Genomic DNA, 56,683 nt, shown 5'->3' on the forward strand with positions numbered 1-56,683 from the left:
GCGGCCCTCGCGACCGAGCTGGTGTACGGGACGCTGCGCCGGCAGGGGACGTACGACGCGATCATCGCGGACTGCGTGGACCGGCCGCTGCGCGAGGTCGATCCGCCGGTCCTCGACGTCCTCAGCCTGGGCGTGCACCAGCTGCTGGGGACGCGCATCCCGAGCCACGCCGCCGTCTCCGCCTCCGTGGAGCTGGCGCGGGTGGTGCTGGGGGACGGGCGGGCCAAGTTCGTCAACGCGGTGCTGCGCAAGGTGGCCCGGGACGACCTCGACGGCTGGCTCGAGCGCGTCGCCCCGCCCTACGACGAGGACCCCGAGGACCACCTGGCCGTCGTGCACTCGCACCCGCGCTGGGTGGTCTCCGCGCTGTGGGACTCGCTGGGCGGCGGCCGCACCGGCATCGAGGAACTGCTGGCCGCCGACAACGAACGCCCCGAGGTCACCCTCGTCGCGCGGCCGGGCCGGGCCACCCGCGAGGAGTTGCTCGGCGAGGAGGCCGCCGTACCGGGGCGCTGGTCGCCGTACGCCGTGCGGCTGAGCGAGGGCGGCGAACCCGGGGCCGTCGAGGCCGTGCGGGAGGGCCGCGCCGGGGTGCAGGACGAGGGCAGCCAGCTGGTCGCCCTGGCCCTCGCCAACGCGCCGCTGGACGGGCCCGACCGGCGCTGGCTGGACGGGTGCGCGGGACCCGGCGGCAAGGCGGCGCTCCTCGGCGCCCTGGCCGCCGAGCGGGGAGCCTTCCTGCTGGCCTCGGAGAAGCAGCCGCACCGCGCCGGGCTCGTGGCCAGGGCGCTGGACGGCAATCCGGGCCCCTACCAGGTGATCGCCGCCGATGGGACGCGCCCGGCGTGGCGGCCCGGCAGCTTCGACCGCGTCCTGGTCGACGTGCCGTGCACCGGGCTCGGTGCCCTGCGCCGCCGGCCCGAGGCACGCTGGCGGCGCCGCCCCGAGGACCTGGACGGCTTCGCCCCGCTCCAGCGCGGGCTGCTGCGCAGTGCCCTGGAGGCCGTACGGGTCGGGGGCGTCGTCGCCTACGCGACCTGCTCACCCCACCTCGCCGAGACCCGGGCCGTCGTCGCGGACGTCCTCAAGCAACGCCCCGACACCGACCTCGTCGACGCCCGCCCGCTGCTGCCCGACGTCCCCGCCCTGGGCGAGGGCCCCGACCTCCAGCTCTGGCCCCACCTCCACGGCACGGACGCCATGTACCTGGCCCTGATCCGCCGCACCGCGTAACACACCCCAAAGGGATACGGGGCTGTGCCACGCTGCACCTCCGCCGCGCAGGCGCGAGCAGCCACCCGCAGCCCGAACCCGACGACGACCCGCAACCACCCCAGGGGCGCGGGGAACTGCGCGACCAGCCCCCACCGGCCCGCAGCCGACGAACAACCCCCCACCGGCCCGCGGCCGACGACGAACCGCACCGGCCCCGCGGCCGACCAACACCCCGCACCGGCCCCGCGGCCGACCAACACCCCCGGCCCGGCGGCCGACGAACACCCGACCCCGGGGGGACCCATGCCGCCCACCCCCGGAGGGCATGGCACGCTTAGGAGCATGCCCGCGCAGATCAACCCCAGCATCCTGTCCGCCGACTTCGCCCGCCTCGCGGACGAGGCCGAGGCGGTCCGGGGAGCCGACTGGCTCCACGTCGACGTCATGGACAACCACTTCGTCCCGAACCTCACGCTCGGCGTACCGGTGGTCGAGTCCCTGGCCCGCGCCACCGACACCCCGCTGGACTGCCACCTCATGATCGAGGCCCCCGACCGCTGGGCCCCGCAGTACGTGGAGGCGGGCGCCGGGTCCGTCACCTTCCACGCCGAGGCGGCCGCCGCGCCGGTCCGGCTGGCCCGGGAGATCCGGGCCAAGGGCGCCCGCGCGTCCATGGCGCTGAAGCCCGCGACGCCGATCGAGCCGTACGAGGACCTGCTCCCCGAGCTCGACATGCTGCTGATCATGACGGTTGAACCCGGCTTCGGCGGGCAGGCGTTCCTCGACATCATGCTTCCCAAGATCCGCCGCACCCGTGAGCTGATCAAGAAGCACGGTCTGGAGCTGTGGCTCCAGGTCGACGGCGGTGTCTCGGCGTCCACGATCGAGCGGTGCGCCGACGCCGGCGCCGACGTCTTCGTCGCGGGCTCCGCCGTGTACGGGGCGTCCGACCCGGCCGAGGCGGTACGTGCACTGCGCACGCAGGCGGACGCGGCCACCGCCAAGGCATCCTGGTCCTGCGACCACTGAGGAACAGAAAGTGAACGGCTCCCATCAGGGCTGATCAACAGCGCCGAATCTGCAAGGATGAACGGCGTATCCAGAGTGTGAACAGCAGTGAGGAGATCGCCGTGTCGGGTATGTCGGCGGGCCGTTCAGCCATGCGGATGGGACCCGCTGAGCTGGTCCAGGCGGCGGCCATGGCCCGCCGCTTCTACCTCGAGGGAAAGTCCAAGATCCAGATCGCGGAGGAGTTCGGCGTCAGCCGCTTCAAGGTGGCCAGGGTTCTCGAGACCGCCCTCGAGCGGGACCTTGTACGAATCGAGATCCGGGTGCCGGCCGAGCTGGACGCCGAGCGCTCGGACGCCCTGCGCGCCCGCTACGGGCTCCGGCACGCCGTCGTGGTGGAGTCCCCGGCCGACGCCGAGGAGACACCCGACCCGGAGAACCTGGGGGAGGTGGCCGCCGACCTGCTCGGCGAGCTGGTCAACGAGGGCGACGTGCTCGGGCTGGCCTGGGGCCGGTCCACCATCCACATGGCGGCCGCGCTGGACCGGCTGCCGCCGTGCACCGTGGTCCAGCTGACGGGTGTGTACGACGCCGGGACCGCCGAGCGCGGCTCGGTGGAGGCCGTGCGCCGCGCCGCCCAGGTGTCGGGCGGCGACGCCCACCCCATCTACGCGCCGATGCTGCTGCCGGACGCGGCCACCGCGCAGGCGCTGCGGCACCAGACCGGGATCGCCCGGGCCTTCGAGTACTTCGACAAGGTCACGGTCGCCTGCGTCTCCATCGGCTCCTGGGAGCCCGGCATCTCGACGGTGCACGACATGCTCAGCGACGAGGAGCGCGCGCACTACGCCTCCCTCGGGGTCGCCGCCGAGATGTCCGCACACCTCTTCGACGCCGAGGGCCGCCGGGTCGGACGGGACCTGGGGGAGCGGTGCATCACCGTCAAGGCCGACCAGCTCCGCCGTATCCCCGAGGTGGTGGCGATCGCGGGCGGGCAGCGCAAAGCCGCGGCCATCGACGCGGTGCTGCGCTCCGGTCTCATCACCAGCCTGGTGACGGACACGTCGGCCGCGGACTATCTGATGACGGCCGGCTCGGCACCGAAGTCGACGCTCAACCGGACGGACCCCGACGGAATCTGACGGCGATTCAGCGGGGAAGCGGGAAATCAGGGAAACACGGGAGGAAGGGCGCGAGATGACCGAGGACTCCGCGGGACGGCTCGTGGTCACGCTGGACCTCGGCGGGGTCACGGACAAGGCGGGGCTGATGGACCGCTGCGCCCGTGACCTGGCGCTGCCCGACTGGTTCGGCCGCAACTGGGACGCGCTCGCCGACTCCCTCGCCGACCCCTCCGTCTGGCCGGAGGGCGCGGCGGACCAGGGCCTGGTGCTGGTCGTGGAGGGCTGGCGGGCGTACGCCGAGGCGCGGCCCGAGGAGTGGGCCGTCGCCGAGGAGGTCTTCGCCGAGGCCACCGACCGCGGCCCGGGGCTCTTCGTCACCCTCGGTCCTGGAGGTTCCTCCAAGGACCCCGCTGACCAGCCTGGATGATCTGCCCGGGGGTTATCGGCCACCCGTCATGGGAGAATGAAGTACGTGCTCTTTCCCCCTGGCTGACCTGTCCGGGGGCCACCTCTGATCGACTGGGATGTGCAGCACGTGCGTTTCCTGAATGACATCCAGCCCTCGTACGACCTGACGTACGACGACGTGTTCATGGTGCCGAGCCGCTCCGCCGTCGGCTCCCGGCAGGGCGTGGACCTCGGCTCCCCGGACGGCACGGGCACCACGATCCCGCTGGTCGTCGCCAACATGACCGCCATCGCGGGCCGCCGGATGGCCGAGACGGTGGCCCGGCGCGGCGGCCTCGTGGTCATCCCGCAGGACATCCCCATCGAGGTCGTCACCGACGTCGTCTCCTGGGTGAAGAGCCGCCACCTCGTCCTGGACACCCCCATCGTGCTGGCCCCGCACCAGACGGTCGCGGACGCGCTGTCCCTGCTGCCCAAGCGGGCGCACAACGCCGGGGTCGTCGTGGACGAGGACCACAAGCCGGTCGGTGTGGTCACCGACGCCGACCTGTCCGGCGTGGACCGCTTCACCCAGCTCGAGGAGGTCATGTCCAAGGACCTGATCCTCATCGACGCCGACCTGGACCCGCGCGAGGCGTTCAACACCCTCGACGCCGCCAACCGGCGCTACGCCCCCGCAGTGGACAAGGACGGCCGCCTCGCCGGCATCCTCACCCGCAAGGGCGCCCTGCGCGCCACCCTGTACACCCCGGCCGTCGACGGCGAGGGCAGGCTGCGCATCGCCGCCGCCGTCGGGATCAACGGCGACGTGGCGGGCAAGGCCAAGCAGCTGCTCGACGCGGGTGTGGACACCCTCGTCATCGACACCGCGCACGGTCACCAGGAGTCGATGATCAGCGCGGTCAAGGTGGTGCGCGAGCTGGACCCGCGGGTCCCGATCGTCGCGGGCAACATCGTCTCCGCCGAGGGTGTGCGCGACCTGATCGAGGCGGGCGCCGACATCGTCAAGGTCGGCGTCGGCCCCGGCGCCATGTGCACCACCCGGATGATGACCGGCGTGGGCCGGCCGCAGTTCTCCGCCGTCCTGGAGTGCGCCGCCGAGGCGAAGAAGTACGGCAAGCACGTGTGGGCCGACGGCGGCGTCCGCCACCCGCGCGACGTGGCGATGGCCCTCGCGGCCGGTGCGTCCAACGTGATGGTCGGCTCCTGGTTCGCGGGTACGTACGAGTCCCCGGGCGACCTCCAGCACGACGCCAACGGGCGCGCCTACAAGGAGTCCTTCGGCATGGCCTCCGCCCGCGCGGTGCGCAACCGCACCTCGGAGGAGTCGGCGTACGACCGGGCCCGCAAGGCGCTGTTCGAGGAGGGCATCTCCACCTCGCGGATGTTCCTGGACCCGGCCCGTCCCGGCGTCGAGGACCTGATCGATGCGATCATCGCGGGTGTCCGCTCCTCCTGCACCTACGCCGGTGCGGGCTCCCTGGAGGAGTTCGCCGAGAAGGCCATCGTCGGCATCCAGAGCGCCGCAGGCTACGCCGAGGGCAAGCCGCTGCACGCCAGCTGGAGCTGATCGGCGCCCGTCACCGTCCACCGTCCCGTCAGGTCTGCTTGACGTCAGGCAGGCTTGACGCGACGCTGGGCGCATGACGACACCGCAGAGCATCGAGCCGGAGCACACCCTGCTGACCGCCGTGGCCCGCCTCGACGAGCTGCGCGCCCGCGAGTCCCTCGCCGGGTTCGGCAGCGACGACGAGGCCCTGGACCGCCCCCAGCTCCTGGAACTGCTCGCCCTGAGCGAGGTGGTCGCCCGCAAGGCCGCCTACGGGCGCCAGCTCACCGTGCGCGCCGCCCGCGAGGCCGGTGCCTCCTGGGCGCAGATCGGGGCCGCTCTCGGCACCAGCAAGCAGGCCGCCTGGGAGGCGCACACCCGCTGGATCGATGCCCAGGAGGCCGCCCGCGGCCAGCCCGGACAGATCGGCTTCGACGCCGCGGACGCGGCCGAGGCGCGGGCCGTCGCGGGTGAAGCGGACGGCCACTGACCGGCCTCCGCCGGGTCGCCGGGCGCGGTCCCGGACCGGTCGCCGACCAGGCCCGATCCGCCGTCCGCCGACGCCGGGCGGAACGCCGCACACCCCGCGCGCAACGAACACCCGCGCTGCCGCGTCGAACGCAACGATCGTGCTCGAACGCGCAAGGTTGCTGCATTACCGGGGCACCGCCGCGCTCGTAGTGTTCTGCGCTGTACGTGGCGTGGCGGGGACCCCGCTCGGTGGGTTCCCGTTCTGCACGAGCGCGCCCGCCGGTCCCCGCCGCTCCCCAGGCCCGCCCGGAGCCCGTCCGCCCAGCCCGGCGGAGCCACCGGCAGCGACAAAGGAGTCAACGCGTGCTCGACCAAGGCGCACCCCCGCACCACGACGCATCGGCCGCCCCCTCGTCCCCGGGCCTGGCCGCGCGCCTCATGCGCCGCAAGCCGGTGGAACGCCTGGTCGCGGAGGGCGGCCAGGGCGAGGGCGGCAGCCTCCGCCGCTCCCTCGGCCTCTGGCAGCTCACGATGATCAGCATCGGCGCCACCCTAGGCACCGGCATCTTCGTCGTCCTCGGCGAGGCCGTCCCCAAGGCCGGACCGGCCGTCACGCTGTCCTTCGTCGTCGCGGGCCTCACCGCGCTCTTCTCGGCCCTGTCCTACGCCGAGCTGGCCGGCACCATCCCGGTCGCCGGATCCTCGTACTCGTACGCCTACGCCACCATGGGCGAACTGGTCGCCTGGATCTGCGGCTGGTGCCTGGTCCTGGAGTACGGCGTGTCCGTGGCCGCCGTCGCCGTCGGCTGGGGCGAGTACCTGAACGAGCTGCTCGACGGCACCATCGGCGTCACCCTCCCTGCGGCCCTGTCGGCACCGCCCGGCGACGGCGGCATCTTCAACCTGCCCGCGCTGATCGTCGTACTCCTGGCCATGACGTTCCTGCTCGGCGGCGCCCGCGAGTCCGCCCGCGCCAACACGATCATGGTCGTCGTCAAGATCGCGGCACTGGTGCTGTTCTGCGCGATCGGCGTGCAGGGCTTCCGCTCCGGCAACTACGAGCACTTCATGCCGCTCGGCATGGCCGGGGTCAGCGCGGCCGGTGCGACGCTCTTCTTCTCCTACATCGGCTTCGACGCCGCCTCCACCGCCGGCGAGGAGGCCAAGAACGCCCAGCGCGACCTGCCCCGCGCGATCATGCTTTCCCTGGTCATCGTCACGGTGCTGTACGTCCTGGTCGCGGCCGTCGCCGTCGGCGCCAAGCCCTGGCGGACCTTCACCGACTCCGAGGCGTCCCTCGCGCAGATTATGACCGACGTCACCGGGCAGAGCTTCTGGGGCACCCTGCTGGCCTTCTGCGCCGTCGTCGCCATCGCCAGCGTCGTGCTGACCGTCCTCTACGGCCAGACCCGCGTCCTGTTCGCCATGTCCCGCGACGGACTGGTGCCCAAGGTCTTCTCCAAGGTCCACCCGAAGACCGGCGCGCCGCGCGCCAACACGCTGATCGTCTCCCTGTTCTGCGGCGTCCTCGCCGCCGCCATCCCGCTCGGGCAACTCGCCGACGCCACCAGCATCGGCACCCTCTTCGCCTTCGCCCTGGTCAACGTGGCCGTCGTGGTGCTGCGCCGGACCCGCCCCGAGATGCGCCGCACCTTCCGGGTCCCGCTGTCGCCGGTCCTGCCCGCCCTCGGCTTCGGCTTCTGCGTCTGGATGATGGGCAGCCTGTCCACCGTCACCTGGGTGGTCTTCGGTGTCTGGATGGCCGTCGGGCTCGTGTTCTACTTCGTGTACGGCCACCGCCGCTCCCGACTCGCCACACCGGACCCCGCCGAGGTCCGGACGCACCAGAAGTGAAGTGAACGACCCGCAGTGCTGAACGATCTCGACGAACGCATCGTGCACGCCCTCGCCGAGGACGCCCGCCGCTCCTACGCGGACATCGGGCAGTCGGTCGGCCTCTCCGCGCCCGCCGTGAAACGGCGCGTGGACCGGCTGCGCGCCACCGGCGCCATCACCGGCTTCACCGTACGGGTCGACCCCGCCGCGCTCGGCTGGGAGACCGAGGGTTTCGTCGAGATCTTCTGCCGCCGCAACACCTCGCCCGAGACCATCCAGCGCGGCCTGGAGCGCTACCAGGAGGTCGTGGCCGCGTCCACCGTCACCGGGGACGCGGACGCGGTCGCCCAGGTCTTCGCCTCCGACATGCGGCACTTCGAGCGGGTCCTGGAGCGGATCGCCGGGGAGCCGTTCGTGGAGCGCACCAAGTCCGTCCTGGTGCTCTCGCCGCTGCTGCGGCGCTTCTCGTCGGGCTCGCCCACGTAATCCCATGGGCAGGACGCCGGCCGGCGTCTAGCATCGGTGCCATGAGCCGACGACATTGATCCACCCGCGCCACCCGTAGCGCCTCCTCCCGAGGGCCGCCCCGGACGCCGTACCTCCGGTGTCCGATCCGCCCCCTCGGGAAGGCCTCATGACCGTCTCACCCACGCCCTCACCCGCGCGTGCCGCCACCGTGTCCACCGGCAGCCGTCGGCTTGTGCGCACGCTGTACGCCTCCGCGTTCTGCGACGAGTTCGTCCTGCTCTACCCGGTGTACGCGCTGCTGTTCAGCGACACCGGCCTGTCCGTCTGGCAGATGGCCTCGCTGTTCGCCCTGTGGTCGCTGACCGGTGTCCTGCTCGAGGTGCCCTCCGGCGTCTGGGCCGATGCCGTCTCCCGGCGGCTGCTGCTGATCCTCGGCCCGCTGCTCACCGCGGCCGGCTTCGCCCTGTGGGTGCTCGTGCCCTCCTACGGTGCCTTCGCGCTCGGCTTCCTGCTGTGGGGCGCCGGCGGCGCGCTCGGCTCGGGCGCGCTGGAAGCACTCGTCTACGACGAACTCGACCGGGCCGGCGCGGCCGGCCACTACGCCCGCGTCATGGGCCGGGCCCGCGCGATCGGCATCGCCGCGACCATGTCCGCCATGGGCCTGGCCGGTCCCGTGTTCGCCTGGGGCGGCTACGACGCGGTGGGCGCCGCGAGTGTCCTCGCCTGTCTGACCGCGGCCGCGGTGGCGACCCGCTTCCCCGAGCACCGCACCCCCTCCGGCGACGGCGAACGCTGGTCGGCGACCCTGCGCGCGGGACTCGCCGACGCCCGCGCCGACCGGTCCGTGCGCGGCGCGCTGCTCCTCGTACCGGCCGTGACCGCGGTGTGGGGCGCGCTCGACGAGTACACCCCGCTGCTGGCGAGCGACACCGGTGTGGCGCCGGAGAGCGTGCCCTGGCTGCTGCTGATGATCTGGGCCGGGGCCACGGCGGGAAGCCTGCTGGCCGGGGCGGCGGAGCGGCTGACCACCAACGGGTTCGCCGCCCTGCTCACCGGTTCCGCGCTCGCCCTGGCCGTCGGCGGCCTGGCCGGCACACCCGCCGCCCTGATCCTGGTGGCACTCGCCTTCGGCGGCTTCCAGCTCGCCACCGTGCTGGCCGACGCCCGCCTCCAGCAGCGCATCGACGACACCGGGCGGGCCACTCTGACCTCGGTCGCCGGCCTCGGCACCGAACTGGGCAACCTCGCCACCTACGGCGCCTATGCGGCGGCGTCCACGGCATGGGGCCACGGCACCGCCTTCGCACTGTCCGCGGTGCCGTACGTCCTGACGGCGCTGCTGCTGGCCGGCGCCGTCAGGACCGCTGCCGGGGCCCTCCGGGCACGATGTCGCAGTCGCCGGTCCCTTCCCTGACCTTCTGGAACGGCGCAGCCCCCACGTACTGGGGCAGCTGTGCCGTCAGGGGCGCAACGAATCGCCGCGGGGTGCCGTACGCACGCAACGATCCGCTCACGGGCGCGCAACAGGTCCGTCTTGTCCGGCCGAGTCCGCCGACCGTACGGTCTATCTGGCCCCCGAACCCCCTTCCCTCCGGTGAGGAACACGCATGCGCACCGCCCTGCTCCAGAGCTCCGGCCGCCCCGGTTCCACCGCCGAGAACCTCAAGGTCCTCGACGAGGCCGCGGGCCGTGCCGCCGCCGCGGGCGCCGCGCTGCTCGTCACCTCCGAGCTGTTCCTGACCGGGTACGCCATCGGCGACGACATCGGCGTCCTCGCCGAGCCCGCCGACGGCGACGCGGCCGACGCGGTCGCGGAGATCACCGGGCGCCACGGCCTCGCGATCGCCTACGGCTACCCGGAGCGGGCCGGTGAGCGCGTCTACAACTCCGTTCAGCTGATCTCCGCCGACGGCACCCGGCTGGCCGGCTACCGCAAGACCCACCTCTTCGGCTGCTTCGAGCGCGACCACTTCACGCCCGGGGAGGAGCCCGTCGTCCAGGCCGAGCTGAACGGCGTCACCGTCGGCCTGATGATCTGCTATGACGTGGAGTTCCCGGAGAACGTCCGTGCCCACGCCCTGGCCGGCACCGACCTGCTGCTCGTCCCGACGGCGCAGATGCACCCGTTCCAGTTCGTCGCCGAGTCCGTCGTGCCGGTGCGGGCCTTCGAGAACCAGATGTACGTCGCGTACGTCAACCGCGTCGGCCACGAGGGCGAGTTCGAGTTCGTCGGCCTGTCCACCCTCGCGGGGCCGGACGGCATCGCCCGCGCCAGGGCGGGGCACGCCGAGGAACTGGTCCTGGCCGACGTCGACCCGGCCTTCCTGGCTGCCTCGCGCGAGGCCAACCCGTACCTGCGGGACCGTCGCCCCGGCCTCTACGGCGCCCTCGCCTGAGCCGCGAACCGCGCGCCCCGACCCCACCGTTCCACCCGTGCAAGGAGTCCGTACCCCATGACGTCCACCGTGCCCAACGCGATCGAGCACGCAGACGAGCAGCAGCCGCCGATCACCATGTTCGGGCCGGACTTCCCGTACGCGTACGACGACTTCCTCGCGCACCCCGCCGGACTCGGCCAGATACCCGCCACCGCACACGGCACCGAGGTCGCCGTCATCGGCGGCGGCCTGTCCGGCGTCGTGGCCGCCTACGAGCTGATGAAGATGGGCCTCAAGCCCGTCGTCTACGAGGCCGACCGGATCGGCGGCCGGCTGCGCACCGTCGGCTTCGACGGCTGCGACCCCTCGCTCACCGCCGAGATGGGCGCGATGCGCTTCCCGCCGTCCTCCACCGCCCTCCAGCACTACATCGACCTGGTGGGTCTGGAGACTCGGGCGTTCCCCAACCCGCTGGCCGAGGCGACCCCCTCGACCGTCGTGGACCTCAAGGGCGAGTCGCACTACGCCGAGACGCTCGACGACCTGCCGCAGGTCTACCGGGACGTGGCCGAAGCCTGGGCGAAGTGCCTCGAAGAGGGCGCCGACTTCTCCGACATGAACCGCGCCCTGCGCGAGCGCGACGTCCCTCGTATCCGAAAGATCTGGGCGAAGCTGGTCGAGAAGCTCGACAACCAGACCTTCTACGGCTTCCTCTGCGACTCCGAGGCGTTCAAGTCCTTCCGGCACCGCGAGATCTTCGGCCAGGTCGGCTTCGGCACCGGCGGCTGGGACACCGACTTCCCCAACTCCATCCTGGAGATCCTCCGCGTCGTCTACACCGAGGCCGACGACCACCACCGCGGCATCGTCGGCGGCTCCCAGCAGCTACCGCTGAGGCTCTGGGAGCGCGAGCCGGAGAAGATCGTCCACTGGCCGCACGGCACCTCGCTGAAGTCCCTGCACGTGGACGGCGAGCCCCGCCCGGCCGTGACCCGGCTGAACCGCACCGCCGGCAACCGCATCACCGTGACCGACGCGGACGGCGACATCCGCACGTACCGGGCGGCGATCTTCACCGCCCAGTCCTGGATGCTGCTCTCGAAGATCGCCTGCGACGACTCGCTCTTCCCGATCGACCACTGGACCGCGATCGAGCGGACCCACTACATGGAGTCCAGCAAGCTCTTCGTGCCCGTGGACCGGCCCTTCTGGCTCGACAAGGACGAGGTCACCGGCCGGGACGTCATGTCGATGACGCTCACCGACCGGATGACCCGCGGCACCTACCTCCTCGACGACGGCCCGGACAGGCCCGCCGTCATCTGCCTCTCCTACACCTGGTGCGACGACAGCCTGAAGTGGCTGCCGCTGTCCGCGAACGAGCGGATGGAGGTCATGCTGAAGTCGCTCGGCGAGATCTACCCGAAGGTCGACATCCGGAAGCACGTCATCGGCAACCCGGTGACGGTCTCCTGGGAGAACGAGCCCTACTTCATGGGCGCGTTCAAGGCCAACCTGCCCGGCCACTACCGCTACCAGCGCCGCCTGTTCACGCACTTCATGCAGGAGCGGCTGCCCGAGGACAAGCGGGGCATCTTCCTCGCCGGCGACGACATCTCCTGGACGGCCGGCTGGGCCGAGGGCGCCGTCCAGACCGCGCTGAACGCGGTCTGGGGCGTCATGCACCACCTCGGCGGCGAGACCGACGCGACCAACCCCGGCCCCGGCGACCTGTACGAGGAGATCGCGCCCGTGGAACTCCCCGAGGATTAGTAGGGCGTCTCCGCCCGGCGGCCTAGACCCCGGCGGCCCTGGCCTTCTCGTAGACCAGGGCGGCGACGTCCTTGAGTTCCTCGGCGTCGCGCGTGGTGCTCTGCAGGTCGACGAGGATCTCGTCCAGGCCGATCTCGGCGTGCGCGGCTAGGTCCTCGACGATCTGGTCGACGCCGCCCTGGAAGGGACGGCGGTCGGAGCCCTCGTAGTTCTTCCTGCTGTAGCGGGTGTTGACCCGCAGCACCGTCCGGATCGGTTCGGTGCGGCCCCGTTCGGCGGCCAGCTCCCGCAGCTCCCGCCACTGCTCGGCGACGGTCTCGGCGCCCATGCCGGTCGGCAGCCAGCCGTCGGCGTGGTCGACCAGGCGGCGCCGGGCCCGGCCGCTGTTGCCGGCCGCCAGCAGGATCGGGATCGGCCGGGCGGGCTTGGGGCCGACCACCGCGGACGCGATCTTCGTGACCTCGCCGTCGTACACCACCGGGTCCGGTCCCCACACCGCCCGGCACACCCCGATCAGCTCGTCCAGGGCGGCGCCGCGCTCGGCGAACGGCCGTACGGACGCCGCCGCGTACTCGTCGTGCGACCAGCCGGTGCCGAAGCCCGCCACCACCCGGCCGCCGCTCGCCGCGTCCAGCGAGGCCAGTGTCTTGGCGAGCTGGAAGGGCACGTGCAGCGGGGCGACCAGCACGCTTGTGCCCAGCCGGGCCCGTTCGGTGACCGCGGCGGCGAGGGCGAGGGTGACCAGCGGCTCCGCCACACTCCGGTACGTGTCCGGCCAGGGCAGGCCCTTGACGCCGTACAGGCCCTGGGTCGCGGGCTCCGGGAACAGGGCGCGTTCGAACACCCACAGGCTTTCGTAGCCCGTCCGTTCCGCCGCGCGCGCCACGTCGGGGACGTCCTTGCCGAGGTCGTACTGCCGCATCTGGGGGAGGCCGAGTCCGAGACGGGTCGTCATGCCGGGTGCTCCTTCGCAGTCGGGGTGCGATGTTGCCCTTGGTTCCAACCGGTTTCAACGTACAACGAACGTACGGATGTTCCGGACGAGCACGGCGGAGCCGCGGCGGGAACCGGCCGGATCAGTCCGGCAGCGGGGTGAGCAGCATGCGGCCCGCGAAGCCCACCGCGGCGTCCAGCCGTTCGGTGAACTCTCCGGCGATGTCGGGCAGTCGGCGCAGCGCCCACAGGGCGCGCGCCGCCGCCCAGGCGGCCTCGCGGGCGCGCTCCAGGCTCCAGGAGCCCAGCAGATGGGTCAGCGGGTCGGCGATCTGCAGGAGGTCGGGGCCCGGCATCAGCTCGTCGCGGATGCGCTCCTCCAGCGAGACGAGGAGATCGCCCACGCGGTCGAACTCGTCCTCCAGCTCGACGGGTTCGCAGCCGCGCGTACGACAGGTGTCCACCACGGCCAGCGCGAGGTCGTGGCCGATGTGCGCGTTGATGCCCGCCAGCGCGAACTGCAGCGGCCGTACTTCGGGATGGCGGCGGAACTGGAACAGGGGGCGCCAGCAGGCGGGCGGACGGCGGTCCTCCTCCGCCGCGTCCACGGCGGCCAGGTAGCGCTCCGCGAACCGTACGTCCAGCGCGGTCGCGGCCGAGGCGTCCGCGAACCGGCCGCCGTCGATGTGCAGGGCGACGGTCTCCGTGACGGCCAGGTAGACGCGGTTGAAGACCGCCACGCCGTCCCGGGCCGGCAGCGCCGTGTCGAGGGCGCGCATCCGGGACAGGACGGTGTCCACCGTCAAGGCGGCCGTCGGGACTTGCTCGCAGTGCGCCATGGCGGCAGCGTCGCAGCTTTAGGCTGGCCGTCGTGCCGGCGGGCCCGACGCTTCCCCAGAACGGGGGAACGCGCCCGCCGCGCGGGGGAGGGGGATCCGTACGTGTCAGGCCTTCGCGCCCGGCGTCTGGCCGCCCGCAGGACCGAGCGCAGGCGTGCCGCCGCCCGCGGCGCGATGGCCGCGGCGGCGTCCGTCGTCGTCGCGGTGGGCACCGCGACCGGCCTGCTGACCGCGCTCGGCGGCGACGACGGCGGCGGTGCCGACCGGGCCGGGCCGCAGGCGAGCCGCTCGGTGCGGCTGGACGCCCTGCCCGTCTCCCCGTCCCCGTCCTCGACCTCGTCCCCGTCGGCGGAGCCGTCGCGCTCCGCGTCGCCGTCCCCGACCGCACGGCGGGCGACGCCCAGCCCTTCGCCGAAGCGGACCCCGGCGCAGCAGGAACCCCGGCCCAGCACCGGGCTCTACCGGCACCCCGACTCCCAGGTGCTCGACTGGGTCCGGGCCCACCCCGGCGACCCGCGCCAGGACGTCATCGCGTCCCGGATCGCCGGGTACCCGGCCGCCGTCTGGTTCACCGACCACACTCCGGCCACCATCACCGCCCGGGTCCGCGCCGTGACCTCCGCGGGCGCCGCCCAGGGCCGGGTGCCGGTCCTCGTGCCGTACGCGATACCCGACCGGGACTGCGGCGGCCACTCCGAGGGCGGCGCGCCCGGCCTCGACGCCTACGACGCCTGGATCGACCGGTTCGCCGCCGGGCTGGGCTCGGGCGAGGTGATCGTCGTGCTGGAACCGGACTCGGTCGCCCAGTCCGAGTGCCTGTCCGCCGGTGAGCGCGCCGACCGCTTCGCCTCCCTGGCCCGGGCCGGACGGGTCATCAAGGACGCCGACCCGGCCGCCCGGGTGTACTACGACGCGGGGCACTCCGGCTGGCACGCGCCCGCCCAGCAGGCGGCCTGGCTGAAACAGGCCGGTGCGGCCTCCGCCGACTCCTCCGACGGCGTCTTCAGCAACGTCTCCAACTTCCACACCACCGCCGACGAGGTCGCCTACGACCGCGCGGTCCTCGACTCCCTGGGCGGTCCGCCGAGCCTCGGCGCCGTCATCGACACCAGTCGCAACGGCAACGGCGCCCCGTCCGACGGGCAGTGGTGCGACCCGGCCGGCCGCAAGCTCGGCCGCGCACCGACCCTCACCACCGGCATGGGGCGCATCGACGCCTACCTGTGGGTCAAGCTGCCCGGGGAGTCGGACGGCTGCCGGGGCGAGCCGGGGACGTTCACGCCCTCGTACGCCTACGACCTGGCGCGCTGAGCACCGCCGCCGTCAGCGCCGTCGCCGCCGGAATCGGTCTTCGCGTCGTACGACGACGTGCCCTCGTCGAGGAGCGGCTGCTGCGTCTTGAGGTGGGCCGGGGCGAAGGCGCGCAGCGCGTGGTAGCCGGTGATGACGACCAGGGTGCCGAGCGCGATGCCGCTGAGCGAGAACGTGTCGGTGAACTCCATGCTGACGTTGCCGACGCCGATGATGATGCCCGCGGCGGCGGGCACCAGGTTCAGCGGGTTGCGCATGTCCACCTTGGCGTTGATCCAGATCTGCGCGCCGAGCAGGCCGATCATGCCGTAGAGGATGACGGTGATGCCGCCCAGCACACCGCCCGGGATCGCGGCGACGACCGCGCCGAACTTCGGGCAGAGGCCGAAGAGCAGGGCGAAACCGGCCGCCGCCCAGTACGCGGCCGTCGAGTACACCCGGGTCGCGGCCATCACGCCGATGTTCTCGGAGTACGTGGTGTTGGGCGGGCCGCCGACCGCGGTGGAGAGCACCGAGCCGATGCCGTCGGCCGAGATCGCCGTGCCGAGCCTGTCGTCGAGGTTGTCGCCGGTCATCTCGCCGACCGCCTTGACGTGCCCGGCGTTCTCCGCGATCAGGGCGATGACGACGGGCAGGGCGACCAGGATCGCCGACCACTCGAAGCTCGGCCCGTGGAAGGACGGCAGTCCGATCCAGTCGGCCTGGCCCACGGCGGAGAAGTCCAGCCGCCAGTGGTCGGTGAGCTTGCCGCCGCCGTCCACCGAGTGGATCTTCCCGAAGATCCGGTCGAGGGCCCAGGAGAGGACGTAGCCGAAGACCAGCCCCAGGAAGATCGCGATCCGGGACCAGAAGCCGCGCAGGCACACCACGGCCAGACCGGTGAACAGCATCACGAACAGTGCCGTCCACTGGTCCTGCGGCCAGTAGGTGGACGCGGTGACGGGCGCCAGGTTGAAGCCGATCAGCATCACCACCGCGCCCGTGACGACCGGCGGCATCGCGGCGTGGATGATCCGCGCCCCGAACCGCTGCACGGCGAGCCCCACCAGGAACAGCGCGACGCCGACCACGAGGACCGCGCCGGTCACCGTGGCGCTGGTGCCGCCCTGCGCCCGGATCACCGCGGCGACGCCGACGAAGGAGAGCGAGCAGCCGAGGTAGCTGGGCACCCGGCCGCGGGTGGCGAGCAGGAAGATGACGGTCGCCACGCCCGACATCATGATCGCGAGGTTGGGGTCCAGGCCCATCAGGACCGGAGCCACGAACGACGCCCCGAACATGGCCACCACGTGCTGGGCGCCCAGCCCGGCGGTGCGGGGCCAGGAGAGCCGTTCGTCGGGGCGGACCACCGCTCCGGGGGCGGGCACTTTGCCGTCCCCGTGCAGTTTCCAACGCACGCCGAGGTCCATGGTGAGGTTTCGCTTTCTCTGTACCGAGGTCTGTCCGGACCATTGTCAGGGGTGCCCGGCCGTGCGGTTGACCTGCACCCTTCCTCGAGGGGCGTGCTGAGCGTCCGCTTAGGATGGTGAGGATCCCCGTACGCGCGTTGACACCGCACGTGCCACCCCGCACGTACCACCCCGCACCACCCAGGAGTCCGCCGTGACCGCCGAAGCGCCCGCCGCCCCCGTCCCGCCCGTCGTGCCGTACGGCCGGCTCGTCCCCGTCACCGTCCACTTCGACGACCTGGACGCCCTAGGGCTGCTGCACAACGCCCGCTACCCGGTGATGGTCGAGCGGGCCTGGACCGAGCTGTGGGCCGAGCGCGGCGTCCGCTTCGAGGGCGGCTGGGCGGCCGCCGGCGACGCCTGCAACGCCGTCAAGGAACTGACGATCGGCTACGAGGCGCCGGTCACCCGGCCCGGCGCGTACGCCGTCCACCTGTGGCTGGACCGGCTCGGCACCACCGGTCTCACCTACGGCTTCCGGTTCTGCTCGGCGGACGGCGCCACCACCTACGCCCGCGGCACCCGGGTGCTGGTCCGGCTGGACTCCCGGACGCTGCGCCCGGCGCCGTGGAGCGAGGCGTTCAGGACTGCCGGTCGGGCACTTCTGCGACCGGCGGACTGATCTTCGGCCGGTTCCGGTCCCCGGCCCGCAGTACCCGCGCGAACACCACCAGGCAGCAGGCCAGCAGGGTCACCAGACCGAACGACACCACCAGGCTGGTCGCCTGGGCCAGACCGCCGATCGCGCTCGGCGCGACCAGGCCCGAGGTGTACGTGATGGTGGCGACGCCCGCGATGGCCAGGCTCGGGTTGGAACCGGCCCGGCCGGCCGCGGCGAAGCACAGCGGGACGACCACGGCGATGCCGAGGCCCATCAGCGCGAAGCCGGTCATCGCCACCGCCGGATGGCCGCCGACCACGACGAGCAGACCGCCGAGGGTGGCCAGCACGCCGCTCACCCGTACCGTGCGCACCGCGCCGAACCGGTCCACCACCTTGTCGCCGGCGAGCCGGGCCAGTGCCATCGTCAGCGTGAAGCCCGTCGTGCAGGCCGCCGCCAGACCGGCCGACGTCTCCAGCTCGTCCCGCAGATAGACCGCGGACCAGTCCAGGCTCGCGCCCTCCGCGAACACCGCGCAGAACCCGACCGCGCCGATCAGCAGCGCCGACCTGGGCGGCAGCGCGAAGCGCGGCGGCGGGTCCTCGTCCTCGGCGGGCTGGAGGTCCAGCACCCACGTGCAGGCGACCAGGCCGGTCACGGTCAGCACCGCGGCGGCCAGAAGGTGGTGGGTCCGGGCGTCCGTGCCCAGGTGGGCGGCGAGCGTCCCGGCCGCCGAACCGATCAGCGCGCCCGCGCTCCACATGCCGTGCAGCCCCGACATGATCGACTTGTCGAGACGGTTCTCGATCTCGACGCCCAGGGCGTTCATCGCCACGTCCGACATGCCCGCCGTGGCGCCGTAGACGAACAGGGCGAGGCACAGGGTGAGCAGGTTCGGGGCGAGGGAGGGCAGGATCAGCGCCAGCGTCCACAGGGCCAGCAGACCGCGCAGTGCGGTACGGGCGCCGAAGCGGTGGCTGACTCGGCCGGCCAGCGGCATGGCGAGGGACGCGCCGAGCGCCGGGAAGGCGAGCGCCAGCCCCAACTGGCCCGCGCTCACACCGGCGTGGTCCTGGATCCACGGCACCCGGGTCGCGAAGGAGCCGGTGACGGCGCCGTGCACGGCGAAGACCGCCGCCACGGCGTACCGGGCGTGCTTCACCTCGCGGCGCCCGTAGGTTCCTGTGCTCATGGTCCACCCCTCCGTGTCCGTCAATCCGCGGCGTAAACTATCAGGGAGCCTGCCTGATAGATAGTGGATTACCGGTGCGGCCCCCGCGCCGCCGATCTGGAAGGATCCCGGCATGCCCGCATCTCCGAGCACCGCCCGGGCCATCAACGACCGGCTCGCCCTTCAGCTGCTCCAGCGGGAGGGCCCGTTGACGGCAGGGCAGTTGAAGCAGCTGACCGGCCTGTCCCGGCCCACCGTCGCCGACCTCGTCGAACGCCTCACCGACGCCGGACTGATCGAGGTGGCGGGGGAGTCCGGCGAGCAGCGCCGCGGACCCAACGCGAAGCTGTACGGCATCGTCGCCGAGCGCGCGTACCTCGCCGCCCTCGACGTGCGCACCGAGGGCGTCGCCGTGCTCGTCTCCGACCTGCTCGGCCGGGTCCTCGCCGAGGGCTCCGTGCCCATCGACGACCACTCCGGCACCGGTCCCGCGGTGGAGCAGGCGGTGAGCCTGGTCGAGCGCGCGGTCAAGGAGGCCGGCGCCGACCGGCTGCACACCGTCGGCATCGGCGCCCCCGGACTGATCGACCCGGTCGGCGGGGAACTCCGGGACTCCAGCGGACTGCCCGAGTGGCACCGCAGTCTGATGGCGGCCCTCCAGGAGAAGTTCCCCGAGGCGCGGGTCGGCGTCGAGAACGAGACCAACCTCGCCGCCCTGGCCGAACAGCGCGACGGCGCCGCCCGCGACCGGGACACCTTCGTGCTCCTCTGGCTCGGCCTCGGCATCGGCGCGGCCGTCGTCCTCGACGGCACCCTGCGCCGGGGCGTGTCCGGGGGAGCGGGCGAGATCGGCTTCATGCCGGTGCCGGGCACCGCGGGCCTGCCGTCGGCCACCGACTGCGACGGTGGCTTCCACTCCGTGGCCGGGGCGGCGGCGGTCACCGCGCTCGCGGCGGAGCACGGAGTGACGGCACGACCCGCCGGGCCCGAGCCGCACGCCGCCGCACTGGTCCGGGAGGCGGTACGCCGGTCGGCGTCGGGGAGCGACCCCGCCGCCGAGGGCTTCCTCGACGCCCTCGCCGACCGCGTCGTACTCGGCGCCGCCGCCGTCGTCTCCGTCCTCGACCCCGGCTGCCTGGTGCTCGCCGGTGAGATCGGCCGGGCCGGCGCCGACGCCCTCGCCGACCGCGTCCAGCACCGCCTCGCCCGGATGTCCCCGCTGGCCACGGAGGTGCGGCACAGCACCCTGGGCGGCGGCGCGGTCCTGCGCGGCGCCCTGCTGACCGCCCGCGACCGCGCCCAGGACGACCTCTTCGCCCCGCCCGAGCGGTAGCCCGCGGCGCCCGGGAGGATCTCACTCGGGGCGCCGGCCGGTGCCCGCGGAGCCCGGCTCCCGGAACGCCGTGCCGTCCGCCGCCAGCCACACCAGTACCGCCGGGAGCAGCACCGCCGCACCCAGCAGGGCCAGGAAACCCGCGGCGCTCGCCGCCGACAGGGGCTCCAGATGCCGGGCGTGGAAGAGGAGATGGGCGACGGCGGAGACCAGGTAGGCCACCAGCGCCGTCAGCACCAGGCGGCGTTCCATCGTCGCCACCGCCGCGCAGAGCACCACGGCGAGCGCGAGGCTCGCCCCGCCGAAGTCCTGGAGCAGATGCTCGTTGTAGGGCGGCAGGTGCGACACCCACGGCCACTTCCAGAACAGCTCCGGCAGCAGCAGGATCCACAGCCCCAGCACCACCTGGCCGCCCGCGAGCAGTCCCAGCCCCGCCCGCAGCGCCGCCCGTCCGCTCATCCGCGCCGCCCGTCCTCCCCGCGGCCGAACCGCCCCGCCAGGTACTCCTCGAACGTGCCTTTGCCGACCGCGTGTTCGGGCGCGAGATGCCCGCCCGCGCGGAACGCGCGGTAAGTCTTCCCCGCGAGCGGCAGGTTCACCACGGCCCGCCGGCGTCCCGTCGCGCCCAGATAGGCACGGGCCAACGACTCGAAGGTGCGCACCTCGGGACCGCCCACGTCCGGCGCCCGCCCGGCGGGCGCCCCCTGGGCCAGTTCGGCGAGCCGGTCCGCGACCTCCGCCACCTCCACCGGCTGGTCGCAGGCGTGCGCGGGCAGCACCAGGACCGGCAGCTTGGCCAGCGCCCGGAGCACCTGCACCACCAGGTCGTGGAACTGGGTGGCCCGCAGGACCGTCCACCCGATCCCCGACTCCTCCACCAGCTTCTCCACCGCGAACTTGGGCCGGTAGTAGCCGAGCGGCACCCGGTCGACGCCGACGATCGAGATGTAGACCAGGTGGCTCGCGCCGGCCCGCCGCGCCGCCGCGATCAGGTTCGCGGCCGACCGCTCGTCCCCGCCGAGCTGCGTGGTCGCGCAGTGCACGACCGTGTCGACACCGGCGAGCGCCGCGTCCAGGCCGCTGCCGCCCTCGCGCAGGTCGACGGCGTACGGCTCGCTGTGCCGGCTGAGGACCCGCACCTCGTGCCCGTCGGCCCGCAGCCGTTCGGTGACGAGCCGGCCAAGCGTGCCGGTGCCGCCGGTCACCAGGATCGTGGTCATGCTGTTCAGCCCCTGTCGGACGTGGGCGTGTGGTTCGCCCATCACACCGTGGCGCAGCCCGCAGGGCAACGCACCCTGCCCATGCCCGACAGGGTGCGCTGGGGGACCCGGCGGCGGGCAAGGGCCTTCGTCACCGCCGCCGGGCCCGTCCGGGCGGGGGTCAGCAGGCGCCGAGGTCCTGCCAGACACCCCATTCGCCGGTGGTTCCGGGCTCCTCGCCCTTCGTCCACCACTTGGACTTCCACGTGTGCCCCTGGTGGGACACCGTGGTGCCGCCGCCGTACGACGAGACCGTGTCCCAGGCGGGGGCGGCGCACTGCCCGGTGCCGTCCGTCGGGCTGGGGCTCGGCCCCGGGGACTGCGAGCCGGTCGGCGTCGGGGTGGGGCCGGGCGTCTGCGTCCCCGGGTCCACCACGGTCGTGCCCCGGGCGAGGTCACCGGCCAGGGCGTACGCCTTGCCGCCGATCGTCACCGTCCAGTTCGACGGGGTCGACACGGGCAGGTAGTAGTTGAACGACAGGTCGACGGTCGCGCCCGGTGCCAGCGACTGCCACGCCGGCAGCTTCAGCGACACCCGGTGGAAGTCACCCTTCAGACCCCCGGCGTTGCCGCCCGTGTGGTCGCTGCTGATGACCTTGGTGCCGAAACCGGACTGGTCGGAGGCGTTCCCCGGGGCCGAGGTCCCGTAGTCGAACTGGAACTCGGTGCCGCCCGGCAGCGCGGTCTTCGTGCGGTTGGTGATCCGCAGCTTGGGCGTGATCGGGTAGTTGGAGTCGCCCAGCTTGAAGTCGGTGAACTCCACGTCCACGTCCACGGCCTGCGCAGGCAGGTCCGCGTTGGACTTCTTCGCGCCGTAGGGAGCGGCCGACTTGAACGTGTCGTACATCAGCGAGGTGAGTGTGTCACCCGGCTCGTACTGGCCCTTGGCGGCGTTCCAGCCGTAGTCGCCGGCCAGCTCCCAGATCATCGCGCCGCCGATGCCGCGGTCCACCACGTAGTCGGCCTTGGTGCCGACGGACTGTTCGTCCTCGGTGGAGAGGAAGACCTTCTTCTCGGCGTTCCACAGCCAGGGCGCGACCAGCGTCGAGTCGTACTTGCGGGCGTAGGTGCCCGTCAGCTTCGTGTCCGCCGGGAAGCCGTAGTCGGTGACGTAGTCGCCGACGATGCCCTTCTCCAGGTTCTTGGCGTGCCACATCGGGTTGGAGCCCGCCGGGGACTCCTTGCCGTTGGTGTCGAGGTCGTGCCAGAGGTTGTCGATGCCGACGGCGCCGTCCCCGCACTTGGTCAGGCCGGAGCCCGCTGGACAGGTGGACGCGGAGGCCCTGCCCCACAGGCCGTCGGTCCCGCCCTGGACGTTCTTGTGGCCGCGGGTGTAGTACGGCAGGCCGATGTTGATGCGGCCGGCCGGCATGGAGCCGCGGAAGTAGTGGTAGGCCCAGTCGGTGTTGAGGTAGCCGATGCCGCCGTACTGGGCGCTCCCGTACACGTTGGCGGCGGCCAGCTCGGCGTCCTTGCCGTCGTCGAAGAGGGAGGCGTTCGGGCCGACGTACTCGTTCCAGGCGCCGTGCAGGTCGTACGACATGATGTTGACGTAGTCCAGGTACTTCTGGACCTGGAAGGTCTCCATGCCGCGCAGCAGGTACCCGGAGGACGGCGCGGCGACGGAGAGGAGGTAGTGCCTGCCGTCCGCGGCGCCCGCGCGGTCGAGCTTCTCGCGCAGCGTCTTCATCAGGACCGCGTAGCCCTTGACCAGCCCGGCCCGGCGGCCGTTGGCGAATGACCAGTCGAGCGGGTTGCCCGCGTCCTTCATCGTCGTCGGGTACTCGTAGTCGATGTCGACGCCGTTGAAGCCGTACTTCCGGACGAAGCCGACCGCCGAGTCGGCGAAGGTGTCGATGCCGGCCTGGTTGACCGAGCCGTCCGCGTTGGTGGCCATCGAGTAGAAGCCGCCGGAGTCCACGCGCGAGCCGTCGTCCGCGAAGTAGCCGCCCGTCTCGGCCCAGCCGCCCACCGAGATCATCGTCTTGACGTCCGGGTGCTGCTTCTTGAACTTGTTGAGCAGGTTGAAGTGGCCCTTGTAGGGGAGGTACGGGTCCATCTCGGCACCCGCGACCCCGGGCCAGGTCATCCCGGTCGCCGGGTTCTTCTCGCCGTCGGAGCCGACGGAGAGCTTGTTGGCGCCGTCGACGTGCGCGAAGGCGTAGTTGATGTGGGTGATCTTGTCCCACGGGATGTCCGAGGCGAGGTAGGCCGGCTTGCCGTCCTTGCCCGTGCGCCAGCCGGTGAAGTAGCCGATCACCCGGCGCGGGTGGTCCGCGCCCATCTTCTCCCGGCCCGCAACGTCGTAGACCGAGCAGTAGGGAACGTCGGCACCGGGGGTCTCGTAGAGCCCGTCGGGACGACAGGTCTCCTGGTCGGCGGCTTGCGAGGCGGTGGCCGGGAGACCGGCGAGCAGCAGACCGGCGACGGCGGCGACCGCCGCGAACAGGGCCGGCCCCGCTCTGTGGCGGGATCTGGAGCGTGACGGGGAAGGCACAGTCGGTTCCTCTCCACGGAAGTTGCGCAGACCCTAGAGAGGACTAGACCAGTGCGTCAATAGGTATGGACCAATCCCAACCTGGCGGGGCGGCCGCCCAGTTGGAGCGGTCGTGACCGGGCCCGGAGGTCGGAGCAAGCACTCTGTGAGCCACCCCACACGCTCCGTCCGCATGGACGGGGATCAGCCGTGGCACACTGGCCCTGTACCAGAAGCAGCGCACTCCGGGGTCGGTGAAAGTCCGAACCGGCGGTTACAGTCCGCGACCCGGTCGCTTCCAGCGGCCGGTTGACCAGGTGAAATTCCTGGACCGACGGTTAAAGTCCGGATGGGAGGCAGTGCGCGGCGGGCGAGCACACGTGCGCGCTGCCGAATTCTGGGCGTACCCGTCCCGGGTGCGTCCTGTCCGGCGTCGTTCCCGGTGCCCTCGTCCGTGGTCTCTGTCGTTCCGACAGCCCCGGAGTCCGTGCCCGAAGAGGCAGGAGGACCCGGGAAGTGTTCACCGGAATCGTCGAAGAGCTGGGCGAGATCACCGCCGTCGAGACCCTCGACGACGCCTGTCGCTTCCGCGTGCGCGGCCCCGCGGTCACCGAAGGTGCCCGGCACGGCGACTCGATCGCCGTCAACGGCGTATGCCTCACGGTCGTCGACCACGAGGGCGACGCGTTCACCGCCGACGTGATGGCCGAGACCCTGAACCGCTCCAGCCTCGGCGCCCTCGCCGTCGGCTCCCGCGTCAACCTGGAGCGCCCCACCGCCGTCGGCGCCCGGCTCGGCGGCCACATCGTCCAGGGCCACGTCGACGGCACCGGCGAGATCCTTGAGCGCAAGCCCTCCGAGCACTGGGAGCTCGTCAGGATCTCGCTGCCCGCCGACCTCGCCCGCTACGTCGTGGAGAAGGGCTCCATCACCGTCGACGGCATCAGCCTCACCGTCGTCGACGCGGGCCCCGACTTCTTCACCGTCAGCCTCATCCCCACCACCCTCGCCCTGACCACGCTCGGCATCAAGCAGCCCGGCGACCCGGTCAACCTCGAGGTCGACGTCATCGCCAAGTACGTCGAGCGGCTGCTCGGGGCCCAGGGGAGCACCAAGTGAACTGGCTCAACTCCGAGGCGTTCACCCTCTTCGACCAGCACATCAAGTGGTCGGACATGATCGGCAACGTGATCGGTCTGCTCGGCCTCGCCCTCGGCTGGCGGCGCTCGATCTGGACCTGGCCCGTGCAGTTCGTCTCCGGACTGGTCCTCTTCGCGGCCTTCGCCACCGCCCACCTCTCCGGCAGCGCCGGCAAGCAGATCGTCGTCATGGTCGTCGCCGCCTGGGGCTTCTGGCAGTGGAACCGCGGCCGGCAGCAGACCCAGGACGGCTCCGTCGCCGTACGGTTCGCCACCTGGCGCGAACGCGGCGCCCTGGTCGCCGCGGCCGCCGTCGGCACCCTCGCGGTGGGCGCCCTGTTCACCGCCTACCCCACCCTGTCCTGGGACCCCTGGCCGGACGCGTACATCTTCGTCGGCACCGTCGTCGCCATGTACGCCCAGGCCCGCGGCATGGTCGAGTTCTGGTTCGCCTGGCTGCTGGTCGACCTCGTCGGCGTGCCGCTGAACTTCGCCAACGGCTTCGCCTTCTCCGGCTTCGTCTACGTCCTCTACGGCGCGCTCGTCCTGTGGGGCCTGCGCGACTGGTGGCTGCGCTCGCGCAACGCGGCCCGCCCCCTCCCGGAAGGAGCGCCCGCATGACCACGGCACCCATCCTCTACAGCCCCGACGGCATCGACGACCTCTCCCTGGACCCGGTCGAGCGCGCCGTCGCCGACATCGCGGCCGGCCGCCCCGTCGTGGTCGTCGACGACGAGAGCCGCGAGAACGAGGGCGACCTCGTCATCGCCGCCGAGAAGGCGACCGAGGAGATCGTCGCCTTCATGATGACCGAGTGCCGTGGCCTGATCTGCGCCCCCATGGAGGGCGAGGAACTGGACCGGCTCCGGCTCCCGCAGATGGTCGACGACAACACCGAGTCGATGAAGACGGCCTTCACCGTCTCCGTGGACGCCACCGCCGCGCACGGCGTCAGCACCGGCATCTCCGCCGCCGACCGCGCCGCCACCCTCCAACTCCTCGCGAGCGGCAGTGCCGAACCCACGGACCTGGTCCGCCCCGGGCACGTCTTCCCACTGCGCGCCCGCCCCGGCGGCGTGCTCGTCCGCAACGGCCACACCGAGGCCGCCGTCGACCTGGCCCGCCTCGCGGGTCTGCGCCCGGCCGGCGCCATCGTGGAGATCGCCGGCGAGGACGGGCGCATGCTGCGGCTGCCCGAGCTGATCCCGTTCGCCCGCAAGCACGGCCTGACGATCATCTCCATCGAGGACCTCATCGCCTACCGGCGCACCGAGGAACCCACCGTCCGCCGCGAGGCCGAGGTCCGGCTGCCCACGAAGCACGGCGAGTTCACGGCGTACGGCTACCGCTCCACGGTCGACGGCGTCGAGCACGTCGCCCTCGTGCACGGCGAGATCGGCGACGGCGAGGACGTCCTGGTCCGCGTCCACTCCGAGTGCCTCACCGGCGACGTCTTCGGCTCCCAGCGCTGCGACTGCGGCCCCCAGCTCGACGCCTCCCTGGACCGCATCCAGACCGAGGGCCGGGGAGTCGTCGTCTACCTGCGCGGCCACGAGGGACGCGGCATCGGCCTGATGTCCAAACTGCGCGCCTACGAACTCCAGGAGCGCGGCCGCGACACCCTGGACGCCAACCTGGAACTCGGCCTGCCCGCCGACGCCCGCGACTACGGCGCCGGCGCCCAGATCCTGAGGGACCTCGGCGTGCGGGCCGTCCGCCTCATGACCAACAACCCGGACAAGAGCGACGCCCTCGAAGGGCACGGCATCACGGTCACCGGCCGCGAGCCCATGCCCGTCCAGGCCGGCGAACACAACCTCCGCTACCTGCGCACCAAGCGGGACCGGATGGGACACGACCTGCCCTGGCTGGACACGACCCCCGTGTCCACCTGCGGCAACCAGTAAGCACGTACGACGAGGAGACACGTGAGCGGCAAGGGTGCACCGGAACTGTCCGTACGCAACGTCGGGGACCTCAGGGTCGCCGTGATCGCGTCGCAGTGGCACGACAAGGTGATGGACGGACTGGTGGACGGCGCCCTGCGCGCCCTGCACGAGCTGGGGATCGACGAGCCGACCCTGCTCAGGGTCCCCGGCAGCTTCGAGCTGCCGGTGGTCGCCAAGGTCCTCGCGGGCCGCGGCTACGACGCGATCGTCGCCCTCGGCGTCGTCATCCGCGGCGGAACCCCCCACTTCGACTACGTCTGCCAGGGCGTCACCCAGGGCCTGGTCCAGGTCTCCGTGGAGACCGGCGTCCCCGTCGGCTTCGGCGTCCTCACCTGCGACACCGAGGAGCAGGCCCTGGACCGGGCCGGCATCGAGGGCTCCAGCGAGGACAAGGGCCACGAGGCGGTGACCGCGGCCGTCGCCACGGCGGCCACGCTGCGCTCAGTATCCGAACCGTGGCGTTAGCCCGGTCGGCACTACGCGTAAAGTGGGCGGCACCATGTCCAAGAAGACTTTCGAGGAGCTCTTCACCGAGCTCCAGCACAAGGCCGCCAACGGCGACCCCGCCACCTCCCGCACCGCCGAACTGGTGGACAAGGGGGTCCACGCCATCGGCAAGAAGGTCGTCGAGGAGGCCGCCGAGGTCTGGATGGCCGCCGAGTACGAGGGCAAGGACGCGGCGGCCGAGGAGATCTCCCAGCTGCTGTACCACGTCCAGGTGATGATGGTCGCCCGCGGCATCTCCCTGGACGACGTCTACGCCCACCTGTAAAGCCGGACCCCCTTCTCTCCACCCCTTCACACAAAGGAAGCCGACCTCATGCTGCGCATCGCCGTCCCCAACAAGGGTTCCCTGTCAGGCCCCGCGGGGGAGATGCTGCATGAGGCCGGCTACCAGCAGCGCCGCGAGTCCAAGGAGCTGCGGATCGTCGACCCGGTCAACGAGGTCGAGTTCTTCTACCTCCGCCCCCGCGACATCGCGATCTACGTCTCCTCCGGCAAGCTCGACATCGGCATCACCGGCCGCGACCTGCTCATCGACTCCGGCGCGCACGCCGAGGAGATCCTCCCGCTCGGCTTCGCCCGCTCCACCTTCCGCTTCGCCGGCAAGCCCGGCGCCGCCACCGGCATCGACGACCTCAAGGGCCGCACCGTCGCCACCTCCTACGAGGGCATCGTCGCCGCCCACCTGGCCGACCGGGGCGTCGACGCCTCCGTCGTCCACCTGGACGGCGCCGTCGAGACGGCCATCGAGCTCGGTGTCGCCGAGGTCATCGCGGACGTCGTCGAGACCGGCACCTCCCTGCGCAACGCGGGCCTCGAGGTCTTCGGCGAGCCCATCATGAAGTCCGAGGCCATCGTGATCCGCCGCTCGGACGCGGAGCCCGACGAGACCACCGAGCCCAAGGTCCAGCAGTTCCTGCGCCGCCTCCAGGGCGTCCTGGTGGCCCGGACGTACGTGATGATGGACTACGACTGCCGGGTGGAGCAGCTGGAGAAGGCCGTCGCCCTCACCCCCGGCCTGGAGTCCCCGACCGTGTCCCCGCTGCACAACGAGGGCTGGGTCGCCGTCCGTGCGATGGTCCCGGCCAAGGAGGCCCAGCGGATCATGGACGACCTGTACGAGATCGGCGCCCGGGCCATCCTGACCACGGCCATCCACGCCTGCCGGCTCTGACCCGCCGCCGCCCCAGGAGCACGCCCGGAGCCACGCCATGACCGACACCTCGCCGGACCACCTGCCGGCCCTGCCCGTCACCTTCCGCCCCGGCCGCACCCGCGCCGTCCTGATCGTCCTCGCGGTCGTCACCTTCGTGACCGTCACGGTGCTCGGGATGGTGCTGGCCGGCCTCGGCCCGGGGGAGCGCCTCAGCTTCGTGCTGACGGCCCTCCTCCTGGCGGGCGTGCTGCTCCTGCTGGCCCGGCCCCGGGTCGTCGCCGACGAGTCGGGCGTCACCGTGGTCAACCTGACCGCCGTGCGCCGTCTCGCCTGGCCGGAGATCCTCCGCGTCAACCTCCGCCAGGGCGACCCCTGGGTCTTCCTCGACCTCAGCGACGGCACCAGCCTGCCCGCGCTCGGCATCCAGCCCGGCATCGCCAAGCAGCAGGCCCTCGCCGACGCACGTGCCCTGCGCGACCTCGTGGAGGCCCGTTCCGGCGCCCTCCCCGAGGCTCCGCGTGACTGACGCGGCGCCGCCGACCCTGCCGCGGGCCCCCTTTTCGTGATTAATCTGGGAACGAGGACGCGGACGTCGCGTCCTCGCCCCCGTCGCTCCGCCCGGTGCGCGGGGTTCCTGCTACCCGAGGAGTGACTCCCTCCGGCGATGGACGGACCGTCCTGCAGTACCTGCGCCGCCCCCTGCTGTGACACCCCACAGGCGGCGGCCTCATGACCACCCCCCTGCTGCTCCTCGCAGCCGCGTTCCTGCTGATCCTCGCCAACGGCTTCTTCGTCGCGGCCGAGTTCGGCCTGGTGACCGTCGAACGGCCCGACGCCGAACAGGCCGCCGCGGCCGGCGACCGGCGCGCCCACCGGGTCGTCGAGTCCCTCAAGGAGCTGTCCTTCCAGCTCTCCGGCACCCAGCTCGGGATCACCATCACCTCCCTCGTCGTCGGCATGCTCGCCGAACCGGCGCTGGCCCGGCTGCTCGACGGCCCGTTCACGGCCGTCGGCGTCCCCGACGGCGCCGTTTCCGGTGTCTCGGTCGTCGTCGGCATGCTGCTGGCCTCCGCCGTGCAGATGGTGATCGGCGAACTGGTGCCCAAGAACTGGGCGGTGTCCAAGCCGCTCCAGGTCGCCCGCTTCGTCGCCGGGCCCCAGCACGCCTTCGCCCGGCTCTTCCACCCGGTGATCGCCGCGCTCAACACCGTGGCCAACCGCCTGGTCCGCACGCTGGGCATCGAACCCGCCGAGGAACTGGCCTCCGCCCGCACCCCCGGCGAGCTGGTCTCCCTGGCCCGGCACTCCGCCCGGGCCGGCGCCCTGGAACAGGACACCGCGGACCTCTTCGTACGGACCCTCTCCCTCGGCGAACTGACCGCCCAGCACGTCATGACCCCGCGCGTGAAGGTCAGTGCCCTGCACGCCGCGGCCACCGCCGAGGACGTCGTGAACCTGACCCGTGCCACCGGCCTGTCCCGCTTCCCCGTCTACCGGGAGAAGATCGACGAAATCGTCGGCATGGTCCACCTCAAGGACGCCCTCGCGGTCCCCGTGCACGACCGGCTGCGCACCCCCGCCGGCCGGATCGCCCGCCCCGCGCTGCTCGTCCCCGAGACCCTGCCCGTACGGCCGTTGCTGACCCGCTTGCGCAGCGAGCAGCCCATCGCCGTGGTGGTCGACGAGTACGGCGGCACGGCCGGGGTCGTCACCCTGGAGGACATCGTCGAGGAGATCGTCGGCGAGGTCCGTGACGAGCACGACGGCCTCGACGCGCCCGAACTGGCCCCCGCCCCGCCCGAGGACGGACGCCCCGCCTGGGACGTCGACGGCAGCTGCCGCGTGGACGCCCTGCGTCGCGTCGGCCTGGAGGCGCCCGAGGGCCCGTACGAGACGGTGGCCGGACTCGTCGCCGACCTGCTCGGCCGCATCCCGGCCGTCGGCGACCGCGCGGAACTGCCCGGCTGGCGGCTCTCCGTCCGGCAGGTCGGCCACTACCGCGCCGAGCGGATACGCCTGGTGCGCACCGCCGCGGTCGCCACGCTGGAGGCCGCCCGATGAGCGTCCTGCAACTCGTCTTCGCCGCGCTGCTCGTGCTCGCCAACGGCTTCTTCGTCGGCGCCGAGTTCGCCCTCGTCTCCGTGCGCCGCAGCCAGATCGAACCGCTCGGCACCGCCCGCGCCCGACAGGTGCTGTACGGCCTGGAACGGTTGCCGCAGATGATGGCCGCCGCCCAGTTCGGCATCACCGTCTGCTCACTGACCCTCGGCGCCGTCGCCGAACCCACCGTCGCCCACCTGCTGGAGCCGGTCTTCGAGTGGATCCACCTGCCGCACGGCATGATCCACCCGCTCGGCTACGTCATCGCGCTGGCCGCCGTGGTCTTCTGCCACCTGGTCATCGGCGAGATGGTCCCGAAGAACCTCGCGATGGCCGCCCCCGAGAAGGCCGCGCTGTGGCTCAGCCCCGGCCTGGTCGCCTTCGCCCGTCTGTGCAGGCCGGTCACCGTGGCGCTCGGCGCCTGCGCGCAGGGCATCCTCAGACTCTTCCACGTCGAGCCGAAGGACGAGGTCGAGGCCGTCTTCACCAGCGAGCAGCTCAACCGCCTGGTGGAGGACGCAGGTCAGGCGGGGCTCCTCGACCCCGAGGAGCAGGAACGCCTGGAGGACGCCCTGGAACTGGGCTCCCGCCCGGTCACGGACGTACTCCTCGCACGCGAGTCCCTGGTGACGGTCAGTCCCTCGGTCACGCCCGGGGAGATCGTCGCCCTCACCGCCCGCACCGGGTACTCACGCTTCCCGATCGCGGCGGACCAGGGCCCCTTCATGGGCTACCTGCACGTCAAGGACGTCCTCGACCTGGAGGAGTCCGACCGGGCCGTCCCCCAGCACCTGTGGCGCCCGATGACCACGCTGCGCCCCGAACTCCCCCTGGACGACGCCCTCACGGTGATGCGCCGCGCGGCGACCCACCTGGCCCAGGTCACGGACGCGTCGGGCCGGATCCTCGGCCTGGTCGCCCTGGAAGACGTCCTGGAACTCCTGGTCGGCGAGGTCCGCGACCCGGCCCACAGAAACAAAGAGGTAACCCTGGCGACGTAACCGCGGGCAGGCAGTCGCGGTGCCCCCCGGCTGCGGGCAGTCGTGCCTCCCCCAGTGCCTGAACGGCCTGGGAGGTACCCCCAGACGGCACGGGTGGGCGCAGCGGCACCCCGCAACGCCGGGCCGCGCACCCCACCCCCGCACCGAGGCTCGGCCCTACACGGCCGACGGACCCCCCGGCCCCCGCCCCGACAGCACCTCCCCATACGCCTGCATCAGATCCGGCAACCGCAACGTCGCCAGGTCGTCCCGAGTCAACACCCCCGGATACACGGACAGCCGCAGATCCCGGTACGCACAACTCTTCTCGTACAGCGTCCGCAGAAACCGCCCGTTCCCCAACTCGTCGATCCACCCCTGATCCACCACGTGCCCGGCGATCGACCGCAACTCGTCCAGCGCCTCCTCGTCCCACCCGTCCCCGTTCTCCGCCGCGAGCACCTCACCGATCGAGGTCAGCTCCAACGGCCGGTACGACGGAAAGTCCACCCGCGTCGTGAAACGCGAGGACAGCCCGGGATTGGCGCCCAGCAGCCGGTCCATGCCCTCCGGATAGCCGGCCAGGATCACCACCAGGTGGTCCCGGTTGTCCTCGGCCCGCTTCAGCAGCACCTGCAGCGCCTCGTCGCCGTACGCGTCGCCCTTGCCGTACCCGGAGTTGGACAGCGAGTACGCCTCGTCCACGAAGAGGACACCGCCGAGCGCGGAGTCGATCAGCTCGTTCGCCTTCACGGCGGTCTGGCCCAGGTACTCGCCGACCAGATCGGCCCGCTGCGCCTCCACCAGGTGGTCGCCGCCGAGCAGTCCGAGGGCGTAGAAGACCCGGCCCAGGATGCGGGCCACGGTGGTCTTGCCGGTTCCGGAGGGGCCGGAGAAGACGAAGTGACGTTTGGGCGGCTGCACGGGCAGCCCCTGGCCGGCCCGCAGCCGCGCCATGTTCAGCTGCGCGGACAACGCCTTGACCTGCCGCTTCACCGGTTCGAGGCCCACCATCCGCTCCAGCTCGGCCAGTGCCTCCTCCAGCAAGGCGGGATCGGTGGGCCCGCTGGGCAGGGAGGGGTCGGTGCCGCCCGCCTTCTCGCGCACCGACGGACCGCCGAGCGGGGGGAGCGGGGCGCTCAGCGCGGGCTCGGGCGCGGAGAGCTTGACGTCGCGCTCCTCGGTGCCGAAGAGGGGGTCGAGGCCGTCCAGGCCGTCCGTCCCCGCTGCCGTCTGGGCGAGTCCCGCCAGGTCGACCGAGTCGTCGTAACCGTCGCCCTCGGCGATCGCGGCCAGCCGGGCCGAGGTGTCCATGAACGCCGGGTCGACCCGGTGCACCGCCCGGTACAGCGGGAGCGCGGCGGCGCTGCGCCCGGTGCCCTCGTGGGACCGCGCCAGCCAGTAGCGCAGTTCCTTGCGCTGCGGCTGCTCGCTGCGGCACCGCATCAGGGCCGCCGACAGAAGCGGCTCGGCCTGCCCGTACATCTCCAGGCGGACCCGGGCCATGCCGCTGAACAGGCCGGCCTCGATACCCAGTAAGGGGTCGCCGAGCAGGGGGTCGGTGTGCCGGACGAGCTGCTCCCAGTCCTTGACGAGGTAGGCGCGGCAGGCGTGCAGGAAGCGGACCTGGGGGTCGGAGTCCACCGGGGGCAGCCCGGCCAGGGCCCGGTCCAGCTCCGGGACGTGCCGGCCGTCCAGCCAGTGCGAGGCGTGGGCCAGCAGCAGGTCGCGCGGGTTCTCCAGCACCGGCTGCACCCACCAGCCCAGCCAGTACCAGGAGTTCAGTGTCCGGCGGTGGCGGGCCCGCTGCTCGCCGAAGCGGTCGCGGTTGCGGAACATTCGCAGGAGCGCGTTAGTGGTGTCGACGCGCAGCGCGTGCAGTCCCAGCCAGCCGTCGGCCATCGTGGGATCGATCCGCACCGCTGCCCGGAACTCCTCCTCCGCCTGCGGGTAGGCCCCCATGGTGTAGGCGTCCACGCCGCGCAGCCAGGCGAGTTCGGCCGGGGCCTGTGGGCCCTGCGTGCCGAAGTCCATCACGTCCCCCACCTACGTGCCCCCGTCGGTATGCCGCCGAGCCGTCGCTCGTCGGCCGCCTCGGTCAACGGGTGTACCGCGGACCGGAGTTGCAGGTGCGTGCGGCAATCTCCCGTAGGTCGCACCGAGGGCATCGTACCTGCGGCGGTCGGTCCTCCGAAGGGTGCGGGAGGGGTCGTTCCGCGAGGTGGGAGCGGGTGGGCCGCGGGACCGGAAGGTGACTGTCGGTGAGCGTATGGCGCCGCGGAGCAGCCGGGGAACGTGCCCAGGGCAGAACGAAGCCCCCGATCACGGGGGAACAACCGGGGGCTTCGCGTCTGTCGGCGGCTTCGAACTACCGCACATTCAGAACGTAAGACCTGTACGGCCCCCGGGTCAAGCGAAGTTGGGGCACGTCGGCGGGTTGCCGGGGCGCGATCTTCACGAGTTCAGCACATTGCGGAGGGTCCGTCACTCTGTGTGAGAAAGTGGGCTCCGGAGGCGGTTCCCGCGGGCCCCGGCAGCACCTCGTACCCCTGTTCGCTCTGTCGCACCAGAAGGTGCGCGAAGGGGCGCGAGGGGTCCGCGGCGAAGTGCCGGCGCTCGGCCGGGATCCATCCGTCCCAGAACGCCCGCTGCTGTGCTCCGTCGCGCGCCCGTCCGCGCGCCCACGCCTGCTCCCGGGGCAGGTCCATCCACAGCAGTCCGGCCAGGTGCGGCCGCAGCGCCTCGCGTCCGGCGCCGACACCCTCGACCAGGACCACGGGAGCGGGCGGCAGCGGACGCGGCGCGCCGAAACGCCGGGACCGCCAGTCGTAGGGGGCGTAGTGGGCGGTGCTCCCGCGCCGCAGCGGCTCGATCACCTGGTCGAGCAGTCGCGCGGTCCAGTCGAACAGCTCGTCGTGACTGGCGATGTCGTCGAGGTGCAGCACCGGAGCCCCGCCCAACTCCGCCGCCAGGCGCCCGGCGAAGGTGGACTTCCCGGACCCGGCGTGCCCGTCGACACCGATCAGACGCACGGGACCGCAGGACGGGGGGAGCCGGCGGAGCCGGACTGCTAGGTCGAGGATGGCGGATCCCGTGGGCAGAGAGGCGGACATGTCCACTCGCACTCTAACCAGTGGTCGACACCAATATTGGTGGCGTGGCGTGCGTGGAAGTGCTGGCAGGAGCGGGCGGCTCCGTCCATAGTTGGCGCACGACCGTGCAACGACGGACCCGCCCGACCCGGACACCTGGGGGTCTCCCGCCCATGAGCAGAGTCGAACAGCCGTCCCGCAGAGCCCTCCTGGCCGCCGCCGTCGCCGCGGCCGCCGTGTCGGGCGGCGCGATCCCCGCCGTCGCCCACGCCGCGCCCGGCGCGGGCACCGGCGGCGGCGCCCGACGGCCGGTGGACTACCACGCCTGGACCACGTACGGCGACTGGCGGCGCGGGAGCGCGCGGGGGGCCCGCCCCGTCGCGGGCGCCCGCCCCGGCGTCGTGATCGGCACCCCGGCCGGCACCACCGACTACACCGACCCGCACACCGGCACCACCGCCGCCTGGGAGTACGCGACCTGGACCTCGCCCGTCCACCGGCTCACCATGCCGGCGACGGAGGTCATCGCCTCCTGGAACGCGCACACGCCGGGCGGCACCTGGATCCAGGTCGACCTGAAGGGCACCTACTCCGACGGTACGGACACGCCCTGGTACGTGATGGGCCGCTGGACGGCCGGCGACGGCGAGCGGGACATCAGACGGACCTCGGTCGACGACCAGAGCGACGGCAAGAGCAGTATCTGGACCGACACCTTCTCCGTCGACGACGCCTCCACCGGCCTGCGCCTGGTCTCCTACCGGCTCCGGCTCACCCTCCACCGCCGTCCGGGCACGCGCGGCACACCCACCGTCTGGCGGCTCGGCGCGATGGGCTCCGACGTCCCCGACCGCTTCACCGTGCCGGCCTCCACCCCGGGCCACGCCGGGGAACTGCGCGTCCCGCGCTACTCGCAGGAGATCCACAAGGGCCAGTACCCCGAGTACGACAACGGCGGCGAGGCATGGTGCAGCCCCACCTCCTCGCAGATGATCATCGAGTACTGGGGCGGGCGCCTCACCGAGGAGCAGCTCGCCTGGGTCGACCCCGCCTACGCCGACCCGCAGGTCTGCCACGCCGCCCGGTACACGTACGACAACCAGTACGAGGGCTGCGGCAACTGGCCCTTCAACGCCGCCTACGCCGCCACGTTCGAAGGCATCCAGGGCGTGGTCACGCGCCTGGGCTCCCTCACCGACCTGGAGACGCTGATCGCGGCCGGCATCCCGGCCATAACGTCCCAGTCGTTCCTGGAGGAGGAGCTGACCGGGGCGGGCTACGGCACCTCGGGCCACCTGATGACCGTGATCGGCTTCACCGCCGACGGCGACGTGATCGCCAACGACCCGGCCTCGGACGACAACGACGCCGTGCGCCGCGTCTACCGCCGGCGCGAGTGGGAGAACATCTGGCTCAGGACCAAGCGGTACAACGCCAGTGGCAAGGTCGTCTCCGGTACGGGCGGCGTCTGCTACCTGTACTTCCCGGCTCACCCCAGCCCGCGCCAGCGCAAGGCGCTCGCGGCGGTGGGGGTGCGCTGAGCGGGCCGCGCCGCATCGCTGTGACCAAGCTCTCGGCGGCAAAAGCCGCTCACGGTGGCAAGGTGGACACCGTGAGCGGGGGGACTCAGTGAAGCCGAGACCGAGAGCAGCGAGCAGCCATGACCGCACACACCGCAGCCGCCACCCGTGTCCGCACCGGCGGCCCCAAGGACGACGGCCCCAAGATCCTGGAACACGTCATGGGGTGGACCCTCGTCGTGGTGGTCGCGATGCTCGTGGTTCAGCTCGGCCTGCTCTGACGCGCCCGGCCCGGTCCGGCTGTGCTGTGACCGGCCCGGTCCGCTGTGACGTGACCCGCGTGTGACCTGCCCCACGAACCGACCTGCCATACTGCGGAGGTCCCCCCGCCCGCAGGAGACCAGGGTCGAAATTGAATATGAGTCAACAAGGTGCCGACGTCCGTCTCCGGGCGCGCGGCACCGAGCGCTCGCTGGCGCGCCGTGCCGAACTCATCGCCATCGGGCGGAAGTTGTTCGCCGACACCTCGTACGACGCGCTCTCGATGGACGACATCGCCCGCCAGGCGCATGTCGCCAAGGGGCTGATCTACTACTACTTCCAGTCCAAGCGGGGCTACTACCTGGCGATCATCCAGGACTCGGTGGCCGACCTCGTCACCACCGCGGCACGCGGCACCGAACTGCCGCAGGTGGACCGCGTCCACCGCACCATCGACGGCTACCTGCGCTACGCCGAGCACAACCAGGCCGCCTACCGCACCATCGTCAGCGGCGGAGTCGGCTTCGACACCGAGGTGCACGCCATCCGGGACGGGGTGCGCGAGGCGATCGTCGTCACCATCGCCGAAGGGGCGTACGGACGTTCGGACATCGGGCCGCTGGCCCGCATGGGCCTGCTCGCCTGGGTGTGCGGCGTCGAGGGCGCCACCCTGGACTGGATCGGCCGACCGGAACTGCCCCGCGGCACCATGTGCGAGCTGCTGGTGAAGTCGCTCGGCGGCACGCTGCGCGCCATCGAGGAACTGGACCCCGCCTGTCCGGCCCCTGCCCCGGCCCGCCGGGACGACGCCTGACGGCGCCCGGCGAAGCCTGACGAGGGGGCGGAGACCCGAGCCGGTCTCCGCCCCCTCGCCCCCCGTGTGCGCCGGTTGGTTCAGTCGATCGCCTTGATCAGCTCACCGCTCGCGGTGTCGCCGCTCAGCTCCCAGAAGAAGGTCCCGCCGAGGCCCTGCTCGTTCTTGTAGGCCATCTTGGTCGCGATGGTCTGCGGGGTGTCGTAACTCCACCAGTCGCTGCCGCACTTGGCGTACGCGGTGCCGCCGACCGTGCCGGTCGCCGGGCAACTGGTCTTCAGCACCTTGTAGTCCTCGATGCCGTTCTCGTACGTGCCCTTCGCCGGGCCGGTCGCGGTGCCGCCCGGTTCCGACTGGGTGACACCGGTCCAGCCGCGGCCGTAGAAGCCGAGTCCGAGCAGGAGCTTCGAGGACGGGATGCCGAGTCCCTTGAGCTTCGCGATCGTCGCCGAGGTGTGGAAGTCCTCCTTCGGGATGCCCGCGTACGAGGTCAGCGGCGAGTGCGGAGCGGTCGGCCCGGTGGCGTCCCAGGCGCCGAAGAAGTCGTACGTCATCGGGTTGTACCAGTCGACGTACTGGGCAGCGCCCGCGTAGTCCGCCGCGTCGATCTTGCCCCCGGCCGTGGCGTCCGCCGTGATCGCCGCGGTGACCAGGTAGTCCTGGCCGAACTTGGCGCGCAGGGCGCTCATCAGCTTCGGGAAGGCGTCGCGGCCGCTGGTGTCGCAGCTCAGACCGCAGGCGTTCGGGTACTCCCAGTCGATGTCGATGCCGTCGAAGACATCGGCCCACTTGGAGTTCTCGACCAGGTCGTAGCAGGACTGGGCGAACGCCTCCGGGTTCTGCGCGGCCTGTGCGAAGCCGCCGGACCAGGTCCAGCCGCCGAACGACCAGAGGATCTTCAGGTCGGGGTGCTTCTGCTTCAGCTTGAGCAGCTGGTTGAAGTTGCCCCGCAGCGGCTGGTCCCAGGTGTCCGCGACGCCGTCGACGGAGTCGGCCGCGGTGTAGGCCTTGTCGGTCGCCGCGTAGGCGTCGCCCATGGCGCACTTGCCGCCGGTGACGTTGCCGAACGAGTAGTTGATGTGGGTGAGTTGGTCGGCGGAGCCCGACGACTCGATGTTCTTGACGTGGTAGTTGCGGTCGTAGACGCCCCATTCGGTGAAGTAGCCGACGACCTTGGATCCTGCCGCGGCCTGCACGGCGGGTGCCTCGGCCGGTGCGGCGGGTGCCTCTGCGGTGGCCGTGGCCGGGCCGGCGCCGGCCAGCAGTCCGGCGCCGAGGGCGACGGTGCACAGGGCGGAGAACAGCGTCCGGATGGGGCGGACGCGGGGGAGGTGCGGGACGTGCATCGGGTGTCTCCTCGTGGGGGAAGAGGGAAACGCGCGCCGATTGGCATGAACGCGGTGAGGCGTTCGATCCGTCACCGTAGGAGGACTAGACCAGTGTGGTCAATGGTTCGGACCATTCTGGGAGTTCCGAAGCCGGAATCCCGCCCCTGACGGCCCCGCCGGGGCCATTCTCGGAATTCTTTGAGTAAGCGGTCGTTAACTGGTGACTCCGTCCCCCTGATCGGGCATACTCACAGCGCACAGCCGCTGGTCAGCCGCTTCCGCGACCCGGGAGTGCGAGCATCGGCCAGGCCGGAAAGACCCGGCGGAGCCGCCTCCACCCAAGGCGTATGTCCGCCGATGTGCCCGACAGGGAGGAGAGCGTCGCCATGCCCGACCGCGCCCCGCAGCCGGTGGACCGGCAACTGCCCACGGACGAGGCACGGGACCTGATCTCGCTCGTCCGCGACATCGCGCAGCGTGAGATCGCCCCGAGCGCGGCCGAGGAGGAGGACACCGGGCGCTTCCCACGCGAGGTCTTCACCCTTCTGTCCGACTCCGGCCTGCTCGGACTGCCCTACGACGCCGAGTTCGGCGGCGGCGAGCAGCCGTACGAGGTCTACCTCCAGGTCCTGGAGGAGCTGGCCGCGGCCCGGCTCACCGTCGGCCTCGGCGTCAGCGTGCACACGCTCGCCTCCTACGCGCTGGCCGCCCACGGCACCAAGGAGCAGCAGGCCGAGCACCTGCCCGCGATGCTCGGCGGCGGCCTGCTCGGCGCCTACTGCCTCTCCGAACCCGCCTCCGGCTCCGACGCCGCCTCGCTGCGCACCAAGGCCGTGCGCGAGAGCGGGGGAGACTGGGTGCTCACCGGCACCAAGGCGTGGATCACGCACGGCGGCATCGCCGACTTCTACACCGTCATGGCGCGTACCGGGGAGGACGGACCGCGCGGCATCACCGCCTTCCTGGTGCCCGGTGACGCCGAGGGGCTGAGCGCCGCGGTGCCCGAGAAGAAGATGGGGCTCAAGGGTTCGCCCACCGCGCAGGTTCACCTGGACGGCGTACGGGTGCCCGACGCCCGCCGCCTCGGCGACGAGGGTCAGGGCTTCGCGATCGCCCTGTCCGCGCTCGACTCCGGCCGGCTCGGCATCGCCGCCTGCGCGATCGGCGTGGCCCAGGCGGCGCTGGACGCGGCCGTGTCCTACGCGGCCGAGCGGCGCCAGTTCGGCAGGCCGATCGCCGATTTCCAGGGGCTGCGCTTCATGCTCGCCGACATGGCGACGCAGATCGAGGCCGGCCGCGCCCTGTACCTGACGGCGGCACGACTGCGCGACGCCGGACTGCCGTTCGCCAAGCAGGCCGCCATGGCCAAGCTGCACTGCACCGAGACGGCGATGCGGGTCACCACCGACGCCGTGCAGATCCTCGGCGGGTACGGCTACATCGCGGACTTCCCGGCCGAGCGGTACATGCGCGAGGCCAAGGTGCTGCAGATCGTCGAGGGCACCAACCAGATCCAGCGGATGGTCATCGCCCGTCACCTCGCGGGTCCCGAGGAGCGGTGAGGTCGGCGGCGACCGCGAAGTCGCCGCCGACACGGAGGTCGCCGGTGGTGAAGAAGTCACCCGTGGCGAAGAAGTCGCCGAGCCCGCGCGGGGGTTCCGCGAGCCTGACCCACTCCGGGTCGTGGCGCCCCGGCAGCGTGCGGCCGCCGTCGGCCCAGGTCCGCATCAGCTCACGGTAGATCGGCGGGTCGGGGATCTGCGGGGCCGGGGGAACCGGTCCCGCGGACACCGGTACGAACACGCGGCGCCGACTCCCGGTCGACGAGTACGTGGGGGTCATACCCGGGCAACGCGGCGAAGTACGGACAGGTCACCGGCGGACGCAATCGAGAGTGAGTTCGTGCGCGTCCGTGACCGACCGGCGCCACGGCATCCTGCGAGCCGCGGCGCGGGCGGGGTGACGAAATGGTGGGCGAGCCCTGTCGGCCGGGCGCCGGGGTGTCCTCAGGCCGCTTCGCGCCGCATCGTCGGCACCCGCATCGGGCGCGAGCCCGGGCCGCCGACGTGGGAGAAGGGCTGGGTCCGCCAGTCGAGGCCCCGGGGGAGCGTCAACAGCAGGGCGGTGTCCTGCTCGTGGGGCTGGAACGACTCGTCCGCCGGACGTGCCTCGGTGGCCCTGCGACCGGTGCCGGCACAGACCGTGAGCCCGAACGGGTTCCACGGAGAGGCGCACAGCGCGTGCTCCGGCAGCGTCTCCTCGTCCGCGAGCAGGGCGATGGGCTGCGCGCAGTCCGGGCAGAACACCCGGTACATCTCGAAGGTGTCGTAGGCGTCGAGTTCCTCGTCGTCGAAGGCGTCGGGTTCGACGCCCTCCGATACGGGCTCGACGACCGGCTGCTGCCGCTTGGACGTGGTACGACCAGGGCGCTTAAGACTCTGCATGGGATTCTCCCCCTCGGGCTGGGCCGTGACGGCACTGCGGCCTCGACCACAGCAAGCACTTCCCGTCCCCCCTGCGGGGTAATCACGAGAACATCACGGAGAATGTTCAACCAGTGTGGTCTTCGTCACATGCCGTCCGCAGGTGCCCCGTGCGGCGGGTTTGTCCCCGCTCGGCCGCGGTCCGACACCCCGTCACATCACGAACGGGGCACCACCCGGACTGCTCTGGTATCCGAGGAGATCAACCGCACTGTAGGTTCTTGCGCCATGGAGGAGCTGGACCGACAGATCGTGCAGCTGCTCGTCAAGGACGGGCGGATGAGCTACACCGACCTGGGCAAGGCCACGGGCCTGTCCACGTCGGCCGTGCACCAGCGGGTGCGGCGGCTGGAGCAGCGTGGCGTCATCCGCGGTTACGCCGCGGTCGTCGACCCGGAGGCCGTCGGGCTGCCGATGACGGCGTTCATCTCGGTGAAACCCTTCGACCCCAGCGCCCCCGACGACATCGCGGACCGGCTCTCCGGGGTCCCCGAGATCGAGGCATGCCACAGCGTCGCCGGCGACGAGAACTACATCCTCAAGGTCCGGGTGGCCACCCCGCACGAGTTGGAGGAACTGCTCGCGCGGGTCCGCTCCCTCGCCGGGGTGTCGACGCGTACCACCGTGGTCCTCTCGACCCCCTACGAGTCCCGTCCGCCGCGTATCTGACGGCGCCCGCGCGCCAGTGCCGGGCCACGGCCGTGCGCCCGGCCGCCCCGGCTGCCGGGCGGCCCCCGCGAGGGGCGAGACTGGTGTCCATGAGTGAGTCCACCACCCCGTCCTCGACCGTCCTGCTGCGCCGCGGCGAGGTCCACAGTCCCGCCGACCCCTTCGCGACGGCCATGGTCGTCGAACGCGGCCAGGTCGCCTGGGTCGGCTCGGAGGGCGCCGCGGACGCCTTCGCGGACGGGGTCGACGAGGTGATCGACCTGGACGGCGCGCTCGTCACCCCGGCGTTCACCGACGCACATGTGCACACCACCGCCACGGGTCTGGCCCTCACCGGGCTCGACCTCTCCACCGCCCCGACCCGCGAGGCGGCCCTCGCCCTCGTACGGGACTTCGCCGCCGCCCGCCCGGACGACCGTGTGCTCCTGGGGCACGGCTGGGACGCCGCCCGCTGGCCGGACGGGCAGCCCCCGACGCGCGCCGAACTGGACACCGCGACCGGCGGCCGCCCCCTGTACCTCAGCCGTATCGACGTCCACTCGGCCGTCGTCACCACCGCCCTGCTCGACCTGGCGCCCGGTGACCTCGCCCGCGGGGACGGCCCGCTCACCGGCGACGCCCACCACGCCGTGCGCGCCGCCGCCCTCGGGGCCGTCGCCCCCGCCCAGCGCACCGCGGCCCAGCGCGCGGCCCTCGCGCACGCCGCCTCCCTCGGTATCGGAACCGTTCACGAATGCGCAGGACCGGAGATCTCCTCCGAGGACGACCTCACCGGCCTGCTGCGCCTGTCGGCCGAGGGGCCCGGGCCGCGGGTGATCGGCTACTGGGCCGAGCAGGACGTCGACAAGGCGCGGGAGCTGGGCGCCGTCGGGGCCGCCGGGGACCTCTTCGTCGACGGCTCCCTCGGCTCGCACACCGCCTGCCTGCACCAGCCCTACGCCGACGCCGGCCACACCGGCACCGCCCACCTGGACGCCACCGCCGTCGCCGCCCACGTCGTCGCCTGCACCGAGGCGGGCCTCCAGGCGGGCTTCCACGCCATCGGCGACGCCGCCGTGAGTGCCGTCGTGGAGGGAGTGCGTGCCGCCGCCGACAAGATCGGCCTCGCCCGCGTCCGGGGTGCCCGGCACCGCATCGAGCACGCCGAGATGCTCACGCCCGAGACGGTCGCGGCCTTCGCGGAACTGGGCCTGACCGCCTCCGTGCAGCCCGCCTTCGACGCGCTCTGGGGCGGCGAGGACGGCATGTACGCCCAGCGCCTGGGCGCCGAGCGGGCCCGTACGCTCAACCCCTTCGCGGCCCTGTTGCGCGCCGGCGTGCCGCTCGCCTTCGGCTCCGACAGCCCGGTCACGCCCCTCGACCCGTGGGGCACCGTCCGGGCCGCCGCCTTCCACCACACCCCGGAGCACCGGGTGTCCGTCCGTGCGGCTTTCACGGCGCACACACGCGGCGGCTGGCGGGCGATCGGCCGCGACGACGCGGGCGTCCTGGTGCCGGGCGTGCCCGCGGACTACGCCGTGTGGCGGACCGATGAGCTCGTGGTCCAGGCCCCGGACGACCGGGTGGCGCGCTGGTCGACCGACCCGCGCTCCGGCACCCCCGGCCTGCCCGACCTCACCCCGGGCCGGGAGCTGCCCGTCTGCCTGCGTACCGTGGTGGGTGGCCGGACCGTCTTCGTACGGCCGGGCGAGTGATCTCCACGGCCGACGGGGCGATGATCTTCGCGCGGCCACGACCTGGGTCTCCTCCGCGCTGACCTGCACATTGACAGCAAAGGCGCAGGTGGAACGACTGTTGACAGGCGACGGCGGGGGGCCGGTAGGTTCGGCCGGGTCCACCACCGGACGCCCGACCGGGGAGCCTTCCGCATCCGCGTCGCGGTGCCGCTGAGTCAGGGACGGTGTGCCGCACCGGGGCACCGCCACTGGGAGCCAGGCTCAGTGCCCGCACCGCGACGAGGGAACGTTCCGGCCGGTCGGGAGGTGTGACCCGGGTGGGGCCCGGGCGCTCAGTAGACAACGGCCTAGGTCGACCCGCAGCCGGCGGGTCCCGGGCCGGCCCGAAGGGCGCCGGGCCCCCATCCGTCGCACAACGGCCTGAATCGGCCATCCCTACCCCGGTTCCGGAGAAACGACACCACCGTACGGCCGTCCTGTCACGTTGGCGCAGGCCGCGGCGATTATGGTGGTGCTCTGTGTACGGACACGAAGGGGCAGTGGTGAACGACGGCGACGGGACGCCCGCGGCTGCGGGGCGGCAGAGGCGGTTCGGCCCCCTGGGCACGGCCCTGGTGATCATCCCGACCTACAACGAGGCGGAGAACATCAAGGCGATCGTCACGCGCGTGCGTGAGGCCGTCCCCGAGGCGCACGTTCTCGTGGCCGACGACAACAGCCCCGACGGCACCGGCAAGCTCGCCGACGAACTGGCGGCCGGGGACGACCACGTCCAGGTCATGCACCGCAAGGGCAAGGAGGGTCTGGGCGCCGCCTACCTCGCCGGTTTCCGCTGGGGCCTGGAGCACGGCTACGGCGTGCTGATCGAGATGGACGCCGACGGCTCCCACCAGCCCGAGGAGCTGCCCCGCCTGCTGACCGCCCTCAAGGGGGCCGACCTCGTGCTCGGCTCCCGCTGGGTGCCCGGCGGCCGGGTGGTGAACTGGCCCAAGTCCCGCGAGATCATCTCGCGCGGCGGCAGCATGTACTCGCGGATCGCGCTCGACCTGCCGCTGCGCGACATCACCGGCGGCTACCGCGCCTTCCGCCGCGAGACCCTGGAGGGGCTCGGCCTCGAGGAGGTCGCCTCCCAGGGCTACTGCTTCCAGGTCGACCTCGCCCGCCGCGCGATCAAGGCCGGGTACCACGTCGTGGAGGTGCCGATCACGTTCGTCGAGCGGGAACTGGGCGACTCCAAGATGAGCCGCGACATCCTGGTGGAGGCCCTGTGGCGGGTCACCACCTGGGGTGTGGGGGAGAGGGTCGGCAAGGTCCTGGGTCGCGACAGGCGCCCCGGCACCACGGCGGACGGGCAGGCGGCCGCCGACGACGAGCCGGCGAAGTCCGGTGAAGGGCCGGCGAAGTCCGGTGAGGCGTCTGCGGAGGCCGGCGACGCGGCGTCGAAGTCCGGTGAGGCGTCTGCGGGGTCCGGTGACGCGGCGTCGAAGGCGTCCGGCGCCAAGCCCTGACCGCCCTCTTATGCCGCACTGAGCCGGGGCCAGGCACACTGGGAGTATGACGACTGGCGCTCAGACCCCCAGGTCCCCCGCCCGGCCTCCGCGCTCCCGGCTGCGCACGTTCCTGCCGCTGGGCATCGCCGCCTGGCTCGTGCTGGAGATCTGGCTGCTGACCGTGGTCGCGGGGGCGTCCAGTGGCTTCATGGTCTTCCTTCTCCTGGTCGCCGGTGTGGTCCTCGGGTCCGTGGTCATCAAGGCGGCGGGCCGCCGGGCCTTCCGCAACCTCACGGAGACGATCAACCAGCAGCAGTCGGCCATGCAGTCGGGCATCCCACCCGAGGCCCGCCCGAACAGCGAGGGCAACGGCCTGATGATGCTGGGCGGGCTGCTCCTGATCCTGCCCGGCCTGATCTCGGACGCGCTCGGCCTGCTCATGCTGCTGCCCCCGGTGCAGAAGGCCGTCAGCCGGTACGCCCAGCGGACGGTGGAGCGCAAGCTCCGGGACGCCGGCCCCGGCACCCTGGGCGACGCCTTCCGCCAGGCCCGGATGCACCGCCCGGACGGCAAGGTCGTCCAGGGCGAGGTCATCCGGGACGACCCGGACGACGCCCCGCAGGACCCCCGCCCTCCGCTGACGCGCTGAGCCCCCGGCCCCGCCCGGGGCCCGGGGCACGCCACCCGGACACGACAAAACCGCGGGTGCCGTACATGAAGCTCATGTACGGCACCCGCGGTTGTTCGGTTGTCTCGCCTACGGTCTCCCGCTACGCACTCTTGCGGCTGTCTCGCGGATGGACCGCGATGTTCATCGCGCCGGAGCGCAGAACTGCCAGCCGCTCCTCGAGGACCTCTTCGAGTTCCTCGCGGGTGCGTCGCTCCATCAGCATGTCCCAGTGCGTACGCGCGGGCTTGGCCTTCTTCTCCTCAGGGCCGTCGCCGTCGACCAGGAGTGCCTGGGCCCCGCAGACCTTGCACTCCCACTCCGGCGGGATCTCCGCCTCGACCGAGAAGGGCATCTCGAACCGATGCCCCTTCTCGCATGCGTACTCCACGGCCTGGCGCGGGGCCAGGTCGATGCCGCGGTCCGTCTCGTAGCTGGTCACCACGAGGCGCGTGCCGCGAAGAGCTCGCTCACTCATGAATCGTGCCTCCCGGGCTTGTCGCCCACAGGACAGGTGTCGCTGTCGTCGTCATCCGGTCAACGTCCGGGCGGCGGTAAAGATTCCCGTCCCGACTCCCGATCCGGGCCCTGCGTCGCCGTCGCAGCCGCAGCCTTGCAACCAGTGCAGTACCCGCCGACGTCCGGTTTGTCACCTCTGCTGGCAGATGTGACATAGCGATTCGGCACCTTTGACGCGCAGTAACGGTACGCCTGGCAGGCCAAACGCGTACACTACAGCCCTTTCGCGCCGAGTGCTAAATCCTTTCGGGTACCGGGTTGCCCGCGTCGCCGATCGCCCGCCGTACGGGCACCCGCGCGAGCAGCACGAAACCGATCACGAAGAAGGCGACCAGGGAGATGATCGCGTCACGGTAGCTCCCGGTCAGCTGGTAGGTGAGCCCGAAGAGCAGCGGCCCGAGCCAGCTCATCCCGCGGTCGCTCAGCTCGTACGCCGAGAAGTACTCGGCCTCCTTGCCCGGCGGGACCAGATGGGAGAACAGGGAGCGGGACAGCGCCTGGCTACCGCCCAGGACGAGTCCGATCCCGGCGGCCAGTACGAAGAACCACGCCGGCGCCTCCGCCGGCAGGAAGTACCCGGCCGCGAGGGTCACCGTCCAGGCGACCAGCGACCCGAGGATCGTGCGCTTGGCGCCGTACCTGCGGGCCAGCCGGCCCAGCGCCAGGGCGCCCGCCACCGCCAGCACCTGGACCAGCAGGACCGCCACGATCAGGGTGGACTGCCCGAGGCCCAGCTCCTCGGAGCCGTAGACCGATGCCTGGGAGATCACCGTCTGGATGCCGTCGTTGTACACCAGGTACGCCAGCAGGAAGGCCAGTGTCAGCGGGCGGCGCCGCATGTCCCGGACGGTCGCCGCGAGCTGCCGGAACCCGGGCAGTGCGGCCTCCCGGGCCACCGCACGCCGGTCGCGCAGCCGGCGGAGCGGAATCAGCGCGAAGGCGCCCCACCACAGCCCCGCCGACGCCAGGCAGATCCGGACCGCCGCGCTCTCGCTCAGCCCGAACGAGTCGTGGCCGGTGTAGAGGACCAGGTTGACGATCAGGACCAGGGAGCCGGCCGCGTAGCCGAAGGCCCAGCCCCGGGAGGAGACCGCGTCGCGTTCCTCGGGCGGGGCGATCTGGGGCAGGTAGGAGTTGTAGAGCATCATCGCGACCGACTGCGCCGCGTTGGCGACGACCAGCAGCAGCCCGCCCAGCAGGTAGCGGTCGCCGTCGAGGAAGAACATGGCGGTCGTGGCCGCGGCGCCGGTGTACGCGGCGGCGGCCAGCAACGGCTTCTTGCGGCCCGAGCGGTCGGCCGCCGCGCCCACCAGCGGCATCACCAGCACCGCCACGATCACCGACAGCGACACCGAGTACGCGAAGAACGACCCCGCGCGCACCGGTATGCCGAGGGGGTGGACGTAGCCGTCCGTGTCCGCCGCCGATTCGGCGACCGAGGTCAGATAGGGGCCCAGGAACACGGTCAGGACGCTCGTCGAGTAGACGGAGCACGCCCAGTCGTAGAAGTACCAGCCGCGCTGCTCGCGCCGTCGTTCGGCGGCCGGGTCGGCCCCGCCCGCCGCGTCCGACCGCAGGGTGTCGGTGCCCACCGTGCCCTCGCCTTCCCCGTGCACGCGCACCGTCCCCGGGGCGCGGCCGGGTGGCTCAGCCCCAGACGCCGCGGTCCTCCATGACCCTGCGCAGTGTGTCGATGTGATCGGTCATGATGCCATCCACTCCAAGGTCCAGGAGCCGGTGCATACGGTCCGCGTCGTTGACCGTCCAGACGTGCACCTGCAGCCCGCGCGCGTGGGCGGCGCGCACGAAGCGGTGGTCCACCACCCGGATGCCCGACTGCGCCTCGGGGACCTGCGCGGCCACCGCCGAGCGGCGCGGCGCGGCCGGCAGCCCCCAGGAGCGCAGCCGCAGGCCGAGGACGCCCCGGCTGCCGTACGAGGTGGCCAGGCGGGGACCCGCGAGCCGCTGGGCGCGGATCACGCGCGCCTCGGAGAAGGAGCCGACACAGATCCGGTCCCAGGCGTCCAGCCGCCCGATCAGCTCCAGGAGGGGCCGCAGCGCGGGCTCCGCCTTCACGTCGATGTTCCAGCGCACCTCGGGGAAGGTCTCCAGGAGCTCCTCGAAGAGCGGCACCGGTTCCGCGCCCGCCACGCGCGCGTGGCGTACGTCCTCCCAGGGCAGGTCCGCGATCCGCCCGGCCCCGTCCGTCACCCGGTCCAGGGTCGCGTCGTGGAAGGCGACGAGCTTCCCGTCCCGCGTGGCGTGCACGTCGGTCTCGATGTACCGGTAGCCCGCCTCGACCGCGCGCCGGAACTGCCGCAGCGTGTTCTCCAGACCGTCCGCCGCCCCGCCCCGGTGGGCGAACGCGATCGGGCCGGGATGGTCGAGGTACGGGTGGCGTATCGGCGTGGTCACCGGCGCAGTATCGCGCGCCCGGGCCGCCCGGCGGCAACCACCGTGCTGCCGTACGGTGTCGGCGGCACGGCGAACACGCGCAGGAACACCTGCGCGAGCGGGCCGATCGACACGGCGTAGAGCAGGGTGCCCAGGCCCACCGTGCCGCCGAGGGCGAAGCCCGTCACCACCACCGTGATCTCGACCACGGTCCGCACCAGGCGCACCGAGAGCCCGGTGCGCTGGTTGAGCCCCGTCATCAGGCCGTCACGCGGGCCGGGGCCGAACCGCGCGGCGATGTACAGCCCGGTCGCCGCGCCGTTCAGGACGATGCCCGCGACCATCGCGGCGATGCGCAGCGTCCAGCCGTGGGCGTCCGGCACGACACTCAGCGTGGCGTCCATCGCGGCGCCGATCACGAGCACGTTGGAGACGGTGCCCAGGCCCGGCCGCTGGCGCAGCGGGATCCAGAGCAGCAGGACCGCCGCGCCCACGGCGGTCAGCACCACGCCCATCGACAGGCCGGTGTGCTCCGCGAGGCCCTGGTGCAGCACGTTCCACGGTTCCAGCCCGAGCCCGGACCTGACCAGGAGTGCTGAACTCGCGCCGTAGAGCGCGAGACCGCCGTAGAGCTGGGTCAGCCGCCGCGCGAGTCGCCTGGACGGCTCGGGCTGCTCGGACGGCTCGGGCTGCTCGGACGGCTCGGGCTGCTCTGACTGCTCGGACTGCCTGGACAAGAGGTGCCCCCTGGGGTGGTGGTCGTGGCCTGCCACGTGACACCCTGTGGCTTGAGTAGAAGAGTCAACCAGGGCCAATTCGGGGAAGGTGGACTGATTTCCATGGCGCAGTGGACCTCGGCCGTCGGGGCGGGGCAGCTCGCGCGGCTGCTCGCCTCCCAGCAGGACCGCCCCGCCGGGCCCGGGACGCGCCGCCCGCCGGCCTACCGCGCGCTCGCCGACGGCATCCGGCTGCTCGTGCTGGAGGGCCGCGTCCCGGTCGCCGCCCGGCTGCCCGCCGAACGGGAACTGGCCCTCGCCCTGACCGTCAGCCGCACCACCGTCGCCGCCGCCTACGAGGCGCTGCGTGCCGAGGGCTTCCTGGAGTCCCGGCGGGGCGCGGGCAGCTGGACCGCGGTCCCGGCCGGGAACCCGCTGCCGGCCCGCGGACTCGAGCCGCTGCCGCCCGAGGCCCTCGGCTCGGTGATCGACCTGGGGTGCGCGGCGCTGCCCGCACCCGAACCCTGGCTCACCCGCGCGGTGCAGGGCGCCCTCGAGGAGCTGCCGCCGTACGCGCACACCCACGGCGACTACCCGGCCGGGCTGCCCGCGCTGCGCGCGATGATCGCCGAGCGCTACACCGTGCGGGGCATTCCCACCATGCCCGAGCAGATCATGGTGACCACGGGGGCGATGGGCGCCATCGACGCCATCTGCCACCTCTTCGGGGGACGCGGCGAGCGCATCGCCGTGGAGTCCCCGTCCTACGCCAACATCCTCCAGCTGATGCGCGAGGCCGGGGCCCGGCTGGTGCCCGTCGCGATGGCCGAGGGACTCACCGGCTGGGACGTCGACCGCTGGCGCCAGGTGCTGCGCGACGCCGCACCCCGCATCGCCTACGTCGTCGCCGACTTCCACAACCCCACCGGCGCGCTCGCCGACGACGACCAGCGACGGCGGCTGGTGGACGCGGCCCGCTCGGCGGGGACGGTGCTCGTGGCCGACGAGACGATGAGCGAGCTGTGGCTGGACGACGACGTCGAGATGCCGCGCCCCGTGTGCGCCTTCGACCCGGCCGGGTCCACCGTGATCACCGTCGGCTCGGCGAGCAAGGCATTCTGGGCCGGGATGCGCATCGGCTGGGTCCGTGCCGCGCCCGACGTGATCCGCAGCCTGGTCGCCGCGCGGGCCTACGCCGACCTGGGCACACCGGTGCTGGAGCAGCTCGCCGTGAACTGGCTGTTCAGCACCGGCGGCTGGGAGCAGGCCGTGACGGTGCGCCGCGAACAGGCCCGGCAGAACCGGGACGAGCTGGTGGCGGCGGTCCGGCGGGAGCTGCCGGACTGGGAGTTCGAGGTGCCCCGGGGTGGCCTCACCCTGTGGGTGCGGACCGGGGGCCTGTCGGGTTCCCGGATCGCCGAGGCGGGGGAGCGGGTGGGCCTCCGCGTCCCGTCCGGGCCGCGCTTCGGGGTCGACGGTGCCTTCGAGGGGTACGTCCGACTGCCGTTCACGGTCGGCGGTGCGGTGGCCGAGGAGGCGGCGGTGCGACTGGCCGCCGCGGCCCGAATGGTGGAGAACGGCGGTGTCGGCGGCGGCGAGACACCGCGGACGTTCGTGGCGTAGGGCCCGTCCGGCGGGGCAGGTCGCGCGCGGGTGGCCCAGGGCCGGTCCGGCGGGGCAGGTTGCGCGCGGGTGCGGGCCGACGCGGGCGGCGGACGGATGGTCGAGGTGCCGGGTGAGGCGGCGTCCGGTGCATGGCGCCGGTCCGGGCGGAGTGGGCGCGCCGGGGTCGCGACGGGCGGTGACGCGGTGGACGGGCGTGTCGCACACGTCGCGGTGTGCGCCGCCGCGGGCGCCGGGGCCCGGGGACACGGGCGCGGCCCGGAGGTGGACCGGCGAGGGATGCGCGAGGAGGCCGGGGCGGAGCCGTGGGATGCGCCGCCCCGGCCGACGGGTCAGGAGGTCTCCGCCGCGACGGCCTCGGCGGGGACCGGGTCAGCGGGAGCCGGCTCGGTCGGCGTCCCGGCCGCCGCCTTCTCCATCGTCACCGGGGCGGACTCCGGGTCCGCCGCGGCCTCCTCCGGCTCGCTCGCGGCCACGTCGGCCGGGTTTTCGTCCTTCTCCACGGAGACGGCTTTCGCCATGGAGACGGCCTTCGCCTTCGCCTCGGCCTCCGCCTCTGGGGGAAGGGGCGCCTGCTCCCCGTCCGCCGGGGTCGTCCGCGGGGGGAGCAGGTCGAGCACCGCCTGCCGGTGCGCCTCGCTCGTCGCGTCGTCGTAGGGGTCCGGAGTGGCCGGGACCTGGAGACGGTGCACCGGTCCCGTACCCAGACGGGCGTACCCCCGGCCGGGCGGGACCTGGTCGAGGGGCGTGGTGTGCGGGGGAGCGCCCAGCGCGTTCGACAGCTCGTCCGCGGTGGCCGGGCCGAGCACGACACGCGCGCGCGTGTGCTGCCGTACGGCGTCGGTGAGGCCGTCCAGGGCGTCCAACTGGTCGGCGACGACCACGGTCACGTTCGCGGCCCGGCCGTGCCGCAGCGGGACCTGGAGCAGGGTCTGCGGGTCCCGGCGCCCGCCCGTGGCGGCGAGGTGGGTGAACGCCGTCGGACGGTCCAGGAAGACCCACAGGGGCCGCCGGGTGTCGTCCGGCGCCGCCAGGCCCTGCTGACGGGCCCGGTTCACGGAGATCAGCCGCCGTTCCGTCTCGGCGGCGGCCCACTCCAGGCTGGTCAGCGCACCGGTGAGGCCGCACTCCACGGCCAGTACGCCGTCCCGGCCGACCAGGCAGGCGTACTCCCCGGTGCCGCCACCGTCGACGATCAGCAGATCGCCGTGGTGCAGCGCCTGGAGGGCGACCGAGCGCAGCAGGGTCGAGGTACCGGTGCCGGGCTGCCCCAGGACCAGCAGGTGGGGCTCGGTCGAGCGGATGCCGGTGCGCCAGACGACCGGCGGCACGTCCCGCTGCTCCACGCCGTGGGTGAGCGGGAGCGTGCGCTGGACCCGGGTCGGGTCGGTGAAGCCGAGGACGGTCTCGCCGGGCGCCGTCACGAAACGCTGGGCGGCGATGTCGGTGGGCAGCGGCGCGAGCACGTCCACGGAGAGGTGGTTGGCCTCCTCGTCCCACGTGAAGTGGTACTCCCGGCCACGGCCGGACTTCGCGGTGAGCAGGTGCTCGATCCGGGTCCGGGACTCCGCCTCCCCGTCGGTGAAGTAGGCCGGGTAGCGGATCACCAGGTGGGCGACGCGCCCGTCGTCGTCGAACTCGTACGCCGGGAACGCCTTCTCCCACCCGCCGCCGTGGGCGTAGAGGGGGTCGGGGTCCTCCGCGAGGGAGAAATAGGGGACCAGCGCCTCGTAGAGCGACTGCAGGCGCCTGGTCCGGGTGTCGTCGGTGCCCTCGGGCGCCGCCGGTGGGCGTTCCCTGCCCTGCCAGGCTGCCGCCGCCATCAGGACGATGACGGCGAGCAGCGGGCCGTACGGCACGAGTGCCACCACCAGGACCACCGAGGCCACCAGGAACAGCAGCGCGCCGCGCCGGTCCTTGGGGGTCTCGGACCATCTGCGCCGCGCGGCCGCGGCCAGTCGGCGCAGACCGCGGGCAATCGTGATCAGCGGCTGGAGGACGTCGGTGGCGCCGTCGGCCGCCGTCCGGGCCAGCTCCCGGCTCCGGGCGAGCTGTGCGCCGCCGTTGCTCAGAATGCGGGGGAGGGGCCGCCGGGCCACTGCTGCCTCCTGGAGGTGCGTACGTGCGGATGTCGGGCGGGGGGAGCGGGCCGTCAGAACTTGATGCCGCCGAGGAGGCCCGCCAGGCTCTCGCCGCCCGCCTTGATGCTCGGGGCGATGGCCGTACTCGCGAGGTAGAACCCGAATAGTACGGCGACCAGCGCGTGCGAGGCCTTGAGGCCGTCCTTGCGGAAGAAGATGAAGACGACGATGCCGAGCAGGACCACGCCTGAGATCGAGAGGATCATGTGAGTTCTCCTGGTTCACGGGGACAGTCACCATGAGTACTTCCAGGCTCACAGCATGTATCCATACGATAAAAGGTGCAAATGGGGGAAATTCGACCGAATTACCTCGGGTGGCGGAGGGGTCCTTGGTCCGCTCGGGTGTCCCGCGAGCCAGTACCCTGGCGATTCGCCGAAAGTTCGCTGTGAGAGGTGGTCCGGCCGATGAGTGAAGCCCCCGACCCCGAGGTCGTGGAGCTGGCGACCAAGATCTTCGATCTGGCCCGGCAGGGGCGCACCGAAGAGCTGGTCGCGTACGTGGACGCCGGTGTACCGGCCGACCTCACCAACGACCGCGGCGACTCCCTCGTCATGCTCGCCGCCTACCACGGGCACGCCGAAGCGGTGCGTGCGCTGCTGACCCGCGGTGCCGACGCCGACCGCGTCAACGACCGGGGTCAGACGCCGCTCGCCGGGGCCGCCTTCAAGGGTGAGACGGAAGTGACCAAGGCACTGCTCGAGGCCGGCGCGGACCCGGCGGCGGGCACCCCGTCGGCCGTCGACACGGCGCGGATGTTCGCCCGGACGGACCTGCTGGAGCTGTTCGGCGCCCGGTGACGGGACGGCGGAGAGGGCCCTGACCGGGACCGCTCCACATTTTCTGACCAGGCAGAACACTGGAAACGGGGGAGGCGGTACAGGGCCGCCGAAATTTCGGTCGCGGCAGATGTGACCGCCGGGCCATCATGACGACGTGGTTCACGGACGTGATGGCTGGGCAGGTGTTGCCGCACCGCGCGGGCCGTGACACGGCTCGCAAGGGCCACCGACGAGAGGCAGAGGAACATGGTCTTCAGCAAGCAAAAGACGGCGGGCGCTCCGACGTGTTGGCGCACGGCCAGGTAACGCGTGCTCCCCGGTTGCGTCGACGCTTGATGTGAGGCTGTTTCCCATGTTCGATCCGGTCATAGCGCCCAGCGGTACGCTGCTCGGCCTGCTTCAGCGGGGTCGCGGCGACGGCACGCTGCACGCGCTCACCGCTCCGCGTGCCGAAGCGCTCGCGGCCCTCAACCACTGCGTGCTCCACGACCCCCGCCACGACTGGCAGGTCGAGAACCGCTCCCTCTACTACGCCCGCCTCTACCTCGACCTGAACGGCGAGCTGGACGCGATCGAGGCCCACCTCTTCGACCCCGAGGACGTCCTGGACGCCGACGAGTCGCGCACCGGGCTGGCCCTCGCCGTCCTCGGCCACCTCGCCTCCTACGGCAGGCTGGACGCGCTCCAGCTGTTGCGCCGGTACGCCGCGCACGGCGTCAACTGGGCGTGGGCCCTGGACGAGCTGGCGCTGCGCGACGACGACGCGGGGCTGCGCGCCCTCGCCGCGCCCGTCCTGGCCCGCTTCCCGCGCGACGCCGAGGGCGAGGCCGAGCTGGCCGCCGCGGTGCGGGACGCCTTCGAGCCCCGGCCCTGGCGCCTGTGGGCCGACGACCCTCGCGAATCGATCGCCACGCGCGTGCGTGCCGCCCAGGAGACGGGCTGTTTCGACCGCTGGCAGCGACAGATGAACTCCACCGGGCCGCGTCCCGGCTGGAGCGTGCGGGCCGTGTTCGAGTGGGCCGAGCAGGGCGTCGAGCGCGGCACCCCGCTGCACGCGCCGGCCGCGCGCTGCCTCACGGCCGTCGCCGGGCCCGAGGACCGGCCCGAGATCGTCGAGGCCGCACGGTCTGGCACCGAGGGGGCCCGCTGCACCGCCCTGCGCTATCTCGCCGACAGCAATGATCCCGATGTCCTCGACCTGGTCGAGGGAGCCGTGGCCACGGGCTCGACACCGGTCGTGGAGGCCGCCGTCGCCGCCTACGAGCGCATGCGCAGCCTCGCCGCGGTCGACCGGGCGCGCGGCTGGGTGCACCGGCCGGACGCGCTGGGGGCCGCCGCCGGACGGGTGCTGGCCTGCCGGGGTGCTGCCCAGGACCGCGACCTCGTGCTCGCCGCGCTGCGGGAGGCGGTACGCGGCGAAGGCCCCGACGCGCCGACCCTGTGGACCCTCGTCGACGGCACCGGACGGCTCGGCATCGCCTGCGCCGCGCCCGTACTGCGCCACATCTACCGCGAAACCGCCTCCTCCCACCTGCGCGGCCGGGCCGCCCGCGCGCTGGCCGCCACCGACGCGTCCTTCGCGGCAGGCTTCGCCATCGAGTGCCTGTGGGACTGCGAGGAGACCACCCGCGAACTCGCCGCCCGGCACGCCGAGACCGGCGACAACCGCGTCGTCGAACGGCTGCGCAGGCTCGCCGCCGACCCGGCCGAGGAGGACGAGGTCCAGACGGCGGTCCGCAGCCGCTTCGGACCGGACGCGCCCACCGTGTGAGGACACCGGGCCCCGGACCCCGGACTGCGGGCCTCGGACCCGGGCCCCGGGCACGGGAGTCGGCCGCGGCGGTCGCGCGGGCCGGCGCCAGGGCGGGGGTCCTCCCGGCAGCCCGGGGTGAACGGCGGATGGCCCGCGGCTCAGGCGGGCGTGGCCGTGGTCCGGCCGGCCGGGTGGGCGGGGCAACGCTCACGGGACGTTCCTCGACCGGAAAGATCGACGTTGACGCGAGCACGTCCAGTCCGGCGACAACACCGGTATGCGAGTCGTCATCGTGACCGAATCCTTTCCCCCCGATGTCAACGGCGTCGCCCACGGCGCACTCCAGACCGCCCGGCACCTCGTGGGCCGCGGTCACGACTGCGTCGTCGTCGCGCCGGCCACCTCCGGCGCCGACGAGGCGGACGCGTACGCCCCGTGCCGCGTCGTCCGGATCCCCTCCCTCCCGCTCCCCGGCTACCCGCAGGTCCGCGTCGCCCTGCCCAGCCGGCGGGTCGCCGCCGCGATCGCCGAGCACCGCGCCGACCTCGTCCACCTGGCGGGGCCCTTCGTCCTCGGCGTCCGTGGCATGGCCGCCGCCGCCCGGCTCGGCGTCCCGGCCGTGGCCGTCTACCAGACCGACCTCGCCGGCTACGCCCGTACGTACATGGGGGCGGGCGAAGCGGCCGCCTGGCGGCGCATCCGCTCCGTGCACGCCGCGGCCGACCTCACCCTCGCCCCGTCCAGCGCCGCCCTGCGCGACCTCAAGGCGCACGGTGTGCCCCGGGTCGAGCTGTGGCCGCGCGGCGTGGACACCGACCGCTTCCGGCCCGACCGGTGGGACGAGACGCTGCGCCGCACACTCGCCCCGGACGGCGAGCTGATCGTCGGCTACGTCGGCCGCCTCGCCCCCGAGAAGCAGGTGGAGCTGCTGTCCGGCGCCTGTGCCCTGGACGGCGTGCGCGTCGTGGTCGTGGGCGACGGACCCAGCCGCTCCGGTCTGGAGCAGTCGCTGCCGGGCGCCGTCTTCCTCGGCTGTCGTACCGGTGACGAACTCGCCCGGGTCTTCGCCTCTCTGGACGTCTTCGTGCACACCGGCCCCTTCGAGACGTTCTGCCAGACCGTGCAGGAGGCCATGGCGAGCGGTGTGCCCGTCGTCGCCCCCGCGGCGGGCGGACCGCTGGACCTCGTGGCCCACGGCCGCACCGGCCTGCTCGTGCCGCCGCGCGACGCCGCCGCCGTACGGGACGCCGTGTGGTCCCTGTCCGCGGACCCCGGGCTGCGCGGCGCCTACGGTGCGGCCGGGAGAGCCGCCGTGGAGGGACGCAC

Annotated in this window: 53 protein-coding genes and 1 riboswitch (2 of these 54 running past the window's edge); of the genes, 35 read left to right on the top strand and 18 right to left on the bottom strand. The window is 72.6% G+C overall.

The window, feature by feature from the left end:
- The 11 genes from IE258_RS24840 to IE258_RS24890 form a co-directional block, all read left to right on the top strand.
- On the top strand, positions 1–1,233 hold the 3' portion of the coding sequence (locus IE258_RS24840; RefSeq protein ID WP_189746874.1) for an RsmB/NOP family class I SAM-dependent RNA methyltransferase. It extends 186 nt beyond the left edge of the window; the window shows 1,233 of its 1,419 coding nt (coding positions 187–1,419); its start codon lies beyond the left edge, outside the window; it ends in the stop codon at positions 1,231–1,233.
- Positions 1,234–1,557: 324 nt separating this feature from the next.
- Complete coding sequence (gene rpe, locus IE258_RS24845; protein WP_127896265.1) at positions 1,558–2,244, top strand: ribulose-phosphate 3-epimerase; 687 nt, start codon at positions 1,558–1,560, stop codon at positions 2,242–2,244.
- A gap of 77 nt (positions 2,245–2,321) precedes the next feature.
- Positions 2,322–3,365, top strand: a complete 1,044-nt coding sequence (locus tag IE258_RS24850) for a sugar-binding transcriptional regulator (protein ID WP_189746876.1) — start codon at positions 2,322–2,324, stop codon at positions 3,363–3,365.
- Between the two features lie 55 nt (positions 3,366–3,420).
- The gene (locus IE258_RS24855) at positions 3,421–3,774 is read left to right on the top strand and encodes a barstar family protein (RefSeq protein ID WP_159325228.1); all 354 of its coding nucleotides are present in this window, start codon (positions 3,421–3,423) and stop codon (positions 3,772–3,774) included.
- A 108-nt stretch (positions 3,775–3,882) separates the two neighbouring features.
- A complete protein-coding gene (locus IE258_RS24860) occupies positions 3,883–5,325 on the top strand; it encodes a GuaB1 family IMP dehydrogenase-related protein (protein WP_189746878.1) in 1,443 nt (480 codons plus the stop codon).
- A gap of 73 nt (positions 5,326–5,398) precedes the next feature.
- Complete coding sequence (locus IE258_RS24865) at positions 5,399–5,794, top strand: hypothetical protein (RefSeq protein ID WP_189746880.1); 396 nt, start codon at positions 5,399–5,401, stop codon at positions 5,792–5,794.
- A gap of 344 nt (positions 5,795–6,138) precedes the next feature.
- Complete coding sequence (locus IE258_RS24870; protein ID WP_189746882.1) at positions 6,139–7,629, top strand: amino acid permease; 1,491 nt, start codon at positions 6,139–6,141, stop codon at positions 7,627–7,629.
- Between the two features lie 15 nt (positions 7,630–7,644).
- Entirely contained in the window at positions 7,645–8,097 is a 453-nt protein-coding gene (locus IE258_RS24875) for an Lrp/AsnC family transcriptional regulator (RefSeq protein ID WP_003977367.1), read from the top strand.
- A 148-nt stretch (positions 8,098–8,245) separates the two neighbouring features.
- The gene (locus tag IE258_RS24880; RefSeq protein WP_189746884.1) at positions 8,246–9,493 is read left to right on the top strand and encodes an MFS transporter; all 1,248 of its coding nucleotides are present in this window, start codon (positions 8,246–8,248) and stop codon (positions 9,491–9,493) included.
- Positions 9,494–9,686: 193 nt separating this feature from the next.
- Positions 9,687–10,475 (top strand): carbon-nitrogen hydrolase family protein, encoded by a 789-nt coding sequence (locus IE258_RS24885; RefSeq protein ID WP_189746885.1) that lies wholly within the window; start codon positions 9,687–9,689, stop codon positions 10,473–10,475.
- A 57-nt stretch (positions 10,476–10,532) separates the two neighbouring features.
- Positions 10,533–12,230, top strand: coding sequence for a flavin monoamine oxidase family protein (locus IE258_RS24890; protein ID WP_189746887.1), 1,698 nt, complete (start codon positions 10,533–10,535; stop codon positions 12,228–12,230).
- 22 nt (positions 12,231–12,252) lie between these two features.
- Here the strand turns inward: IE258_RS24890 and IE258_RS24895 are convergent, their stop codons facing one another.
- A complete protein-coding gene (locus IE258_RS24895; RefSeq protein ID WP_159325221.1) occupies positions 12,253–13,185 on the bottom strand; it encodes an LLM class F420-dependent oxidoreductase in 933 nt (310 codons plus the stop codon).
- A gap of 121 nt (positions 13,186–13,306) precedes the next feature.
- Positions 13,307–14,002: a DUF5995 family protein gene (locus IE258_RS24900; RefSeq protein WP_189746889.1), complete on the bottom strand. Its 696-nt coding sequence runs from the start codon at positions 14,000–14,002 to the stop codon at positions 13,307–13,309.
- A gap of 174 nt (positions 14,003–14,176) precedes the next feature.
- Here IE258_RS24900 and IE258_RS24905 point away from each other — a divergent pair, with 174 nt between their 5' ends.
- Entirely contained in the window at positions 14,177–15,313 is a 1,137-nt protein-coding gene (locus tag IE258_RS24905; RefSeq protein ID WP_189747025.1) for a glycoside hydrolase family 6 protein, read from the top strand.
- Here IE258_RS24905 and IE258_RS24910 read toward each other — a convergent pair.
- Positions 15,295–16,722, bottom strand: coding sequence for a uracil-xanthine permease family protein (locus tag IE258_RS24910; protein WP_189746891.1), 1,428 nt, complete (start codon positions 16,720–16,722; stop codon positions 15,295–15,297). The genes IE258_RS24905 and IE258_RS24910 overlap by 19 nt on opposite strands.
- Positions 16,723–16,915: 193 nt before the next feature.
- Between IE258_RS24910 and IE258_RS24915 the strand changes: the two genes are divergently transcribed.
- Positions 16,916–17,383 (top strand): acyl-CoA thioesterase, encoded by a 468-nt coding sequence (locus IE258_RS24915; protein ID WP_189746893.1) that lies wholly within the window; start codon positions 16,916–16,918, stop codon positions 17,381–17,383.
- Here IE258_RS24915 and IE258_RS24920 read toward each other — a convergent pair.
- Entirely contained in the window at positions 17,343–18,554 is a 1,212-nt protein-coding gene (locus tag IE258_RS24920; RefSeq protein WP_189746895.1) for an MFS transporter, read from the bottom strand. The genes IE258_RS24915 and IE258_RS24920 overlap by 41 nt on opposite strands.
- A 112-nt stretch (positions 18,555–18,666) precedes the next feature.
- On the opposite strand from IE258_RS24920, the gene IE258_RS24925 reads away from it, so the two are divergent.
- A complete protein-coding gene (locus tag IE258_RS24925; protein WP_189746897.1) occupies positions 18,667–19,866 on the top strand; it encodes an ROK family transcriptional regulator in 1,200 nt (399 codons plus the stop codon).
- 21 nt (positions 19,867–19,887) lie between these two features.
- On the opposite strand, the gene IE258_RS24930 is transcribed toward IE258_RS24925, so the two are convergent.
- From IE258_RS24930 to IE258_RS24940, 3 genes are all read right to left on the bottom strand, one after another.
- On the bottom strand, positions 19,888–20,325 hold the full coding sequence (locus IE258_RS24930; RefSeq protein ID WP_229892385.1) for a hypothetical protein: 438 nt from the start codon (positions 20,323–20,325) through the stop codon (positions 19,888–19,890).
- Complete coding sequence (locus IE258_RS24935) at positions 20,322–21,086, bottom strand: SDR family oxidoreductase (protein ID WP_189746899.1); 765 nt, start codon at positions 21,084–21,086, stop codon at positions 20,322–20,324. The genes IE258_RS24930 and IE258_RS24935 overlap by 4 nt, the downstream gene beginning before the upstream one ends.
- Positions 21,087–21,246: 160 nt before the next feature.
- Complete coding sequence (locus tag IE258_RS24940; RefSeq protein WP_189746901.1) at positions 21,247–23,622, bottom strand: chitinase C-terminal domain-containing protein; 2,376 nt, start codon at positions 23,620–23,622, stop codon at positions 21,247–21,249.
- Between the two features lie 215 nt (positions 23,623–23,837).
- Positions 23,838–23,968, top strand: a riboswitch (FMN riboswitch).
- 149 nt (positions 23,969–24,117) lie between these two features.
- On the opposite strand from IE258_RS24940, the gene IE258_RS24945 reads away from it, so the two are divergent.
- The 9 genes from IE258_RS24945 (at position 24,118) to IE258_RS24985 (ending at position 31,450) form a co-directional block, all read left to right on the top strand.
- A complete protein-coding gene (locus IE258_RS24945) occupies positions 24,118–24,720 on the top strand; it encodes a riboflavin synthase (protein ID WP_159325213.1) in 603 nt (200 codons plus the stop codon).
- A complete protein-coding gene (locus tag IE258_RS24950; RefSeq protein WP_059299488.1) occupies positions 24,717–25,361 on the top strand; it encodes a nicotinamide mononucleotide transporter family protein in 645 nt (214 codons plus the stop codon). The genes IE258_RS24945 and IE258_RS24950 overlap by 4 nt, the downstream gene beginning before the upstream one ends.
- Positions 25,358–26,647, top strand: coding sequence for a bifunctional 3,4-dihydroxy-2-butanone-4-phosphate synthase/GTP cyclohydrolase II (locus IE258_RS24955; RefSeq protein WP_189746903.1), 1,290 nt, complete (start codon positions 25,358–25,360; stop codon positions 26,645–26,647). Before IE258_RS24950 ends, IE258_RS24955 begins: the two co-directional genes overlap by 4 nt.
- A 21-nt stretch (positions 26,648–26,668) precedes the next feature.
- On the top strand, positions 26,669–27,154 hold the full coding sequence (ribH, locus tag IE258_RS24960; RefSeq protein ID WP_003977385.1) for a 6,7-dimethyl-8-ribityllumazine synthase: 486 nt from the start codon (positions 26,669–26,671) through the stop codon (positions 27,152–27,154).
- A gap of 34 nt (positions 27,155–27,188) precedes the next feature.
- On the top strand, positions 27,189–27,461 hold the full coding sequence (locus IE258_RS24965; RefSeq protein ID WP_011027788.1) for a phosphoribosyl-ATP diphosphatase: 273 nt from the start codon (positions 27,189–27,191) through the stop codon (positions 27,459–27,461).
- A 48-nt stretch (positions 27,462–27,509) separates the two neighbouring features.
- On the top strand, positions 27,510–28,367 hold the full coding sequence (hisG, locus tag IE258_RS24970; protein ID WP_161377239.1) for an ATP phosphoribosyltransferase: 858 nt from the start codon (positions 27,510–27,512) through the stop codon (positions 28,365–28,367).
- 37 nt (positions 28,368–28,404) lie between these two features.
- Positions 28,405–28,875: a PH domain-containing protein gene (locus tag IE258_RS24975; RefSeq protein ID WP_189746905.1), complete on the top strand. Its 471-nt coding sequence runs from the start codon at positions 28,405–28,407 to the stop codon at positions 28,873–28,875.
- Positions 28,876–29,078: 203 nt separating this feature from the next.
- Entirely contained in the window at positions 29,079–30,410 is a 1,332-nt protein-coding gene (locus IE258_RS24980; protein ID WP_189746907.1) for a hemolysin family protein, read from the top strand.
- Entirely contained in the window at positions 30,407–31,450 is a 1,044-nt protein-coding gene (locus tag IE258_RS24985) for a hemolysin family protein (protein ID WP_189746909.1), read from the top strand. The genes IE258_RS24980 and IE258_RS24985 overlap by 4 nt, the downstream gene beginning before the upstream one ends.
- Positions 31,451–31,606: 156 nt before the next feature.
- On the opposite strand, the gene IE258_RS24990 is transcribed toward IE258_RS24985, so the two are convergent.
- Positions 31,607–33,463, bottom strand: a complete 1,857-nt coding sequence (locus tag IE258_RS24990) for an AAA family ATPase (RefSeq protein WP_189746911.1) — start codon at positions 33,461–33,463, stop codon at positions 31,607–31,609.
- A gap of 428 nt (positions 33,464–33,891) precedes the next feature.
- Positions 33,892–34,542, bottom strand: a complete 651-nt coding sequence (locus tag IE258_RS24995) for a uridine kinase family protein (protein ID WP_189746913.1) — start codon at positions 34,540–34,542, stop codon at positions 33,892–33,894.
- Positions 34,543–34,694: 152 nt separating this feature from the next.
- On the opposite strand from IE258_RS24995, the gene IE258_RS25000 reads away from it, so the two are divergent.
- The 3 genes from IE258_RS25000 to IE258_RS25010 all read left to right on the top strand — a co-directional run bounded on the left by IE258_RS25000 (position 34,695) and on the right by IE258_RS25010 (position 37,116).
- Positions 34,695–36,062, top strand: a complete 1,368-nt coding sequence (locus tag IE258_RS25000) for a C39 family peptidase (RefSeq protein ID WP_189746915.1) — start codon at positions 34,695–34,697, stop codon at positions 36,060–36,062.
- A 119-nt stretch (positions 36,063–36,181) separates the two neighbouring features.
- The gene (locus IE258_RS25005; RefSeq protein WP_161379883.1) at positions 36,182–36,322 is read left to right on the top strand and encodes an SCO1431 family membrane protein; all 141 of its coding nucleotides are present in this window, start codon (positions 36,182–36,184) and stop codon (positions 36,320–36,322) included.
- A gap of 137 nt (positions 36,323–36,459) precedes the next feature.
- Complete coding sequence (locus tag IE258_RS25010; protein WP_373309925.1) at positions 36,460–37,116, top strand: TetR/AcrR family transcriptional regulator; 657 nt, start codon at positions 36,460–36,462, stop codon at positions 37,114–37,116.
- Between the two features lie 80 nt (positions 37,117–37,196).
- On the opposite strand, the gene IE258_RS25015 is transcribed toward IE258_RS25010, so the two are convergent.
- Positions 37,197–38,462 carry a glycoside hydrolase family 18 protein gene (locus tag IE258_RS25015; RefSeq protein ID WP_189746919.1) on the bottom strand — a complete coding sequence of 422 codons (1,266 nt, stop codon included), beginning with the start codon at positions 38,460–38,462 and terminating at the stop codon, positions 37,197–37,199.
- A 368-nt stretch (positions 38,463–38,830) separates the two neighbouring features.
- Here IE258_RS25015 and IE258_RS25020 point away from each other — a divergent pair, with 368 nt between their 5' ends.
- The gene (locus IE258_RS25020) at positions 38,831–40,006 is read left to right on the top strand and encodes an acyl-CoA dehydrogenase family protein (RefSeq protein WP_189747028.1); all 1,176 of its coding nucleotides are present in this window, start codon (positions 38,831–38,833) and stop codon (positions 40,004–40,006) included.
- Here IE258_RS25020 and IE258_RS25025 read toward each other — a convergent pair.
- Positions 39,969–40,286: a hypothetical protein gene (locus tag IE258_RS25025; RefSeq protein WP_159325202.1), complete on the bottom strand. Its 318-nt coding sequence runs from the start codon at positions 40,284–40,286 to the stop codon at positions 39,969–39,971. The genes IE258_RS25020 and IE258_RS25025 overlap by 38 nt on opposite strands.
- Positions 40,287–40,450: 164 nt before the next feature.
- Positions 40,451–40,888: a hypothetical protein gene (locus IE258_RS25030; RefSeq protein WP_087810437.1), complete on the bottom strand. Its 438-nt coding sequence runs from the start codon at positions 40,886–40,888 to the stop codon at positions 40,451–40,453.
- A 267-nt stretch (positions 40,889–41,155) separates the two neighbouring features.
- Between IE258_RS25030 and IE258_RS25035 the strand changes: the two genes are divergently transcribed.
- From IE258_RS25035 to fxsA, 4 genes are all read left to right on the top strand, one after another.
- Entirely contained in the window at positions 41,156–41,596 is a 441-nt protein-coding gene (locus IE258_RS25035) for an Lrp/AsnC family transcriptional regulator (protein WP_159325201.1), read from the top strand.
- 89 nt (positions 41,597–41,685) lie between these two features.
- A complete protein-coding gene (locus IE258_RS25040) occupies positions 41,686–43,290 on the top strand; it encodes an amidohydrolase (protein ID WP_189746921.1) in 1,605 nt (534 codons plus the stop codon).
- A gap of 524 nt (positions 43,291–43,814) precedes the next feature.
- On the top strand, positions 43,815–44,780 hold the full coding sequence (locus IE258_RS25045; protein WP_189746924.1) for a polyprenol monophosphomannose synthase: 966 nt from the start codon (positions 43,815–43,817) through the stop codon (positions 44,778–44,780).
- Positions 44,781–44,826: 46 nt separating this feature from the next.
- Positions 44,827–45,411 (top strand): FxsA family membrane protein, encoded by a 585-nt coding sequence (gene fxsA, locus IE258_RS25050; protein ID WP_127895978.1) that lies wholly within the window; start codon positions 44,827–44,829, stop codon positions 45,409–45,411.
- Positions 45,412–45,532: 121 nt separating this feature from the next.
- Here fxsA and IE258_RS25055 read toward each other — a convergent pair whose 3' ends face one another.
- The 4 genes from IE258_RS25055 to yczE form a co-directional block, all read right to left on the bottom strand.
- Complete coding sequence (locus IE258_RS25055) at positions 45,533–45,907, bottom strand: RNA polymerase-binding protein RbpA (protein WP_003977404.1); 375 nt, start codon at positions 45,905–45,907, stop codon at positions 45,533–45,535.
- Between the two features lie 277 nt (positions 45,908–46,184).
- On the bottom strand, positions 46,185–47,540 hold the full coding sequence (locus tag IE258_RS25060) for an MFS transporter (RefSeq protein WP_189747030.1): 1,356 nt from the start codon (positions 47,538–47,540) through the stop codon (positions 46,185–46,187).
- A gap of 55 nt (positions 47,541–47,595) precedes the next feature.
- On the bottom strand, positions 47,596–48,363 hold the full coding sequence (locus tag IE258_RS25065; RefSeq protein ID WP_189746926.1) for a glycerophosphodiester phosphodiesterase family protein: 768 nt from the start codon (positions 48,361–48,363) through the stop codon (positions 47,596–47,598).
- Positions 48,360–49,079, bottom strand: coding sequence for a membrane protein YczE (gene yczE, locus IE258_RS25070; protein WP_373309926.1), 720 nt, complete (start codon positions 49,077–49,079; stop codon positions 48,360–48,362). The genes IE258_RS25065 and yczE overlap by 4 nt, the downstream gene beginning before the upstream one ends.
- A gap of 102 nt (positions 49,080–49,181) precedes the next feature.
- On the opposite strand from yczE, the gene IE258_RS25075 reads away from it, so the two are divergent.
- Entirely contained in the window at positions 49,182–50,681 is a 1,500-nt protein-coding gene (locus IE258_RS25075; protein ID WP_189746928.1) for an SCO1417 family PLP biosynthesis transcription factor, read from the top strand.
- A 332-nt stretch (positions 50,682–51,013) separates the two neighbouring features.
- On the opposite strand, the gene IE258_RS25080 is transcribed toward IE258_RS25075, so the two are convergent.
- Entirely contained in the window at positions 51,014–52,780 is a 1,767-nt protein-coding gene (locus tag IE258_RS25080) for an NACHT domain-containing protein (RefSeq protein WP_189746930.1), read from the bottom strand.
- 53 nt (positions 52,781–52,833) lie between these two features.
- Positions 52,834–53,028, bottom strand: coding sequence for a hypothetical protein (locus IE258_RS25085; RefSeq protein WP_003977410.1), 195 nt, complete (start codon positions 53,026–53,028; stop codon positions 52,834–52,836).
- Between the two features lie 201 nt (positions 53,029–53,229).
- Here IE258_RS25085 and IE258_RS25090 point away from each other — a divergent pair, with 201 nt between their 5' ends.
- From IE258_RS25090 to IE258_RS25100, 3 genes are all read left to right on the top strand, one after another.
- Entirely contained in the window at positions 53,230–53,622 is a 393-nt protein-coding gene (locus tag IE258_RS25090; RefSeq protein ID WP_127896376.1) for an ankyrin repeat domain-containing protein, read from the top strand.
- A 334-nt stretch (positions 53,623–53,956) separates the two neighbouring features.
- The gene (locus IE258_RS25095) at positions 53,957–55,375 is read left to right on the top strand and encodes a HEAT repeat domain-containing protein (protein WP_189746932.1); all 1,419 of its coding nucleotides are present in this window, start codon (positions 53,957–53,959) and stop codon (positions 55,373–55,375) included.
- A gap of 259 nt (positions 55,376–55,634) precedes the next feature.
- Positions 55,635–56,683 carry the 5' portion of a glycosyltransferase family 4 protein gene (locus IE258_RS25100; RefSeq protein WP_189746934.1) on the top strand. Its footprint extends 79 nt past the window's final position, so the window shows 1,049 of its 1,128 coding nt (coding positions 1–1,049); the start codon lies at positions 55,635–55,637; its stop codon lies off the right edge, out of view.

The sequence above is a fragment of the Streptomyces tendae genome (assembly GCF_014650435.1).
Taxonomy (GTDB): Bacteria; Actinomycetota; Actinomycetes; order Streptomycetales; family Streptomycetaceae; genus Streptomyces; species Streptomyces tendae.

Excerpts from the sequence above, each read along its gene's own strand:
- IE258_RS24930 (WP_229892385.1), bottom strand. The coding sequence starts at position 20,325 with ATGAGCGGACGGGCGGCGCTGCGGGCGGGGCTGGGACTGCTCGCGGGC.
- IE258_RS25000 (WP_189746915.1), top strand. The coding sequence starts at position 34,695 with ATGAGCAGAGTCGAACAGCCGTCCCGCAGAGCCCTCCTGGCCGCCGCC.
- IE258_RS25025 (WP_159325202.1), bottom strand. The coding sequence starts at position 40,286 with ATGACCCCCACGTACTCGTCGACCGGGAGTCGGCGCCGCGTGTTCGTA.
- IE258_RS24965 (WP_011027788.1), top strand. The coding sequence starts at position 27,189 with ATGTCCAAGAAGACTTTCGAGGAGCTCTTCACCGAGCTCCAGCACAAG.
- IE258_RS24925 (WP_189746897.1), top strand. The coding sequence starts at position 18,667 with ATGCCCGCATCTCCGAGCACCGCCCGGGCCATCAACGACCGGCTCGCC.
- IE258_RS25005 (WP_161379883.1), top strand. The coding sequence starts at position 36,182 with ATGACCGCACACACCGCAGCCGCCACCCGTGTCCGCACCGGCGGCCCC.
- IE258_RS24910 (WP_189746891.1), bottom strand. The coding sequence starts at position 16,722 with ATGGACCTCGGCGTGCGTTGGAAACTGCACGGGGACGGCAAAGTGCCC.
- IE258_RS24980 (WP_189746907.1), top strand. The coding sequence starts at position 29,079 with ATGACCACCCCCCTGCTGCTCCTCGCAGCCGCGTTCCTGCTGATCCTC.
- IE258_RS25085 (WP_003977410.1), bottom strand. The coding sequence starts at position 53,028 with ATGATCCTCTCGATCTCAGGCGTGGTCCTGCTCGGCATCGTCGTCTTC.
- IE258_RS24920 (WP_189746895.1), bottom strand. The coding sequence starts at position 18,554 with ATGAGCACAGGAACCTACGGGCGCCGCGAGGTGAAGCACGCCCGGTAC.
- IE258_RS24865 (WP_189746880.1), top strand. The coding sequence starts at position 5,399 with ATGACGACACCGCAGAGCATCGAGCCGGAGCACACCCTGCTGACCGCC.
- hisG (WP_161377239.1), top strand. The coding sequence starts at position 27,510 with ATGCTGCGCATCGCCGTCCCCAACAAGGGTTCCCTGTCAGGCCCCGCG.
- IE258_RS24975 (WP_189746905.1), top strand. The coding sequence starts at position 28,405 with ATGACCGACACCTCGCCGGACCACCTGCCGGCCCTGCCCGTCACCTTC.
- IE258_RS25090 (WP_127896376.1), top strand. The coding sequence starts at position 53,230 with ATGAGTGAAGCCCCCGACCCCGAGGTCGTGGAGCTGGCGACCAAGATC.
- IE258_RS24935 (WP_189746899.1), bottom strand. The coding sequence starts at position 21,086 with ATGACCACGATCCTGGTGACCGGCGGCACCGGCACGCTTGGCCGGCTC.
- IE258_RS24880 (WP_189746884.1), top strand. The coding sequence starts at position 8,246 with ATGACCGTCTCACCCACGCCCTCACCCGCGCGTGCCGCCACCGTGTCC.
- IE258_RS24985 (WP_189746909.1), top strand. The coding sequence starts at position 30,407 with ATGAGCGTCCTGCAACTCGTCTTCGCCGCGCTGCTCGTGCTCGCCAAC.
- IE258_RS25030 (WP_087810437.1), bottom strand. The coding sequence starts at position 40,888 with ATGCAGAGTCTTAAGCGCCCTGGTCGTACCACGTCCAAGCGGCAGCAG.
- IE258_RS25010 (WP_373309925.1), top strand. The coding sequence starts at position 36,460 with ATGAGTCAACAAGGTGCCGACGTCCGTCTCCGGGCGCGCGGCACCGAG.
- IE258_RS24955 (WP_189746903.1), top strand. The coding sequence starts at position 25,358 with ATGACCACGGCACCCATCCTCTACAGCCCCGACGGCATCGACGACCTC.
- IE258_RS25055 (WP_003977404.1), bottom strand. The coding sequence starts at position 45,907 with ATGAGTGAGCGAGCTCTTCGCGGCACGCGCCTCGTGGTGACCAGCTAC.
- IE258_RS24885 (WP_189746885.1), top strand. The coding sequence starts at position 9,687 with ATGCGCACCGCCCTGCTCCAGAGCTCCGGCCGCCCCGGTTCCACCGCC.
- IE258_RS25020 (WP_189747028.1), top strand. The coding sequence starts at position 38,831 with ATGCCCGACCGCGCCCCGCAGCCGGTGGACCGGCAACTGCCCACGGAC.
- IE258_RS24855 (WP_159325228.1), top strand. The coding sequence starts at position 3,421 with ATGACCGAGGACTCCGCGGGACGGCTCGTGGTCACGCTGGACCTCGGC.
- IE258_RS24890 (WP_189746887.1), top strand. The coding sequence starts at position 10,533 with ATGACGTCCACCGTGCCCAACGCGATCGAGCACGCAGACGAGCAGCAG.
- fxsA (WP_127895978.1), top strand. The coding sequence starts at position 44,827 with ATGACGACTGGCGCTCAGACCCCCAGGTCCCCCGCCCGGCCTCCGCGC.
- IE258_RS25040 (WP_189746921.1), top strand. The coding sequence starts at position 41,686 with ATGAGTGAGTCCACCACCCCGTCCTCGACCGTCCTGCTGCGCCGCGGC.
- IE258_RS24905 (WP_189747025.1), top strand. The coding sequence starts at position 14,177 with ATGGCCGCGGCGGCGTCCGTCGTCGTCGCGGTGGGCACCGCGACCGGC.
- IE258_RS25075 (WP_189746928.1), top strand. The coding sequence starts at position 49,182 with ATGGCGCAGTGGACCTCGGCCGTCGGGGCGGGGCAGCTCGCGCGGCTG.
- IE258_RS24990 (WP_189746911.1), bottom strand. The coding sequence starts at position 33,463 with ATGGACTTCGGCACGCAGGGCCCACAGGCCCCGGCCGAACTCGCCTGG.
- IE258_RS25015 (WP_189746919.1), bottom strand. The coding sequence starts at position 38,462 with ATGCACGTCCCGCACCTCCCCCGCGTCCGCCCCATCCGGACGCTGTTC.
- IE258_RS24900 (WP_189746889.1), bottom strand. The coding sequence starts at position 14,002 with ATGGCGCACTGCGAGCAAGTCCCGACGGCCGCCTTGACGGTGGACACC.
- IE258_RS24995 (WP_189746913.1), bottom strand. The coding sequence starts at position 34,542 with ATGTCCGCCTCTCTGCCCACGGGATCCGCCATCCTCGACCTAGCAGTC.
- IE258_RS25035 (WP_159325201.1), top strand. The coding sequence starts at position 41,156 with ATGGAGGAGCTGGACCGACAGATCGTGCAGCTGCTCGTCAAGGACGGG.
- IE258_RS24895 (WP_159325221.1), bottom strand. The coding sequence starts at position 13,185 with ATGACGACCCGTCTCGGACTCGGCCTCCCCCAGATGCGGCAGTACGAC.
- rpe (WP_127896265.1), top strand. The coding sequence starts at position 1,558 with ATGCCCGCGCAGATCAACCCCAGCATCCTGTCCGCCGACTTCGCCCGC.
- IE258_RS25095 (WP_189746932.1), top strand. The coding sequence starts at position 53,957 with ATGTTCGATCCGGTCATAGCGCCCAGCGGTACGCTGCTCGGCCTGCTT.